Genomic DNA, 50903 nt, shown 5'->3' with positions numbered 1-50903 from the left:
CCAAATAGGGCAAGGGCGGCATGTTCATGAGCGACATGCACGGCACCTTGGCCTTTGCAATTCTGGCCAGGAGGTCCGGGATTCCGGAGCCGCCGTATTGCGGCTCCTGCATCGCGAGCGCCACGAGATCGAAGCCCTTCGGATCCACCGCAGACGGAGCCGCAGCCGAGAGCCGGCCCGGAGCATCCCGTGAGTCGATCTCGACCTTTTCCCCACCCGCAACAGGCATTCTGACGCGAATCCCGTTGCGGTTGATGAGCTCAGCGGTCGTGGAACGACAGACCAAGGTCACGTTATGGCCCGCGAGCAGCAGCTTCGCGGCGAGAAGGGAGCCGTAAGACGCTCCCAGGATCAGAATATTGCAAGCGCTCTGCACTACATTGCTCCAAAGTCGCAGGAGGGAACGGGCGTCGCGAGATCGACTCTCGTAGCATCCCGATACCGAGCCGCTGGCCTCCCCAATTTACAATCGTTCACAGATCCAGCTGCGGACGTTGTGATTAACGCGCTTGCAGGCCTCTGGTGCAACAGCCAGTTTGCAAAGAAAAGTTACCCTGATGGGGCTTTACAATGGCGCGATGAAAAGCTGTAAATGAATTCACAATGGCTGATGACGCCCGAAAACTCTTCGTCGGACCCCGGATCAAGCGCCTGCGACGCGAGCGGAACCTCACGCAGGCGCGCATGGCCGAGGAGCTCGGGCTGTCGCCCAGCTACCTCAATCTGATCGAGCGCAATCAGCGCCCCATCACGGCCCAGGTCTTGATCCGGCTGGCTCATGCCTACTCTGTCGATCCGCGCGAGTTCGCGACGGATCACGATGAGCGCGCCGTTTCGGAGCTCGAGGAAGTCTTCGCAGACCCACTGTTCCGGAACTCACCCGTCTCGCGCCTCGAATTGCGGGACATGGTCGAGAGTGCGCCAAGTGTCTCGGAGGCCATCAACCGTCTCTACCGGGCCTATGTCGCCCTCCGGGGGGCAACAGAATTACAGCCGACCCTCAGCGACCGTGATCGGGCAGAGGATGCTTCCCATGAGAGCCCGATCGACCGGATCCGGGCTCATATCCACGGATCCAAGAACTACTTTCCCGAACTCGACGAGGCAGCCGAGACTCTCGCATCCGACCTGCTGCTGAGCGGCCATGGGCTCTTCATCGGGATCAATGACCGTCTGAGATCGAAGCACGGAATCGGTGTGCGCATCATGCCGGTCGACGTGATGTCAGACAGCCTGTGGCGCTACGACCATCATCGGCGCCAGCTCTTCATCTCGGAGCTTCTCGACCAAGCCGCGAGGACATTTCAAGCTGCCTATCAGCTTGCCTTCGTGGAGATGCGGGAGGCGATCGATGCGCTCGCCGCCCGTTTCGAGCCCGAGAACGGGCCCACACGCCGTCTCCTGCGCATCTCGTTCGGCAACTACTTCGCCGGGGCACTAATGATGCCCTATGGCAAGTTCCACGATGCCGCCGAGAGCCTTGGCTACGATATCGAGGTGCTGAGCGCACGATTTGGCGCAAGCTTCGAGCAGGTCGCTCATCGGCTCACCACGCTGGCCCGGCCCGGTGCGAGGGGCATCCAGTTCTTCCTGATCAGGGTCGATGCCGCGGGAAACGTCTCCAAGCGATTCTCGTCCGGTCGCTTCCCGTTCTCGCAATTTGGCGGCACTTGTCCGCTCTGGAACGTGCACGCAACGTTCAATTCGCCCGGCCAGATCATCACCCAGGTGATCGAACTCCCGGATGCAACCCGCTGGTTCTCCATCGCTCGGGGCTTCAAGAAAGCGTCGACGCCCTGGGGGATCGCAGAGCGGCAGTTCGCACTCGGACTCGGGTGCGAGCTGAAATACGCGCACCGTCTCGTCTACACCCAGGGACGCGATCTCGCCACGGCCGATGCGACGCCGATCGGTATCAACTGCCGCTTGTGCGAACGTCCCGCCTGCCCGCAGCGTGCGGCTCCGCCCCTGACTCGCACCCTGATCGTGGACGAGATGACGCGCGGCGTCTCACCTTTCGTCTTCAGCGAGACATAGCGCGCCATTCGCCCACGAGCCCTGAATTTGTCGGGCATCGCGACGAGGCGTTTGGGGCCGGAGCCATATGCGGGAATGCGGATCGCCCAGAGGCAGAGGGGAGGGCAAATGAATGCCCTCCTCACAAAGCTGTCCGTCTCGGACTTTTCGGGAGATCGAAGCACCCGGTTCACATGAACCGGATGGTGCGGCCGAGAGGACTCGAACCTCCACGGGTCTCCCCACTAGCACCTCAAGCTAGCGCGTCTACCAATTCCGCCACGGCCGCATCGACAGCAGAACCGGGCGCAACGTCCCGGGGCGGCGGAGCGTGTAACAGATCGATTGAGCGCCTACAAGGCCCGTCTGAAGCTTCGTTGCGGGGCCGCGCGGCCCTGGGGATTTCGATCCAGGACGTTATACCAGGGCGGCAGCGCGTGCGGCGATCGCGCCTTCGCCGATCGTTGCGCCGGGCGTCGTGACGATCTCGGGCCTTCGGATGATCTCGGTAACCTCGATCGCGATCCTCGTTCCCGTCACGACGATCTGTCCCCGCGCGACCGGGTGGTCGTTGGCGAGGATCTCGACGAGATCGTCCTCGGTCGATTCGAGCTCGATCACGGCCCCGCGCCCCATGCGCAAGAGCATGTGGATCGGCATCCGATTGCGGCCGAGCACTACGGAAAGATTGACCTTGAGATCGTCGAGCGCCGACAAAGCCTGCTCCATGCGTCCAAGCGGACCTTTTCAGAACATGGTGAACCATTGGTAAACGACCGTGCCTCCCTGGTAGAACGGCTCCTGCCGAAGCCGGGCTCGGACCCTGTCGAATGGGTGATCTCGGATCGCCCGGTCGATTACGAAGCGGCAGTCGCCGCGATGGAGGAGCGAGTCGACCTGATCCGGGCAGGACAGGCCCCCGAGCGAGTCTGGCTCCTGGAGCATCCGGCGCTTTACACCGCGGGCACCTCTGCGCGGGACGAGGATCTCGTGGACCCCGGTCGGTTCCCGGTCTTCCGATCGGGGAGGGGTGGGCAGTTCACCTATCACGGCCCCGGGCAGCGGGTCGCATATGTGATGCTCGATCTGCAGCGCCGTACGCCGGATCTCCGGCGTTATGTGGCTGCTCTAGAGAGCTGGCTCATCGGCACCCTCGCGGAGTTCAACGTCCGCGGCGAACGCCGGGAAGACCGAGTTGGGGTTTGGGTGCGCAGGCCGGATCGCGGCGATTCGGAAGACAAGATTGCGGCGATCGGCATCCGCGTGCGACGGTGGGTGACGTTCCACGGCATCAGCCTGAATGTCGAGCCGGATCTCTCGCATTTCGCCGGGATCGTACCCTGCGGCGTGCGCATCCACGGGGTGACGAGCCTCGTCGATCTCGGGATTCCGGTCACGATGGCCGAGACGGATTCGGTCCTGCGCCGTGAATTCGAGCGGGTCTTCGGGCGGACCGCTCCGGTAGCTGAGCAGTAGCTTCACCCGCGGCCCGGACTCCTCTACGGTGGGGGACCACTTCGAGGACCGGCTCTGGAATGAAACACGCTCTTCTCCTCCTCTCTGCCGCTATCGTCCTGGGCGGCTGTGCCTACCGGCCGACACCGACCGAAACCATTCGGATCGTCGACTCGGTCGCGGACATCCGGACGTGCAAGCGCCTCGGAGAGGTCAGCCCCACGGTCCCGACCGTTCCGGGTTTTGACGCAGCCATGGAGGGCATGCTCCAGGGGATTGTTGCACTTGGCGGAACCGACCTTTACCTGCAGCAGCGCTCGCGTAGCGATTGGTTGGAGGTCCGTGGGATCGCCTACCGGTGTCCGAGCGCCCACGAGGTGACGAGGAATGTGGTGCGCGTGAAAGGCTGAGGCACCTCCCTGAGGAGTGGAGCCGAGGGGCGTGGTGTCTCCCCCTTCCCCGGCTGCTGCGGAGTCCTCCCTTCGAGGGAGAGGCGGAGCCCTCCTTGACGGGAGATGTCAACACCCGAAGGGCGGGGGGCGAGGGTGGTAGCGCGACACAGGTCGTCTGATCTCGAGGCATTAGCGGTGCCGGAAACAATCCCTTCCACCCGGATCGCTGCCTCCGAGCCCGTGCATTCTCGACAGAAGAGAGCCGTGTGAACGAATGCCCGCGATTGCCAGTGCCGTAAATCTCCGGTCCGACGAGGCGTCCTCGAACCGGGCTGCCTGGGCTCTTCTCGCATCCGAATTGATGGAGCGACGGAAGGCGGTCGAGAAGGGCGGTCCGCCGCGTGCGCGGCAACGCCACGAGGGGCGTGGTAAGCTCCTTCCGCGGGACCGTGTCACTGGGCTGCTCGATCCGGGTTCGCCCTTCCTCGAGCTCGGCGCTCTCGCGGCCAACGGGATGTACGGCGAGGACATTCATGCCGCCGGTATGATTACCGGAATCGGCCGGGTCATGGGCCGGGAGGTGATGGTCGTCTGCAATGACTCGACCATCAAGGGCGGAACCTACTTCCCGATCACGGTCAAGAAGCATCTCCGGGCGCAGGAGATCGCCCGCGAGAACCGTCTGCCCTGCATCTATCTCGTCGATTCAGGGGGCGCGAATCTTCCGCAGCAGGCCGAGGTCTTTCCCGATCGGGAGCATTTCGGGCGCATCTTCTACAATCAGGCGACGCTCTCGGCGCTGGGCATCCCCCAGATCGCCTGCGTGATGGGATCCTGCACGGCGGGCGGAGCCTATGTGCCGGCCATGTCCGATGAGACCGTCATCGTCCGTCGGCAGGGCACGATCTTCCTCGGCGGGCCGCCCCTCGTGAAAGCCGCAACCGGAGAGGTCGTCTCCGCAGAGGATCTCGGCGGAGCCGACGTGCATGCGCGTCAGTCGGGCGTGGCAGACCACTACGCGACGGATGACCGCCACGCCCTGGCGATCGTCCGGCGCATCGTCGGTTCCCTGAACACGCGCAAGCGTGTGGATATCGACCTGACCGAGCCCGTCGACCCGAAATACCCGGTCGAAGATCTCGACGCGATCGTCCCGACGGATCTCAAGAAGCAGTACGATATCCGGGAGGTGATCGCGCGGCTCGTGGACGGGTCGGAGTTCGACGAATTCAAGCGCCTCTACGGCACAACGCTCGTGACCGGCTTCGCACGCCTTTGGGGCATGCCGATCGGGATTCTCGGCAACAATGGGATCCTGTTCTCCGAGAGTGCGCTCAAGGGAGCCCATTTTATCGAGCTATGCTGCCAGCGCCGGATTCCCCTTCTGTTTCTGCAGAATATCTCGGGCTTCATGGTGGGTCGCCAATACGAGGCCGGCGGCATCGCGAAAGACGGTGCGAAGCTCGTGACAGCCGTCGCCTGTGCGCAGGTGCCAAAGATCACGCTTCTCATCGGAGGATCGTTCGGGGCGGGCAATTATGGGATGTGCGGTCGGGCGTATGGACCGCGGTTTCTCTTCACCTGGCCCAATTCCCGCATCTCGGTCATGGGCGGCGAGCAGGCGGCCAGCGTTCTCGCGACCGTCCGACGCGACAACTTCGAGGCCGACGGCAAGAGCTGGAGCGCGGAGGAAGAGGAAGACTTCAAGGCGCCGATCCGGCACAAATACGAGCAAGAAGGTTCGCCCTACTACGCGACGGCGCGCCTATGGGACGACGGGATCATCCTGCCCTCGGAGACGCGCCGCGTGCTCGGCCTTGCCTTCTCGGCGACACTCAATGCTTCGATCCCGGAAACGCGCTTCGGTGTGTTCAGGATGTAGCGCGGGCCGGAGCGACGCTCAGGCCAGCCAACGCACAGCGCTTTGAGCGGGACGCGGCGGCAAGCGCAGAATTCGCGCCCGGGTGAAGTCTCACGCTGCAACCCTGGCAGCCAGGCCGCGTTGCCTCCGGAGCAGGAGAGCAGCAATGGCTCAGAATCCCGGCGCGAAGAACCAGACGACCAATCCCGGCGACGAAGCAAAGCCCGGCACGCCCGGAACCGGTGAGAATGTCTGCCCGCGTTGCCGCGGCACCGGAAAAGTCGAAGGCGCTGCGTGCCCGGACTGCGGCGGTTCCGGCAAGGTCACCGAGGGCATTGGCGGCGGATAGAGCGCGAAGGTCGGATCACTCCGGGTCGGGCCGCTCCATCCAGCGGATGAGCGGCAGGAGCGGAACGACCCAGGCGAGACCGAGCACCACGAAGGCAAGTACCTGAATCGCTTGCGGTGCGGCCAGGATGCGACTCTCCGCGAGCGCCATCGCGACCGGACCATAGATCAGCACGAACAGCAGGATCAGCACCGTCCCGACGAGCTTGCGTGTGCGCTTTTGCATGAGGTCCTCACAGAATTCAGGGGCAGGGTGCGGCACCACCGGTCGTTGCCCCTGTTGCAGGGGGCCTCTATGTGACGGGCTCGAGCCCTGCTTCAAGTCCAACAGGCGCCGTCCGACATGCCAGCCGCATCCACTTTGTCACAAGCCCGAGAAGACCGTCCGCGCGCAATGCAGGGCACTGCGGCGCTTCGGCTCTGGATCGTCGCGCTGGCCGTTCTCGTCGTCATCATGATAGCCGTCGGTGGTGCGACCCGCCTGACGGGATCAGGCCTTTCGATTACGGAGTGGCGACCTGTCACGGGGGCGATCCCGCCCTTGAGCCACGAGGCGTGGCTCGCCGAGTTCGAGAAATACCGCCAGATCCCGCAATACGAGCTGCTCAACAAGGGCATGACGCTCGGCGAGTTCAAGGTGATCTATGCCTGGGAGTGGGGCCACCGGCAGCTCGGACGCCTTATCGGTCTGGTCTTTCTGCTACCGTTCGTGTGGTTCTGGTGGCAGGGCATCCTCCGCCGGGAGCAAGCGCTCGCGCTTCTCGGCATTGGCGCTCTGGGCGGACTGCAGGGCGCCATCGGCTGGATCATGGTTGCCTCCGGGCTCGAGCCCGGCATGGTCGCCGTTGCGCCGCTGAAACTGATGCTGCACCTCGTGACGGCGAGCCTGATCCTCGCATCACTCGTCTGGATGGCCGCGGGGCTGACCCAATCTCATACTCGTCCAACTCTCGGAGAGGAGAAGATGAGAGCAGGGGCCCGATTCCTGGCACTCCTGTCTCTTTTCCAGATTGCGCTCGGCGCACTCGTTGCGGGCTCGCATGCAGGGCTGACCTACAACACTTGGCCGCTGATGGACGGCCAGCTGATCCCGCCGCTTTCAGCGCTGTTTACCGTGACTCCGTGGATCGAGAACTTCGTCGATAACGTGACGCTCGTGCAGTTCAATCACCGGATAGTCGCTTATCTCCTCGTCGCTGCTGCCATTTGGCACGCGGCGAGAGGAAGCCAGCTTGCGGCCGGAAGTGCTGCAGCCACGCGCGCGTGGGCACTTGCCGGGCTTTGTCTGGCCCAATCGGTCCTCGGCATCGTGACGCTGCTCCTCGCTGTGCCGCTTTGGGCCGGGCTGCTCCATCAGCTCGGCGCCATGGTGGTTCTCGCCATGGCCGTGGCTCACGCGCGGCTGAGCCGTCGCCAGCTCAAGCCCGAGGCCAGGGAGGACACCAGCCCGGCGCTCGGCGCCCCTGCCTGAGAGCAGACAGATTATCAAGCATCTCGCTGATACCCGTTCGTTGGCGAACGGGTATCGCGCATTGTGAGATTCAGGCCGCGGCGAGAGCCTGATCCAGATCCTCGATCAGGTCCTTGGTATCTTCGAGCCCGACCGAGAGGCGCACGACTTCCGGACCGGCACCGGCCAGAACACGCTGCTCGTCGCTGAGCTGGCGGTGCGTGGTCGAGGCCGGGTGAATCACGAGCGAGCGGGTATCTCCGATATTCGCGAGATGCGAGAACAGCTTGAGATTGGACACGAGCCGAACACCAGCGTCGTAGCCCCCCTTTACCCCGAAGGTGAACACCGCTCCCGCACCGCGTGGACAGTATTTCTGGGCGAGGTCGTGGTAGCGGTCGCCGCGCAGCCCCGGATAGCTCACCCATGAGACCTTGTCGTGAGAGGCGAGGTGCTCCGCAATGGCGAGGGCATTGTCGGAGTGGCGCTGCATGCGCAGGGGCAGCGTCTCGATTCCGGTCAGGATCAGGAACGCATTGAAGGGCGAGAGGGCGGGGCCAAGATCCCGAAGGCCAAGCGCCCGGCAGGCAATTGCAAACGCGAAGTTCCCGAATGTCTCGCTCAGGACCATGCCGGCATATTCGGGGCGAGGCTTCGACAGCATCGGGTAGCGTTCGTCTCCGGCCCAGTTGAACGAGCCGCCATCGACGATGAGGCCCCCGATCGAGTTGCCGTGGCCGCCCAAAAACTTGGTCGCCGAATGCACGATGATGTCGGCGCCGTGCTCGAAGGGGCGGATGAGATACGGGCTCGCCATCGTGTTGTCGACGATGAGCGGGATGCGGTGCTCCTTCGCAATCGCCGAGATTGCTTCGAGGTCGACGATGACACCGCCGGGATTTGCGATGGATTCGACGAAGATCGCCTTCGTCTTCGGAGTAATGGCGGCCTCGAAGCTCGAGGGATCGTCCGAGTCGGCCCACACGACTTGCCAGCCGAAATTCTTGTAGGCGTGGGTAAACTGGTTGATCGACCCGCCATACAGCTTGCGCGACGCGACGAATTCATCGCCCGGCTGCAGCAGAGAGTGGAAGACCACAACCTGCGCGGCATGGCCGGATGCGACGGCCAGTGCGGCCGTGCCGCCCTCGAGAGCCGCAATCCGCTCCTCGAGCACGGCGCAGGTCGGGTTCCCGATCCGGGTGTAGATGTTTCCGAATGCCTGGAGCCCGAACAGCGATGCCGCATGATCGACGTCGTCGAAGACGAACGACGTCGTCTGGTAGATGGGCGTCGCGCGTGCGCCTGTAGCCGCGTCCGGGGAAGCCCCGGCGTGAATCGCGAGAGTATTGAAGCCGGGCTTGCCGTCTGTCACGGGAGTACTCCTGGTTGGTATGTCGGTCCCCGCGTTCTGAATATCGAACGAACTGCTGTGCGGTCAAGGTGGTGGAATCAGTGGGGCCGACTCAGGCTCAGTTTCTGGAAGCCGCGGCCCGCGAGAACGGGCCTCTTCGAGCTGAGCATCCCCGAATTAACCCCTTGCCAGGAAATCTCACCGGAGAGGCGCCCGAACTCTATCTTGGGGCACCGGTCCATCACGACCTGCACACCTTGTGCTTCCGCCCGCGCTGCGGCGGCGTCGTTTCGGACCGACAACTGCATCCAAACGACTTTCGGAGGTGGATTCAGCCGTAAAGCCTCATCCGTAATGGCGCCTGCAGCTTCCGAGTTGCGGAAGATCTCGACCATGTCGACCGGCTGCGGAATATCGGTAAGGCGCGCGAAGACGGGTCGTCCGAGCAGTTCCTGCCCTGCCAGACCCGGATTGACCGGAAATACCTCATAGCCGCGTTCGAGGAGATATTTCGTCACGATCCAGCTCGGCCGCGCCGGGTTTTTCGATGCGCCGACCAGAGCAACGGTCTTCACGCCCTGCAGGATCTCGCGGATGTAGTCGTTCGAGTAAGTGTCGTGGTTCATGCGGGGACCATAGGAGGCGCGTGGTCTCGGTTCAACGCGCCGGCGAGACGGGAAACTGCACCATCCCTTGGATAAAGCTCGGGCCCGCAACCGCGCGAGTTCCTCGGAGCTGAGGCGCTGATGGCAGCCGTCGGAGGCTACCGATCCTCCCAGTTGGGACGGCGCTTCTCCAGAAATGCGCCGATGCCCTCTTCGGCATCCCGCGCCAGCATGTTCTCGACCATCACCGCCGCGGCGTGCCGGTATGCCGAGGTGAGATCGAGCTCGATCTGATCATAGAAGGCCCGCTTGCCGGTCTTGAGCGCTACCATGGATTTCTGGGCAATGATTCCGGCCATGCGGGTCGCCTCAACGAGCGCTTCCCCAGGTGCGACGACACGGTTGACGAGCCCCATTCCGGCCGCCTGCTCGGCGCCGATCATCTCGCCGAGCAGCAGCATCTCCATGGCGTGCTTGCGGGAGACATTGCGCGACAGCGCCACCATGGGCGTGGAGCAGAACAGACCGATATGGACGCCGGGCGTGCAGAACCGTGCCCCGGCCCCGGCAACGGCGAGGTCGCAGCTCGCGACGAGCTGGCATCCCGCCGCAGTCGCGACTCCCTCGACGGCAGCAATGACCGGCTGCGGCGTCCGAACGATCCCCTCCATGAGGCGCGAGCAGCGTTCGAGAATATCCGAGAAGTAGGCACGCCCGCGATCCGGCTCACTGCGATGGGCCGACATTTCCTTGAGATCGTGCCCGGCGCAGAAGGCCGGCCCCTCGGCCGAGAGGATCACGACGCGAGCGGATGAGTCCGACGCAATCCGCTCGAGCTCGGACGTCAGGGCCTGCATCGTGGCCTCGGAGAGTACGTTCCGAGCTTCGGGCCTATTCAAAATCAGATAGGCGATGCCGGCGTCGTCGCGACGGAGGACCGGCTGGGTATCTGGGCGCAATGCGATGTTCATACCTTGAGCCTCATCCATGGGTGCATTGTCGAAGGGCACAGTTCGTGTTGCAAGGATCGCGGGAGGAGCCATGCATCAGCCGGTCATGACACGGGATGACGTCGAGGCGTTCCTCGAGCAGGAGTTCCCACAACTCCACTATGGTGGCCGTACCTACCACATCGAGAGCGTAGGGCCACTCTCTGCGCAATTGAGGATGGATTACCACGAGCGCCACATCCGCCCGGGCGGGACATTGTCGGGACCATCCATGATGGCGTTGGCGGATCTCGCGATCTACGTCGCGATCCTCGCCCAGATCGGACCCGTCGCTCTCACGGTGACTACGAATCTCTCGTTCAATTTCCTGCGCAAACCCGGGAAACGGGCTCTGATTGCGGATTGCCGCATCCTGAAGCTCGGCCGGCGGCTCGCAGTCGCCGAAGTTGGCATCCGATCCGAAGGCATGTCCGATCTCGTCTGTCACGCAACTGGAACCTACTCGATCCCAAGCAATGCGGTATCTTGATACCGGCTGCCAAAAAGGCGTATCGGAGCTTGCGTTCCGGCGGGTTGGACTCGCTATTTCGAGTTGACTCGACGGGCGCCATCCCTTAGGAAGCGGCTATCTCGCCGCCGCGTTTCGCGGCGGTTTGTCGTTTCAAGCAGGCCGGGCGGTTGTCCCGGAGCCAACGGGACCGAGCGATGAAGACGTTTTCGCTGAAGCCCGCCGACGTCGAGAAGAAGTGGGTCGTGATCGATGCAACGGGTCTCGTCGTAGGCCGCCTCGCGTCGATCGTAGCAATGCGGCTGCGCGGCAAGCACAAGCCGACCTATACGCCCCACGTCGATTGCGGCGATAATGTTATCGTGATCAATGCCGACAAGGTGGTCTTCACCGGCCGCAAGCGCGAGCAGAAGGTCTATTACCACCACACCGGCTACCCGGGCGGGATCAAGGAGCGGACCGCTAGGTTCATTCTCGAGGGGCGCTTCCCTGAGCGCGTCGTCGAGAAGGCGGTCGAGCGCATGCTGCCGCGTGGCCCGCTGTTCCGCCAGATCATGGGGAACCTGCGCGTCTACAAGGGCAGCGAGCATCCGCATGTGGCACAGCAGCCCGAGACGCTGGATGTGGCCGCCCTCAACTCCAAGAACGTGAGGATCTGAGATGGCGACCCTTCAGTCCCTTGCCGATCTGGCACAGACGACCCAGCCGACGACTCCCGAAGCCCCGAAGCACGTCCAGAAGCTGGACGCCCACGGCCGCGCATATGCCACCGGCAAGCGCAAGGATGCTGTCGCGCGCGTGTGGATCAAGCCCGGGTCGGGCCAGATCGTGGTGAATGACCGCCCAGTCGACACCTACTTCGCACGGCCGGTTCTACGCATGATCTTGCAGCAGCCGCTGAAGCTCGTGAACCGGGACGGCCAGTATGACATCACCGTCACGGTGGCTGGCGGCGGCCTTTCCGGACAGGCCGGCGCCGTGCGCCACGGCCTTGCCAAGGCGCTGACCTATTATGAGCCGGAGCTTCGCGGCCCGCTCAAGAAGGAAGGTTTCCTGACCCGCGACCCGCGTGTCGTCGAGCGCAAGAAGTACGGCCGCAAGAAGGCTCGCCGGAGCTTCCAGTTCTCGAAGCGCTGATCAAGCGCCACGCTCAAATGCACCGAAAGGCGGCCGTCCTGCGGCCGCCTTTCCCTTTTGGACCTCTCTGTCGGAGCCAGATGCTCCGGTGCATCGTTGACAGTTTCGGAGAGGTTGCCAATATGCCCGCCATGCTGTCGAACCACATCAGCTTCCGACGTTGCAAACTCGCCCGACCGGCGCGATCGCGATGATGCTGCAATGATGTGAGCCCGCGAGCCGCGCCCCGAGCGCGGCTTTTTGCTATGTGACGGGTTGCACGCCCAGGGTGCCGACCCGCGAGATTGAGGGACGAGAGCGATGACAACCCAGACGGCAGCGGATGTAAGGAGTGGATCCCGGACGGGACGCGTCTTCATCGACGGTGAGGCAGGAACGACCGGGCTCGGCATCCGGGAAAGACTCGACCGCCTCTCCGGCATCGAGGTGAAGAGCATCGCCCCCGAGCGGCGAAAGGATCCGGCGGCGAAGCGGGAGATCCTGGCCGAGGTTGACCTCGTCATCCTCTGCCTGCACGACGAGGCGGCACGCGAGACGGTCGCTCTCGTCGAAGAGATGGGGGAAAACGGACCGCGGATCCTCGATGCGAGCACGGCGCATCGCGTAGCGCCGGGTTGGGTCTATGGATTTCCTGAGCTTGCGCCCGGCCAACGCCAAGCCATCGTGCGGGCGAACCGCGTGTCCAATCCAGGGTGCTACCCCACGGGTGCGATCGCGCTTCTGCGGCCGCTGGTCGGGGCCGGCCTTGTTCCTGCCGATCATCCGGTCTCTGTGAACGCGGTGAGCGGCTATTCGGGCGGAGGCCGGTCCATGATCGAGGCCTATGAGGCTGGTCGTGCCCCGGCCTTCGAACTCTACGGGCTTGGTTTCGAGCACAAGCATGTGCCCGAACTCCAGAAATACGCAGGGCTGACGCGCAGGCCGATCTTCGTCCCGTCCGTGGGCAATTTCCGGCAAGGCATGCTCGTCAGCGTGCCCCTGCACCTCGATACCTTGCCGGGATCACCAAGGGCTTCGGACCTGTCCGCCTGTTTCGTGGATCACTACGCAGACAGCGAACTCGTGCGTGTCGTGCCGACCGTGGAAGACGGCAAGACCACACAGCGGATCGAGCCCGAGGCCCTGAACGACACCGATTTTCTGGAGTTGCGGGTCTTCGGACACCCCAACCTGCCGCATGCCCTCCTCGTGGCGCGGCTCGACAATCTCGGAAAGGGTGCGTCAGGGGCTGCCGTTCAGAACCTCCGCCTGATGCTCGGCGTCTGACAAGCAACTCGCGGCTTGGACCGGATCTCTGCGGTCCAAGCCGTTACGGCGATCTAGCCGCTCCGTTTTGCAGCGGCAGCGTCCGTCAGCGCCAGGTGGTGCTCGTGTCTGCCGTGGCCTCGAACCCGACAACCTTGCTGCGCTGCTCTCCGAGCCTTTCGATGCCGAGGCTCACCACATCACCGGCCTTGAGAAAGCGTGGCGGCTTCATTCCAAGGCCGACGCCGGGTGGCGTCCCTGTCGTGATCACGTCGCCGGGCTCGAGCTGCATGAAGTGGGAGACGTAGGCGACCAGCTGCCGGGCCGTGAAGATCATGGTCTTCGTCGAGCCCTTTTGCATGCGCTCACCGTTCACATCGAGCCACATTTCAAGGTTCTGGATGTCCGGGATCTCGTCCTGGGTTACGAGCCATGGACCGAGGGGGCCGAAGGTCGGGCAGCCTTTGCCCTTCGTCCAGGTGCCGCCACGCTCGAGCTGATACTCGCGTTCGGATACGTCGTTGCAGACGCAGTAGCCTGCCACATAATCGAGCGCCTCGTTCGCGCCGACGTAGGAGGCCGGCCGGCCGATGACGATTGCGAGCTCGACCTCCCAATCCGTCTTCAGGGATCCACGGGGAAGCATGATATCGTCATTGGGGCCGACGATGCAGCTCGGGGCCTTGTTGAAGATGATCGGTTCCGCGGGGATGGGCGCTCCGGTTTCGGCTGCATGATCGGCAAAGTTCAGGCCAATCGCGATGAAATTCCGCACATTGCCCACGCACGGGCCGAGGCGCGTTCCAACGGGTACTGTAGGAAGAGAACCCGGGTCGACCGCAGCGAGCCGGGCGAGGTTGTCCGGATCGAGCGTGCTGCCGCTCACGTCGGAGACGTGGCCCGAGAGATCTCGCACCTGGCCGGAGGAGTCGACAAGCCCAGGCTTTTCCTGTCCAGGCGATCCGAAACGAACGAGCTTCATGTGAGATTCTCCAAAGCCAGACGATTGTGGCGATCGGGTTCCTTCTAGCCCGAACTCGGCCGTGAAAACCACCATCCGAAAAGATCGGCGCCGGCGACCGCCTTCCAGTCACATGGCCTGCCAAAGAGCGCCGTAACCCGCCCATCGAGGTGGCACAACCGAGCCGATTGCGTGTGTCTGGACTGAGATTCATGCCTCAGGTCTGTTCGAGGACCTCCATGGAGAGGGATTGTTGCAGCTTTGTCACACCGGCCGGGCACGTAGTGCCCCTCGGTGTTTGTGGCGTGACTTTCCAACGTGATGGCAAGTAGGCTTCGCTCGTTTACACGTGAACAGTAAGTCGCTCGCCGTGCGAGTCTCATGCAGGTGCGAAGTTCGGCAACACCGGAAGGCTGAGACGCAACTGTCGCGAGTAGTTCGAGGCGAGACTTGCGGCGCAGATGCTGCACCGCAACAGTAGAGTTCTTCATCACCTGGGGCATTGCGATGAGAGCTGATTGTCGTTTCTTCCTGATTGCCTCCATTTCGGCAATAGCGGTCTCGGCGTCGAGCCATACCCATGCCGGCGGCTTTGCCCTGCGCGAGCAGAGTGCCGCCGGACAGGGCATGTCGTTTGCCGGCGTAGCAGCAGGTGCGGGTGGGCTGTCCTCGATGTTCTGGAATCCGGCGACGATCACTATGTCGCCCGGGTTCCAGAGTCATCTGATGCTGTCGGCAATCATCCCGACCTCTGAAATTACGCCACTCGCCGGCACGAATCCGATCCTGCTCCCGCTCGGCCCCTCAGGGGATCTCGCGCTCGATGCGGCTCTGCCTGCGAGCTACAGCTCCTACCAAGTCAACGATCAACTGTGGCTAGGGCTCTATGCCGGCGCGCCGTTCGGGCTCGCGACGAAACCCGGGCCGATCTGGGCGGGCCAGCTTTATGCCCGAACGACGCAGGTCACGAACTACGAGGTTGAGCCGACGATCGGCTATCGCGTGAACGACTGGCTATCGGTCGGTGCCGGGCTGCGCGTCGAGTATTTCGACGTACGCTACAACTCAGCGGTCGGCGGGGCGCGCGCCTTTACGGCGTTTGCACCGACAGGTGGTCTCAGTGGCGACAGCTACGGAATTGGTTTCGCCCTCGGAGCAACGCTGACCCCACTGCCCGGCACGATGATCGGCGTCGGTTTCAGGTCGGCCGTTGAACATGATGTCGAAGGTAAACTCAATTTGGGGCCTCCGATCTTTCAGCGAATCAAGGCCGACCTCATTCTTCCGGAAACAGTGACCGTCGGCCTGCAGCAGCAGGTCACGGATGCGTTCTCGATCGCTGCAACAACTGAGTGGACGAATTGGAGTCGTCTCGGCTTTCCACGCGTGCGAAATGCAGTAACTGGCGGGTTCGCGCTCGTTCCGACCTTGCCTCTGGACTGGGACGATGGGTGGTTCTTTTCGATCGGCGGCGAGTATCGTCTCAATCCCGCACTAACTCTTCGCGCGGGCTTCGGCTACGAGATTTCGCCGATCAGCGACGAAGTGCGAACGCCTCGCCTTCCCGATAGCGATCGCTACTGGTTCTCCGCGGGCGCGACTTATCAGTTCAACCCGCAGCTCTCGTTCGATGTCGGCTACACCTACATTCTCGCAGACGAGGCCGATGTCCGGGTCGTACCCGGCAATCCGACGTTCAATCCGCAATTTGGTCCTCTGATCGGAGATGTGGATGCCGACGTTCACATTATCTCGCTCGGCATCCGCTACCGGTGGGACAATCCCATCCAGCCGATCGCGTCGCCACTCGTGCGAAAGGGGTGAGCTTCGACGAGCCGGAACGGAGCATTCTCCGCCACGTGAATTGACGGGAAGACGCCGTTTCCAATCCTCAGCGCGAGGGATGCCCGCCGGTCAGTTTTCCTCGAGTCCCCCTGTCTTGAGGAAAGACTCCAGCCAATGGATGTCGTAGTCGCCGTTCTGCACGTCGGGATTGCGAACGAGCGTGCGGAAAAGCGGCAGCGTCGTATCGATCCCGTCGACGACGAATTCGTCGAGCGAGCGCCTCAGGCGCATAAGGCACTCGTTGCGCGTCCTGCCATGCACGATCAACTTCCCGACCAGCGAGTCGTAGTGCGGCGGGATGCGATAGCCCTGATACGCAGCCGAATCGACGCGGATGCCGAGCCCGCCCGGCGGGTGGAAATAGCTGATCGTTCCGGGTGACGGCCTGAAAGTCGTTGGATGTTCCGCATTGATCCGGCACTCGATGGCGTGCCCTTCGATGCGAATATCCTCCTGCCGCACCGATAGAGGCGCGCCGGCAGCAACGCGGATCTGCTCGTTGACGAGATCGATCCCGGTGATCATCTCGGTCACCGGATGCTCGACCTGGATCCGCGTGTTCATCTCGATGAAGTAGAACTCACCGTTCTCGAACAGGAACTCCACGGTGCCGGCGCCGAGATATTGCAACTCGGACATCGCCTTCGCGACGGTACCGCCGATGCGGTCACGCATGTCGGCGTTCAGGGCCGGGGAGGGGCCTTCCTCCCAGACTTTCTGGTGACGCCGCTGCAGCGAGCAGTCGCGCTCGCCGAGATGCACCGCGTGGCCCTTGCCGTCGCCGAGGACCTGGATCTCGATGTGACGCGGCTTCTCGAGATACTTCTCGATATAGACCGCATCGTCGCCGAATGCTGCCTTCGCCTCGGTTCGTGCAGTGGCGAGCGCGTAACCGAGTTCGCTGTCGTTGCGAGCGACCTTCATGCCGCGTCCGCCGCCGCCGGCAGCTGCCTTGATGAGAACGGGATATCCCATGTCGCGGGCGATACGCCTCGCCTCATCCTCGTCCGTCACGGCGCCCTCAGAGCCGGGGACGCATGGGATTCCGAGGCGACGCGCCGTCCGCTTCGCCTCGATCTTGTCGCCCATGATGCGGATATGCTCCGCCTTCGGCCCGATGAAGGTGATGCGATGGTCCTTGAGGACTTCTGCGAAACGTGCGTTCTCCGAGAGGAAGCCGTAGCCCGGATGAACCGCATCGGCTCCCGTGATCTCGCAGGCGGCGATCAGCGCAGCGACGTTCAGATAGCTGTCCCGTGCCGGCGGCGGGCCGATACAGACGCTCTCGTCGGCGAGGCGGACATGCATCGCGTCGGCATCGGCCGTCGAGTGCACGGCGACCGTGGCAATGCCCAATTCTTTGGCTGCCCGGAGTATGCGAAGAGCGATTTCGCCCCGGTTCGCGATCAGGATCTTGTCGAACATTATTTACTCGATCAGCAGCAGCGGCTCGCCATATTCGACTGGCTGCCCGTCCTCAACGAAGATGGCCGTCACGATGCCTGCTCGGGGCGCCGTGATCTCGTTGAACGTCTTCATCGCTTCGACGAGAACCACCCTGTCGCCGGCTTCAACTCGCGAGCCGACGTCCACGAACGGCTTCGCGTCCGGAGACGGGCGCCTGTAGACCGTTCCGACCATCGGCGAGACGACGGCTCCCGGGTGGGCTGCTGCAGATTTCGCGCCAATGGGCGCCGGCTCCGCGACCGAGACGGGGAGCACAGCAGGAGCAGGGGGCGCAGCGGTCGGCATCTGAACCGGCACTGCGATCTGGGCGGGTGCTGGCGCACGCGCGACCCTGATCCGAAGATCGCCCTTCTCGACCTCGATTTCGGTCAGATTGGTTTCTGCGATGAGGGTCGCGAGCTCGCGAACGAGCTCGGGGTCGATCGGATGTTCGTTGGCCATGGGGAACGCCCTGTCCTTCTTGGCTTTAGGCATTGAGTTTCGCGTGCCCGTACACCGTTGATTGCAAAGTGCTGGAAGCGAGCCGACAGGTCGCCGACTTCCGATCGCAGTTCACGACGGCTGCATCCACCGCATCACCTCGAACGCGTCCAGCGTCTCGGCGTTACCGGCTCCGTCGGACTTGAGAACGGCGATCGCGGCCGGCGATGAGAAGGCTCCGCCGGGCTGCACCGGCGCGCCGTCTTAGCCAAAACACGCCAAGTGCGAAAGAGGAAGCCGGCAGGGCGTCGGAGTCCGGCCGGATCGATGCCTTCCGTAAAGGCCTGGGAGAGAAGGGCTTGCCCTGTAAGGAGCGGGCTCCGAATGCCCTCAGCAGGTCGCTCGGCCACACTGACGAACGCCGGCCACGACCCGCCGGAGCGGCTCGGCCCCGACTGCGCCTGGAATGATCTCCTCGCCGACGATGAAAGCCGGAGTCCCGGTCAGGCCGAGCTTGTCGCCGAGGGCAACATTCTCCTGAAGGGCTGCAAGGATGGCCGGGCTCTCCATGTCCTTCTGGATGCGAGCCACATCGAGTCCCATCTCCTTGGCGAGCGCCAGCGCCTTCTCCCCGTTCACGCGACCACGGGTCTCCATCAGCCGGACGTGGTAGTCGAACAGCTTGTCTCCGGAGATCTGATTCTTCACCGCCAGCGCGACGCGACTGGCCTCGACGGAGTCCGGACCGAGGACCGGGAAATCCTTCATGACGAGCCGCAGCTTCGGATCGCCCTTTACCAGCCCACGCACATCAGCGAGGGCGCGCTTGCAGTAGCCGCAGTTGTAGTCGAAGAACTCGACGAGCGTGACGTCTCCTTGCGGATTACCCGCGACGATCGAGTGCGGTGCGTTCAGAAGGGTGTCCTTCGAATCGCGCAGCGCCGAGAGGGTCGCGGTCCGCTGCGCCTCGGCTTGACGCTTCTCGAGTTCCGCGAGCGCCTCCTGGAGAACTTCGGGGTTCTGGACGAGATACTCCCGAACGATCTCGCCGATGGCCTTGCGCTGCTGTTCGCTGAAGAGGGAGCTCTGCGCGCCGGCAGTCGTTCCGAGGCAGAGCAGGAGGCCGAGGGCGGTGAAGGTCTTTTTGAGCGTCTGGGCGCGCATGATGGCTTTCCGGGATGAGATCAGTTGTCTTGAGAAGGGCGGTAGTTGAGGATGTCCTCGGCCTTCAGATAGGCCGGGGAGCCCGGTTTCAGCTTCGCCATGGCGCGGCTCGCCTGGGTCTGGGCATTGCGAAGATCGGCCGAGTTGAAGAACGCTTGCGCGGATGCCAGTTCGGCGCGGCCGATATCGCCCTTCCGTCCATAAGCCATTGCCAGGAACCGGAACCCGTCGGGAGATTCCGGCTCGCGTTGCGTCGTGATGCTGAGTTCCCGGATCGCGGCATCGGCATCTCCCGTTGCGAGCAGAGCCTGGCCGAGCATGACCCGTATCGGGATCCCACCCGGCGCGAGCGAAACCGCCCGGCGAAGCGGCGCAACTGCTTCCCGCGCCCGGCCGCTCTCGAGAAGAGCCTGGCCTTTAAGCTCATGGAAATAGGCATTCGAGGGTTGCTCTGCGACTAACCCGTCGATCGCAGCGAGCGCTTCCGAGAGGCGGCCGCTGCGATAGGCTAAGACCGCGCGGGCATAGCGTGCCGGTGCGCTGGTATTCGATGGCGGGTATCGCCGCAGGACCGTGTCCGGACGCTCGACGAATCCGGCGAGCTTGGCGCGCATGAGATCATGGCGGGCCTGGAGCTCGGGAGAGTCTTTCCGTCCGAAATGCGGGCTCTGCTTGGCGAGGCGCTCGAGCTGGCTGATGCGCTCGCTGGGGAGCGGATGTGAAATCAGATACGGGTCGACCGCTCGCGATCGGAACAGGCCCGAGTCGGCGAACCGTGCAAAGGTCGTCAGCATTCCCCGTGGCGATTGCCCCGTCGCCGCGAGGTAACGCAAGGCTGCGGCGTCCGCGGCTTGCTCCTCGGAGCGCTGGTAGGCGAGCAGATTCCGGCGGACGAGTTCCTGTCCCCCGGTTAGAATGCCCATGGCGCCCGTGCCGGTATTCCCGACGCCGCTGCCAGAATTCGCTGCGCCGACCATCGCGCCCGCTCCAGCAAGCATGCCAATGACAGAGAGGATTTTCGCATTCGCAACCTGCTGGCGGAGGCGTGCAAGGTGTCCACCCGCAATATGGCCGGTCTCATGGGCGATCACGCCGATCACCTCACCGGGCGTCTCCGCATCGAGCAGCGCTCCGACGTTGATGAAGATCTTCTGCCCATTCGCGACGAAAGCGTTGAAGGAGCGATCATTCACGAGAATGATCTTCGTCGCCTTCGCATTGACCTTCGCGGCTTGGAAGATCGGTACGGCGTAATCCCTGAGCAGGTCCTCCGTTTCGGCATCCCGAACGATGCTCTGTCCTCGGCGTTCCTGTCCGGATTGCTGAGCGGAAGCGGGTATCGCCAGCGCCGAAACGAACGCTACCGCGAGACCGACGATCCGGCTTGGGGGAACTCTGCGGCGCAGGTGTCCCTGAGTAGGCTCAGACATCATGCTCCTCCGGTTACCTTCCCGGCCGGGATCGCGTCAAATCACGGCTCCGTATGCATCCGTCCCATTGCCTTGAGGAAGAGCGGCTCACGAGCTACGAGCCGCAGATGAGCATTCCTCCGTCACATAATCCACCGGCCGTTGCGGGTCGCCTTTCTCGCGTCGCGCCGTTCCTCGCCATGGATGTTCTGAGCGCAGCCGCGGCGAAAGAAAGGCAAGGCGAGGCCATCGTCCACATGGAGGTGGGCCAGCCCTCCGCTGCGGCGCCGCGGATCGTCCGCGAGGCCGCCAAGGCTGCCCTCGACCGCGGAGCCATCGGATACACCGAGGCGCTCGGCCTCCCGGCCCTCCGGGAGCGGATCGCGCAGCATTATCGCGAGACCTATGGCGTCTCCGTGTCGCCCGAGCGGATCGTCGTGACGACCGGCTCCTCGGCGGGCTTCGTCCTTGCCTTCCTAACCCTCTTCGATGCCGGCCAGCGCGTTGCAATCACCGCGCCCGGCTATCCTGCTTATCGAAATATTCTGCAGGCACTCGATCTCGAGCCTGTTACCGTTCCGCTCCGCCCGGAAGATGGCTTCGCCTTGACGGTGGAGGCGCTCGAGCGGGCCGGCTCTGGAATGCCTCTCCACGGTGTGCTGGCGATGAGCCCTGCCAATCCGTCGGGCACGATGATTGGGACAGACGAAATGGCGCGGCTCGCCAAGCACTGCGCAGCGCACGGCGTCTGGTTCGTGTCAGACGAGATCTATCATGGCCTGACCTATGATCGCCCGGCCTCGACGGCACTGTCGGTCGATGACGACGCGGTGGTCATCAACTCGTTCTCGAAATATTTCTGCATGACCGGGTGGCGTATCGGCTGGATGGTCGTACCCGACCGGCTCGTCCGTCCCATCGAGCGGCTCGCGCAGAATCTCTACATCTCGCCCCCGTATTTGTCGCAAGTTGCGGCGGCCGCGAGCTTCGAGGCTACCGAGGAACTCGAAAGCATCAAAGCCGGCTATGCCCGCAACAGGGCGATCCTGCTAAACGAGTTGCCGCATCTCGGGATCACGGAGATCCATCCCGTCGATGGCGCCTTCTACATCTACGCCGATATCGCACGGTTCACGAACGATGCGGCCGGCTTCTGCGCGCGGATGCTGGACGAGGCGGGCATTGCGGCGACCCCGGGGCTAGACTTCGATCCGCTCGAGGGCGCTCATCATCTGCGGCTGTCCTTCGCCGGGTCAGAATCGGATTGCCGAGAGGCCGTGATCCGGCTGAAGAATTGGCTCCGATAAGCCGGGCCGACAGCCCCTCAACTGGATCGGGCCCGTGTCACGGGCCCGATCGTATCGCTGTCGCGGAGAGTTTGGGTCAGCTGCCGCCGAGCACCGACTTTGCACGTGACCACCAGCCGGCCCGCTTGGGTCGATCGGGGTCAGGCGGAGTCAGCACGACCGCAACCGGCTCGGGAGCGGGCTCCGGAGCTGTCGGAGATATGGGCTCTGCTTCCGTGGCTGATGTGGTCGAAGCTGCTGCACCGATCTCGGCCGGCAGTTCGGGCTCCCCGGCAGACTGAGGTGCATTCTCCCCAGCCGGGACTGGAGAGAGCTCAGGCACTGCCTGCTCCTCCCCAGCGGTCGGAGCCTCTTGCTCTCCGATCTGCTGTAGCTGGACTTCTTCCCCTTGGCCTTCGGCCGGGCTCTCGGGCGCGCCTGCAAAGAAGTCGCGCCCATTCCCGCCGCGCCCTCCACGCCGTCCACGCCGCCGCCGGCGTCCGTTCCTCTCATCTGAGCCTTCCGCGTGACGCGTGCCTTCTTCGGACGGCTCACGCTCGACGGATGGCTCGTCACCTTCCTGCGCTGCCTCCTCGTGCGACTCACCTTCGGTCCGCTCGTCAGCGTGAATCTCGCGCTCACCGCGTCCGCGCCTGCGACGGCGGCGTCTGCGACGGCGGCCGCTCTCTTCTCCGTCGTGCTCGGCGCCCTGGGCTTCTTCGCTCGTGACGAGCTCTTCGTCGCTACCGGTATCCTCTTCGTCCTCCTCCGAATCGAGCTCTTCGTACGGCTCGTCGATCGGAAGAATCGTGTCGATCTGAACACCGGTGGCTGGCGCACGGGTTTCCACCCGAATGGCCGGCTCACCACGGTCGACGGCAAAGGTGGTCGTGCCGCCCAGGCTCTCGTCCGCGGTGACGGAGATCGTCACGCCGAAGCGCGTCTCGAGGTTGCGCAGGTGCGTGCGCTTCTGGTTGAGGATGTAGAAGGCAACCTCGAGACGGGTACGCACCACGAGATTGTGGGAGGCACTCCGGATCAGCATCTCTTCGACGGAGCGCAGGATGTGAAGCGCAACCGACGGAGTGGAGCGAATCGATCCGGTGCCGGCACAATGCGGGCATGGGATCGTGGAGGATTCGAGCACGCCCGTGCGGATGCGCTGCCGTGACATCTCGAGCAGGCCGAATGGGGAAATCCGTCCGAGCTGGATGCGTGCTCGATCGTTCTTCAGGCACTCGGTCAGTTTCTTCTCGACCGCACGGTTGTTCCGCTTCTCCTCCATATCGATGAAGTCGATGACGATCAGGCCCGCGAGGTCCCGCAACCGGAGTTGCCGCGCAATCTCCTCCGCGGCCTCGAGATTCGTCTTGAGGGCCGTGTCCTCGATGTTGTGTTCACGCGTAGCCCGCCCGGAGTTGACGTCGATCGAGACGAGCGCCTCGGTGGGATTGATGACCAGATAGCCGCCCGATTTCAGGGTGACGTGATTCGAGAACATCGCATCGAGCTGCGCCTCGACGCCGTAATGAGCGAAGAGGGGATGCGGGTCACGGTAGGGCTTCACGATCCGCGCCTGGCTCGGCATGAGCATGCGCATGAAGTCCTTGGCCTCGCGGTATCCCTCTTCACCGGAGACGATGACCTCGTCGATGTCCTTGTTGTAGAGATCGCGGATCGCCCGCTTGACCAGCGAGCCTTCCTCGTAGACCAAGGCCGGCGCCGTCGAACTCAACGTGAGCTCACGAACGCTCTCCCAGAGGCGCATCAGGTATTCGAAGTCGCGCTTGATCTCCGGCTTGGTGCGGGATGCACCCGCAGTCCGGAGGATGATCCCCATCCCTTCTGGAACTTCGAGTTCCTGCGCTATCTCCTTCAGCCGCTTCCGGTCCGCTGCATTGGTGATCTTCCGCGATATGCCGCCGCCTCGACCGGTATTCGGCATCAGGACAGAGTAACGGCCGGCCAATGACAAATACGTCGTGAGCGCAGCACCCTTGTTGCCGCGCTCTTCCTTGACGACCTGCACCAGCAGGATCTGCCTGCGCTTGATGACTTCCTGGATCTTGTACTGACGCCGGGGCTGGCGAGGCCGCTCGGGAACGTCCTCGAGCGCATCTCCTCCGCCTACCTGCTCGACGGCTTCCTCGCCGTCCTCGGCGTCGCTTTCGTCCTCTTCGCCGTTCTCGGCGTCCTCCGCCTCATCATCCTCGGAATCGTCCTCGGCCTCATCGAGGCTCTGCTCATCCTCGTTGACGGACCGCGCTTCAATTCCGGCGGAGAGTTCCTCTGCCTCGCTGCTGGCCTCTCTGTGATGTGCTTCGACCTCGCCATACTCGTGGGCCGGCTCCGGTTCGGCGCGGTCGTCCTCGCTCCTTGCCTCCGCCTCCGGCTCGACGGCCGCGGACTCTTCCGCGGGAGCATCGATCAGCGCAACGGCCTGCGACTCCTCAGTGGAGATCTCGGGCGCCGGCTCGACCGCCAGACCATCCTGCCCGCCGAGTTCCGTGGAATCCGCGGCGCGGAATTCCTGAGGGACCGGCGCATCGAAGAACTCTCCGGGGACCGGTACCTCGCCATCGGTCCCTGCCGGCGCGTCCTGGCGCACGGTTTCGTCGGCACGCGCCCTCTTCGGCTTGGAGCCGCGCCGCCGTTTGCGCTCCTCGGCCCGTTCCTCATCGCGGGCGGCCTCTGCTTCCGCCTCGAGCAGCGCCTGCCGATCCGCGACCGGGATCTGGTAATAGTCCGGATGGATTTCGCTGAAGGCGAGGAAACCGTGCCGGTTGCCGCCATATTCGACAAAGGCCGCCTGGAGAGACGGTTCGACGCGCGTGACCTTTGCGAGATAGATATTGCCGCGGAGCTGTCGGCGGCTAGCTGACTCGAAATCGAATTCTTCGACCTTCTGACCGCGCACCACCACGACCCGGGTCTCTTCCGGGTGGGAGGCATCGATAAGCATTTTGTTCGCCATGATGAACTCTCAACAGGGCGATCATCGGCAGGACCTCACGTGGGGATGAGATGGAGGCGGGGTATGTTCCCGACGTATTCGCGCAGGGAGCGGAAGGCGCCTCGCAGGTGCCGATGAACGCCACGGCGCGCCGTCTGAGGGCGCGCTCGGGTTAGGTATCCAGGGCTGAACGGGACGGGGCGCACCCGACGCGAGTCCGGCCGCCCGCAAACGGAAAGCACGCTCGCTGCGCACAGGGGATGATGCGGTCACGAAAGTCACGAATGACTCCGGAGGCGCTCCCATCCAATCCTGCCCTCTCGAAATCGATCCGCCGGTGATGCCGGCGATCGGCGACGGCCTAGCGCCGTCAGATGATGCTCGCCCGCAGGGACGCCGTTTTGAACAGCAGGGGCCTGGAATCGGTCCACACAACCGTCTCCCGAGACGCCCGCCGGAATCGGCCATCCGGACGAGGATCTGTTTCATTACAGAGCCCATCGGCCCTTTGGCAAGATCTGCGTCAGATCTGCACAGTGTGGCTGTCCCGCCACGGTTGGGAGTGGATCGTGTCGCCGCCTCAGGAGTTCGTTAACCATCTGGATCGTATCGGTTAGGAGGAGGCCGCCAGTCGACCCGAGAGGCTATGCTCCACCTGACGTCACCACGGCTCCCCAGAGTGATGGCCTTCATGCTGGCCCTTGCGGCGGCGCCTGTATTCCTGTTGGCGCCATCCACGCCTGTGCGCTCGGAGGCTGCATCGATTGCCGCGGCAATCGATGTCGCGGTCGAGTCCGGTCGGACGCGCTTCACGATTGCGCTGTCTCGGCCAGTGGCGCCGAGGGTCGCGTATATGGAGCGTCCGGACCGCGTCATCATCGAGCTCCCGGAGGTCACGTTCAGGTTGCCGGCAGAGATCGGGCGGCGACGGGAAGGTCTCGTCTCCTCCTTCCGATATGGTCTGTTCGGGCCCGCGCGCTCACGGATCGTCATCGATCTCGCTCAACCCGCCTCCGTGTCCCGGCTGGATACGGAAAAGGACCCCAGGTCCGGCACGGCCAAGCTCGTCGTGGAACTGACCCGAACCGAGCGCGAACCTTTCCGGCGAGCGGTTGCGGAGAGTGCTCCGATCCTTCGGCCGCCCGTCGTAGAAACGGTATTGGCGGAGCCCGAAGATCGCCGTCCCGTCATCATGCTCGATCCCGGCCATGGCGGAGTGGATCCCGGCGCCACCGCCTCGGCGGGCATGTTCGAAAAGGATATCGTATTCAGCTTCGCCCAGAAGCTCCAAAAAAAGCTCGAAGCCACTGGCAGGTATCGTGTTTTGATGACCCGCAACCGGGACGTTTTCATCCCCTTGGGAGATCGGGTCCGCCTCGCACGCTCTGCCAGGGCCGACCTCTTCGTGTCGATCCACGCAGACTCGATCTCCGGAGGAGCCGAGGTCAGAGGGCTCACCGTCTATACCGGGTCCGAACGCGCGTCGGACGCCGACTCGGCTCTCCTGGCCGATCGCGAGAACCAGGCGGATACCGCCGCGGGCGTGGAATCCACCGACAATCTGGGAGAGGAGGTCGCCGGGATTCTGCAGGATCTAACCAGCCGCGAGACCCGCGTCTTCTCGCACGGATTTGCGAAGCGGCTGGTTCATGAGCTCGATACGGTCGCCCGGCTCAACAAGAACCCGCACCGCGAGGCGGGATTCCGCGTCCTGCGCGCCTACGATGTGCCTTCGGTCCTGGTGGAGCTCGGCTATCTCTCTAGCCGGAAGGATTTCGACCTCCTAATATCGGATGAGTGGCGGGATCGCGCCACCGACGCAATGACATCCGCGGTCGATCTGTTTTTCGCGCCACGGTTCGCACAGGGTGGAACTGCCGCAGTTTCACCATAGAAGATGTGGATAGGCAGAGCGGGGGCGCGATTCCTGCTCTATCCTAGGGCGGCCTTGGTGTGCCGTTCGGGCAGGGTCGACGTTCGCAGAGCATGACGGCAGCGAGCGCGAGGACACGCGCGGTATTGGATTTCTGCGGATGCGCATCATCCTGAGGTTTTTCGGGTTCCTGTTCAGCGTCGGGGCAATCCTGTTCCTCATCGGCGCCGGAGCGCTGGGCTATTTCTACTGGCAGTATTCCAAGGATCTGCCGGACCACGCACAGCTCGCGGACTATGAGCCGCCCGTGATGAGTCGCGTTCACGCAGCGGATGGCGGACTGCTGGCGGAATACGCCCGCGAGCGCCGGCTCTACCTCCCGATCCAGGCGGTTCCCAAACTCGTGATCTCCGCCTTCATCTCGGCCGAGGACAAGAACTTCTACCGCCATTCCGGCATCGACCCCGAAGGCATCGTCAGGGCCATCGTCGCCAACTTCCGGTCAGGGGGGCGGCGGGAGCAGGGCGCCTCCACGATCACGCAGCAGGTGGCCAAGAACTTCCTGCTGACCAACGAGCGCACCTACGAGCGAAAGATTCGTGAGGCGCTGATCGCCCTGCGCATGGAGGCGACCTTCTCGAAGGATCGCATCCTCGAACTCTATCTGAACGAGATCTATCTCGGCCTCAGCAACTACGGCATCGCGGCCGCCGCGTTGAACTATTTCGGCAAGTCCGTGCACGAGCTTACGCTGGCCGAGGCTGCTTATCTCGCTGCCTTGCCGAAGGCGCCCAACAACTATCACCCCTTCCGGCAGCCGCAGGCCGCGGTGGAGCGCAGGAACTGGGTGATCGACCGGATGGTCGAGAACGGCTACGTCAGCAGCGACGAGGCCGAGAAGGCCAAGAAGGAGCCGCTCGTCGTCAATCCACGGGTGGTCTCCCCGAACTCCATCGCTTCGGGCTTCTTCGCCGAGGAGGTACGCCGCGAAATCGCCGAAAGATACGGCGAACAGAAGCTCTACGAGGGCGGTCTGTCGATCCGCGCCACTCTCGACCCGAAGATGCAGGCGATGGCCCGAAAAGCCTTGGTCGACGGTCTCGTCCGCTATGATGAGGCACGGGGCTGGCGTGGCCCGGTCCAGAAGCTCGACATGACTGGAAGGGAATGGGGGCTCGCACTGGCGGAGGTTCCTGCTCTCGGCGACGTGCAGCCTTGGCGCCTTGCGGTGGTGCTCGACGTTTCTGGCGGACAGGCGAAGATTGGCCTGCAGCCCAAGAAGGAAGCCTCGGGGCAGGTGGCCCGGGAACGCGAATACGGCACCGTCACAGCCGATGGCGTCAAATGGACCCGGCGCAGTCTGGTCCAGGTCCTCACTCCCGGCGCCGTCGTCTACGTGGAACCGCTGGAGGGCAAGCAGGGACAGTTCCGTCTGCGGCAGGTGCCCGAGATCTCCGGCGCGATCGTCGCCATGGATCCGTTCACGGGGCGCGTGCACGCTATGGTTGGAGGGTTCTCGTTCGACCAGAGCGAGTTCAACCGTGCGACGCAGGCGCTTCGTCAGCCGGGCTCGTCCTTCAAGCCGTTCGTCTATGCAACGGCCCTGGACAACGGCTACACGCCATCGAGCATCATCCTCGATGCCCCCATCACGATCGATATGGGGCCGGGGCAGGAGGCTTGGTCGCCCAGCAACTATGACGGGAAGTCGACCGGCCCGCGGACCCTGCGCTATGGGGTCGAGCACTCGAAGAACTTGATGACCGTCCGGCTGTCGAAAGATGTCGGCATGCCCCTCATTGCCGAGTACGCTCGCCGGTTCGGGGTTTACGACGACATGCTGCCGGTCCTGTCGATGTCGCTCGGTGCGGGCGAGACGACCGTGATGCGCATGACTGCTGCCTATTCGATGTTCGCCAATGGCGGCCGCCGGATCAGGCCGACTTTGATCGACCGCATCCAGGACCGCCACGGCCGCACGATCTATCGCCACGACGACCGCAAGTGCGCGAACTGTGACGCCGAGAAATGGGATGGGCAGCCCGAACCGAAGCTCGACGAGACGCGCGAGCAGGTGCTGGACCCGATCACGGCCTATCAGATCACGTCGATCCTGGAAGGTGTCGTTCAGAGGGGAACGGCCCAGGTCGTGAAGGCTGTCGGTAAGCCCCTCGCCGGCAAGACCGGCACGACGAACGACGCGAAGGACGTCTGGTTCGTCGGCTTCTCTCCGGACCTCGCGGTCGGCATCTATCTTGGCTACGACAAGCCGCAATCGCTCGGTAGTTCCGCTACGGCCGGTCAATACGCCGCACCGGTGTTCCGCGATTTCATGCAGATGGCGCTCAAGGACAAGCCCGCGACGCCGTTCCGAATCCCGCCGGGCACGAAGCTGGTCCGGGTCAACCGGGCCTCCGGACTCAGGGCGGGTAGTGGTGAAGGAAGCAGCGTGATCCTGGAGGCCTTCAAGCCCGGGACGGCGCCGCCCGACAGCTACTCCGTCGTCGGGGTCGACGCCCAAGCTGGTGTTTCGCCGGATGCGGAGCGGGCCGTCGGTGCAGGCACAGGCGGATTGTACTGACACCCGGTCAGCAGCGGTCCTTTACACTCTTTGCGGGCGTGCTAAGCACCCCGCCATTCCATCACGTTCCGAGACTCATGCGCGCGGAAATTCAACACCTCGTAGAAGAGACCAAGCAGTCAGTCGGGCTGCTGAGGAGGCATCTTTGACTGGGATGTCGCAGAACGACGTCTGGCAGAGCTGAACGCAGCGGCCGAGGACCCGAACCTCTGGAACGATGCGGATGCCGCGCAGAAGATCATGCGCGAGCGGACCGCGCTCGAGGATCAGATCGCCTCAATCCGGAGGCTCGAGCAGGAGCTCGAGGACGCGGTGACTCTCATCGAGCTCGGCGAGGCCGAGGACGACCAGGATACGATCAACGAGGGCGAGAACGCGATCCGTGCTCTCCAGAGCGAGGCAGCCCGCCGTCAGGTCGAGACTCTTCTGTCCGGTGAGGCCGACGGGAACGACACCTATCTCGAAGTGCATTCCGGGGCAGGTGGAACCGAGAGTCAGGACTGGGCAGCCATGCTCCAGCGGATGTATGCCCGCTGGGCGGAGCGTCGCGGCTACAAGGTCGAGCTTCTCGAATTCACCGAGGGCGAAGAGGCCGGCATCAAGAGCGCAACGCTCCTGGTGAAGGGACACAATGCCTATGGCTGGCTCAAGACCGAGTCGGGCGTTCACCGCTTGGTGCGCATCTCACCCTTCGACTCGAATGCCCGGCGGCATACTAGCTTCGCATCCGTCTGGATATACCCCGTCGTCGATGACCGTATCGACATCGAGGTGAAGGAGTCGGATTGCCGGATCGATACGTTCCGCTCGTCGGGGGCCGGCGGCCAGCACGTGAACACGACGGACTCGGCCGTCCGTATCACCCACATCCCGACCGGCATCGTGGTCGCGTGCCAGCAGGAGCGCTCACAGCACAAGAATCGTGCGACCGCCTGGTCCATGCTTCGAGCCCGCCTCTATGAACTCGAGCTCCAGAAGCGGGAAGAGAAGGCCAATGCGGATGCTGCCGCCAAGACCGATATCGGGTGGGGACATCAGATCCGCTCCTATGTGCTGCAACCATATCAGCTCGTGAAGGATCTGCGGACGGGCGTTCAGTCGACGAGCCCACTGGACGTGCTCGACGGCGAACTCGACCCATTCCTGGAGGCGTCCTTGGCCCACCGGGTCTACGGCGGCACCGAGGAATTCGCGGACGTCGACTGATCACCTGCGCCGGGCTTCCCTCTCAGGGAAGCTTGACCATCGCAGTCTCGAGAATCTCGCCGGCTGTCAGGAAGCGTAGTGGATCGACGGAATCGCCGCCGATCCTGGTCTCGTAGTGAAGGTGCGGCCCGGTCGATCGTCCCGTCGAGCCAACGCGCCCGACCATGGTTCCGGGCCGAACCTGCTGTCCGACCGTTACGGCGATGGAAGACAGATGAGCATAGCGGCTCGAGACACCTTGGCTGTGCTCGATCTCGACCATGTTCCCGTAGGCGCCACTGTATTCGGCAACGACGACTCGGCCAGCGCCGGTTGCGTGAACCGGAGATCCTGACTCGGCGCGAAAATCGAGACCGGAATGGACCGCCGGCAGACGCGTGAAGGGGTCGACCCGGTAGCCGTAGCCACTCGAAAGATCGACTTCGGCGGCGACCGGAGTCCCGAACGGCAGCGAGGCGACCGAACGCCGAAGCCGGAGGACTTTCGCGACAGCGCTCTCGGCATCCAGCTTGAGCTTCGTGAAATCGGGATCGGAGAGGGGAATGAACGGGCCACCGACCGGTCCGGAGTTCTTCGCCGGCCCGGTCGGCCTCATCCCGGCCCGCTGCAATGCCATCTCGAGGAGGCCAGCCTGCGAGCGCAGAGCCGTCGTCAGTTCCCCGAGAACACGAAGCTGGTGATCCCCGAGATCGTCCAGCGCCCGTGCGGTCTTTTGCAGTACTTTGGTGAGTTCCTGCGAAGCAGGGTCAGGGAGGGAGCTCGTGCGGTTCGGCCCTGTGGAGCGCAACCGGAGGCGGAAGGGGTCCGTCGGAACGGGTGGTTGTTCCGGAGCATAGGAGCTGGCCGAGTTCGGGACGGTCGTCCCAGTCTCCGAGAGTGCGGTTCCGCGGCCGGTCGACCCGGCCCGATCGATTAGGGCCTGGATGACCGCATGGCGGGTTTCGAGGTTCGCTTGCCGAGCGAGGAGACTACGCACCTCGCTTTCGAGCCGCTCCACTTCGGCGCGGCTGGTGCGGCTCGCCTGCTCGGCCTCGTCCCTCAGTAGAGCAATCTTCTGCTCGTAGCTGCGCTTGAGGCTGGCCTGTCGCTCGAGGAGGCGCAGGGCGACGTTGTCCCGAGACGAGAAATACCAAGCCGAAGCGAGCGACCAGGCACCCAGGAGGGCGAGTCCGGTCGCCAGGAAATAGACGGTCCATCGGCTCAGGGTCACGACGCGCGCGGGTCTCCTGGTGCGGCGGCGCGCGTCGTAGTTTGCAATAAGCGGGGCAGGGCGCATCGTGTCGGTGCCGTAGAATCCGGCACGACGACACCCCATTAAGGTTAAGGAACGTTGAAGTTAAAGCGCTTTTGCGGCCGCGAGGACTTCCTCGGCATGTCCGGACACCTTCACCTTCGGCCAGATCCGGGCCACGCGCCCGTCGGAGTCGAGCAACACGGTCGTGCGTTCGACGCCCATATATTTGCGTCCATACATGCTCTTCTCGACCCAGACGCCGAACGCCTGGAGCGTGGACTTCTCCTCGTCGGAAGCGAGCGGAAACTCGAGCCCGTGCTTGCCGCAGAACCTGCCGTGGCTCCTGAGCCCGTCGGGGGAGATGCCGACGACCTCGGTGCCGGCGGCTCGGAACTCCGGATAGAGCCTCTGGAAATCGATCGCCTCGACGGTGCATCCGGAGGTGTCATCCTTCGGATAGAAATACAGGACCGCCTTCCGTCCCTTCAGCCCGTCCGAACTGATCGTCCGCTGCCCCGTGGCCGGCAAGCTGAAGGCTGGAACCATTTCCCCGATCGTCAATCCCATCATTGCCTCTCTTTGGTCGGATTGTGAGTGTTCTGGGTCTTCTCGGCTCATATCACGCTCGACATGGTCGCAACGATCAGAGGTCCGGGCTAAGTTCGGGCATTGATTCCAGTCATATGTCGCCAGCCCTGGCCGGCGGACCGCGCAGCGAGAATGAGGCTACTCGAGAGATCACCGCGGCTCCGCCACAGGTTCCGAAAGGCACCGCGGCGACGAAATGCGCTCGTACGATTTCTCTCGGGCATCCTCTACTTGGCCCTCGGCTTGCTGGCCATCGCGGGCGCCGCTCTTGCGATCCTTTACCTCCGGCTGGCGGCTGGCCCGCTCAGCCTCGCCGAGCTCCCAGCGGGCTTTTCCGAAGCGATGGCGGGGCGGGTCGGTCCAGGCTGGGCGGTGTCGGTCAGCGGCTCGGCGATCGAGCTTAGCGATGGCCATCCTGCGCTGCGCGCATCCGGTCTCGAGATCCGAAATCCCGACGGCGCCCTCGTACTGAGAGTGCCGGACGCGCTGATCAGCCTGGATGTATTCTCACTCCTGAGAGCCCAGCTTCAACCCCGCTCTGTCGAGTTCAGGGATCTCTGGTTGAGAGCCTCTCTGGGTCGTAACGGCTCATTGTCGTTTCTGCCTGGCGGCGAGCCGGATGCCGCTGCTGCCGCCCCTTCTACGCCGGAGTCACCCTCGCAGGCCGGGATTCGCCAACAGTCAGGGAATTCCGCGTCGCAGGTTTCTCTCGCGGCAGACGGCGTGCTCGATCTGCTGGTTGGGCACGACGGCTTCCTCGGAAGCCTCAATGCGGCCAAGCTGAGCAATGCCCGACTCTCGGTCATCGATGCGGACCGTCGGGAGCGCACGACCTTTCATCGGGTCGACGCCCTCTTCGCACGCGCTCCCGACGGCAGCCGCAGCTTCGAGTCGATTCTTTTCGGCCCGCATGGAAACTGGAAGATTGCCGGAACCGCCAAGGGTGCTGGCAATGACTATCGTGCGGCGCTGCAGGTCGCGGATGCTCCAGCCCAGGACCTTCTTCTCCTCTCGGGCCTGTCGGGAATTCCCGCCACCGTGAATGCGAACTTTTCCGGGGAGCTGGATCTCGTCCTCGCGGACGGACGCCTTACCGACATGCGAGCCTCGATTGCGAGTAAGGGGGGGCAAGTCCGGATTCATGACAAGGACACATCTCCGTTCCCACTCGACAGTCTCGCGGCCAAACTTGCTTGGGATGAGGCCCGGGGCACGCTCGATGTGGAGAATCTTGCGATCGACTCGGGCGCTACGGCAATCCGCCTTGCAGGCGGGATGACGCTCCTCCCCGGTCAAGGCTGGCGAGGAGCCTTTTCGGGCAGAAATGCTGTGCTCTCGGGCGCGGGATTGGCCGATCGAGTCGTCAAGATCGACGAATTTTCGGCAAGCCTGTCCGGTGGCGAGGAGATCGGGATCGAGCATCTTTCGGTCCGTGGGCCGCAGTTAGCGGTCGATCTCAGCGGGAAGATCGGAAGGCCAGGGGATCCCCGCGCCCTCACCCTGGCAGTCGACAGTCGCGGGACCGATGTTCGCTCGGCGCTTCGCATCTGGCCCGAGGCAGTCGCACCGGCCGTCCGCCGTTTCCTTGTCCGGAGCCTCACGGCCGGGCAGCTCGAGAGCCTGAAGCTCACCGTCGACATGAGCGGGGCAGAATTCGATATAGCGAATTCCGGAGGGCCATTGCCCGAGCGAGCTCTGAAGGTGGACTTCTCGATCAGCGAAGGCGCCCTGGAGGTTGCCCAGGGACTTCCACCCGTGCGACACACGCGCGTGATCGGAGCCGTCACCGGACAGGCGGCATCGATTCGAGGCGCCGACGGAGTCGTCGATTTGCCCGGAAAGCGAAGCCTACAGGCAAGCGAGGGTTCCTTCACGATCGACGATTTCTGGCGTAACGACGCGATCGCCAGGATCGGTTTCCGCCTGAAAGGCTCCGCCGATGCTCTGGGCGCCCTGCTGCGCGAGCCACTGATTCAGAAGGTAGCCTCGATCGGCCTGGATCCGGACGTCATGAAGGGAAAAGCCGACTTGGGGGTCGAAATCCCTCTGACGATCAACGACATTCCGGCCTTTGCCGACCTCCCGCTGGCCGTGACGGGGACCGTTGCGGATCTCTCCATCGAGAAGCTGGTCGGCAAGGAGAAGCTCGAGTCCGCCAATCTCGCGATTGCCTACGATCACGGAACTCTTGCGATCGACGGCGAGGGCAAGCTGGCCGGGAGCCCTGCCAGCATCGCAATACGGCAGGCGGGCGATGCGGGCGGCGAAGCCTCCGTTTCACTGATCCTCGACGAGGCCGGCCGTGCGCGGCGCGGCATCAGTGTCGGCCAGAAACTCACGGGTCCCGTGGCCGTCAGGGCAACGGTCCCGATTGGACGGAACAGCAACACCGGGATTCGAATCGAGGCGGATCTCGCGAAGGCAAGTGTCGATCAACTCCTTCCAGGCTGGACCAAGCCGGTCGGCCGCCCCGGACGGATTTCCTTCCTGTTTCTCGACGGGCCTTCACCCGAGGTCCGGGAACTGCACGTCGATGCAGGCCCAGTCCAGTTGCGCGGGTCTGCCATCCTCGCCTCTGACGGAAATCTCGACAAGCTCGAATTGCAGACTCTCAAGCTCTCGTCTGGCGACGACATGAGAGCCGTCGTGGAGCGTGCGAACGGATTTCATCGCGTTACAGTGCGCGGCAATGTTGGCGACTCGCGGCCGTTCATCAAAGCCCTTGCGGGCCCAGGAGGAGGGGCAGGCGGCCGGAACGGGCCGGCGAGTAAGGACTCGGCGGATCTCGATCTCGACGTGGCCCTGAATATCCTGACCGGCCACAACGAGGAGGCGATGACGGGCTTCTCCGTCAAAGCTTCGATGCGGAAGGACAGACTGCGCCGGCTCGACCTGAAAGCCCGTCTCGGCTCGAGCGATGTCACGAGCCAGACGGTCACGAGACCCGGCGTGGCCCCGGTCATCCATTTCCACTCGGAAGATGCCGGGGCGTTGCTGCGCTTTCTCGATCTCTACGAACGAATGTCGGGCGGGGACTTGACGCTTCAGCTCGCGGCGTCCGACGGGCCGCAGATCGGCAATGCTACCCTTCGCGATTTCGTGCTTCGGAACGAGCCGGCGCTCCGGCGCATCATCCCCACACAGTCACAGGTCGTGGCCGGGCGGGACACAGCCGGCAACGTGCAGCCGATGCGGATCGATCTCAACGAGGTCGGCTTCACGAAGGCGAGGCTCGATTTCAGCCGCAGCCCCGGGCGGATCGACTTTCGAGACGCCGCGATCTGGGGCGAGCAGGTCGGCTTCACCCTTGCCGGCTTCGTCGATTATGGCAGGGACCGGGTGGACGTTGCGGGCACTTTCATCCCGGCCTACGGCCTGAACAATATGTTCGCCCAAGTGCCGCTATTTGGCCCGCTCCTCGGAGGAGGGCAGTACGAGGGGCTTTTCGCGGTGAACTTCCGCGTATCGGGAAAGCCGAGTGCGCCCGTTCTCAACGTGAACCCACTCTCGGCGGTTGCGCCGGGCTTCCTGAGGCGGCTCTTCGGAGCCGGGGCAGCACCGGAGGCGGGGGCTGTCCCACCACCGGTTTCAGAGCGATAGCGGTCACGCCAGCCGGAGGAGGACGTGTCGCTTCTTGCCGAAGGAGAGTTTGATCACGCCTTCGGGCGTGAGGTCTGCCGGACCGAGTTGCGCCCGCTCGTCGGTGACGGTCCGGTCATTGACGCGCAGACCGCCCGATTTCACCTGACGCCGCGCCTCGCTCGTCGAGGGCACCAGTCCGGCAAATTCCGGCCCGAAGGCGGTCAAGATGCCGAGGCCGCCATCGAGGACGCTTTGGGGTATTGCGACGGTCGGGAGCGTCTCGGCAAGAGTGCCCTGTTCGAAGGTCTTGCGCGCCGTTTCCGCAGCCTGCTCCGCCTCTTCCCGACTATGCAGGAGGGCGGTGGCTTCGGTTGCGAGCACCTTCTTAGCCTCGTTGATCTCGGAGCCCTGGAGAGCGCTGAGGCGACGGATCTCGGGCAGCGGCAAGATCGTGAACAGTTTCAGGAACCGCTCGACGTCGGCGTCCTCGGTGTTGCGCCAGAACTGCCAATACTCATAAGGGGTTAAAAGGTCGGGGTTGAGCCAGATCGCTCCCTTGGCGGTCTTGCCCATCTTGGCGCCGGACGCGCTGGTGATGAGCGGCGTCGTGATGGCGTAGAGCTGTGGCGTCCCCATACGGCGCCCGAGATCGATCCCGTTGACGATGTTTCCCCACTGGTCCGAGCCTCCCATCTGCACGACGCAACCGTAGCGCCGGGCCAGCTCGACGAAGTCGTAGGCTTGGAGGATCATGTAGTTGAACTCGATGAACGACAGCGGCTGCTCGCGATCGAGGCGCAACCGCACCGAATCGAAGGTGAGCATCTGGTTCACCGAGAAGTACCGGCCGACGTCGCGCAGGAACTCGATATAGTTCAGCTTGAGAAGCCAGTCGGCATTGTCGATCATCACGGCGTCGGTCGGGCCGTCGCCGAACGTCAGGAATTTCGAGAAGACGGAGGCGATTCCCGCCTTGTTTGCCTCGATATCGGCCTCGGACAGGATCCGGCGGGTCTCGTCGCGCCCGGAGGGATCCCCGATGCGGGTAGTGCCTCCGCCCATCAGCACGATCGGCTTATGGCCGCATTGCTGAAGCCAGCGCAGCATCATGATCTGGACGAGAGACCCGACATGGAGCGAAGGGGCGGTACAGTCGAAGCCGATATAGGCCGTGATGCGTCCGTCACGCGCCTCCCGGTCCAAGCCCGCTAAGTCGGAAATCTGGTGAACGAAGCCACGCTCCAAGAGCGTACGCAGGAAACTGGATTCAGCCGCGGCATTCATGACTTGCTCACCAAAGCAGGTACCGGAGAACCACCATGCCTCCGGAAGGATTGGGGAGAGGATCGTGCCCGGTCACTGCTCGCGCAGAGCAGGCCCCGATCGACGCTTGCAGCTAGCGCCGCGCTATAGGCTGCTCATGGGGAAGGTGGAATTCCGTTCAGCCCGACCCGGGAAGGTGTTCAGGTCCCCTTCGCAGGAGCCAACTGCGGGACAGCGTCCTCTTCGGCGAGCGCGGCCGTATTCACCCCGCCGCCCTCGGGCTTGCCCAAACGCTTGGTGAGATAGGCGTCGACCGCCTCCATGAGATCGTCGACCTTCCCATCAAAAAAATGGTTGGCGCCATCGACGACGGCATGCTCGATTTTCACGCCCTTTTGCGTCTTTACCTTCTCGATGACGCTCACGACGTCCTTGACCGGCGCAACCCGATCCTCCGAGCCATGGACGAAGAGGCCGGATGAGGGGCAGGGAGCCAGGAACGAGAAGTCGTAGCGGTTGGCCATCGCGGCGATCGAAATGAAGCCTTCGATCTCCGGGCGCCGCATGAGCAATTGCATACCGATCCAGGACCCGAAGGAGACGCCAGCGATCCAGCACGCCCGTGCGTCGGGGTTCATGGCCTGGGCCCAATCGAGTGCCGCTGCCGCGTCCGAGAGTTCGCCCTGGCCGTGGTCGAACGAGCCCTGACTGCGGCCGACGCCCCGGAAATTGAACCGGAGAACCGAGAAGCCGCGACCCACGAAGTTATAGAAGAGATTGTACACGATCTGGTTGTTCATCGTGCCGCCGAACTGCGGATGGGGATGCAGCACGATCGCGATCGGCGCTCCCTTCTGCTTGGCCGGCTGATAGCGGCCCTCGATGCGTCCGGCAGGACCCGTGAAGATAACCTCAGGCATAAGTGGCGAACCTTCTCTCTGTGGCCTGCCGTCCGGCAGTCAGACCCGTCTTGACTCGCGCCGCCGACGGACCCTACATCTGCGTTTAGAACTATTCTAAAGTCAGACGGCTGGATCGCAGCAACGCGTTCGCCGGATGATGGCGCTACGGGAGATGATGTTGGTGCTCTAGCACGGCAACCCGGGGCGACTGCAAGAGTTTCGTATTTGGACAGGCCTTCGGGATGGCAGCTCGCCAGCGCAGCTACCTCGACTACAACGCCAGCGCCCCGGTTCGACCGGAGGCTGCGGCGGCAATGTCGGCTGCCCTCGCGCTACCCGGCAATCCATCGTCGGTGCACGCCGAAGGCCGCGCGGCAAGAGCACTGGTCGAGCAGGCTCGCGAGCAGGTCGCTCGGCTCGTCGGCGCAAAGCCGTCACAGGTCGTCTTCACCTCGAGCGGGAGCGAGGCCGCGGCATTGGCGCTGCGTCCGGGCCTTGCGGCAGGCGGGCGCGCTTCGACCGAGCGCCTCCTGATGAGCGCGGTCGAGCATCCCTGCGTGCTCGACGGCCATGGGTTCGGAGAGGCCGAGCGCATCCCAGTAGATTCCGATGGGGTTGTGAATCTCGACTGGCTATCGGAGCGGCTCGATCAAGACGCGAGCGGCCTGCTGGTTTCCATTCAGGCGGCGAACAACGAGACCGGAGTCCTGCAGCCGGTCGCGGCAGCCGCAGATCTCGTTCGCGGCCACGGCGGCGTGATTCATACTGATGCGGTCCAGGTCGCCGGACGGCTCCCGCTCTCGATCGGTGATTTCGACGCCATCACGTTCTCCGCACACAAGATCGGTGGGCCCAAGGGAGTCGGCGCTCTCGTGCTCGGCGATGGAGTCGTGCCTCCCTCGGCGCTCCTGCGCGGCGGCGGACAGGAGCGAGGACGCCGGGCCGGCACCGAGAATGTAGCAGGCATCGCCGGATTCGGAGCGGCTGCCGAAGCCGCCAATGCAGAAAGTGTCGGGGAGGCTTCCAGGCTCCTGGCTCTGCGGAAAGAGGTGGAGGCCCACCTGCGGAGGCTAGTTCCGGACGTTCATATCTTCGGCGTACGGGCGGAGCGGCTGCCGAATACCGTAGCTTTTAGCGCGCCCGGCCTGAAGGCGGAGACCCTGCTGATCGCCTTCGATCTCGAAGGCGTGGCGCTTTCTTCAGGGGCGGCGTGCTCGTCCGGCAAGGTTCGCCGGTCGCATGTCCTTGAGGCCTGCGGCGTCTCCGCCGGCCTCGCGGATGGCGCCATACGTGTGAGTTTGGGGTGGAATTCGACCCAAGAGGACGTGTCCTGGTTTGCCGGGGCGTGCGAAAGGGTCTTTTCGTCCCTATATAAGCGGCAGGCGAGCGCGGCCTGAAGAATTGCGCCCGTTTGCCATCCATCAACCCGCGGTCCTTGAAACCGTGAGCGGTGAGGAGTGACACGATGCCTGCGGTGCAGGAAACGATCGATCAGGTCCGGCGCATTGACGTCGATCAATACAAGTTCGGCTTCGAGACGAAGGTCGAAATGGAAAAGGCCCCGAAGGGCCTGTCCGAGGATGTGATCCGCTTCATCTCGGCCAAGAAGGGCGAGCCGGAGTGGATGTGCGAGTGGCGGCTCGATGCCTATCGCCGCTGGCTGACGATGACAGAGCCGACTTGGGCCCGCGTCTCGTACGAGAAGATCGACTACAACGACATCTACTATTATGCGGCGCCCAAGTATAATCCGGCGCCCAAGTCGCTGGACGAGGTCGACCCAGAAATTCTCAGGACCTACGAGAAGCTCGGGATTCCTCTGCGTGAGCAGGAAATCCTGGCCGGCGTCGAGCCGCGCAACCGTGTGGCCGTGGATGCGGTCTTCGACAGCGTCTCGGTTGCAACCACTTTCAAGGAAGAACTCGCCAAGGCGGGCGTGATCTTCTGCTCCATGTCCGAGGCGATCAGGGAGCATCCGGATCTCGTCCGGAAGTATCTTGGAACGGTCGTTCCTGTTACGGACAACTTTTTTGCGACCCTGAATTCGGCAGTCTTCACGGACGGATCTTTCGTCTATGTTCCGCCGGGCGTCCGCTGCCCGATGGAGCTGTCCACGTATTTCCGGATCAACGAGCGGGATACCGGCCAGTTCGAGCGCACCCTGATCATCGCGGACAAGGGCTCCTACGTCTCCTATCTCGAGGGCTGCACGGCGCCTCAGCGGGACGAAAACCAGCTCCATGCCGCCGTCGTCGAGCTGATCGCGCTGGATGACGCCGAGATCAAATACTCGACCGTGCAGAACTGGTATCCGGGTGACAGCGAGGGTCGGGGCGGGGTCTACAACTTCGTGACCAAGCGCGGCGATTGCCGCGGCCGCAACTCGATCATCACCTGGACCCAGGTCGAGACCGGCTCGGCGATCACCTGGAAATACCCGTCCTGCATCCTGCGCGGGGACGGTTCCCGTGGCGAGTTCTATTCGATCGCGATCTCCAACGGGATGCAGCAGGTCGATTCCGGAACGAAGATGATCCACCTCGGCAAGAACACCACGAGCCGGATCATCTCCAAGGGAATCGCGGCCGGCCGATCCCAGAACACCTATCGCGGTCTCGTCTCGGCGCACCGGAAGGCGACGGGCGCACGCAACTTCACGAACTGCGACTCGCTGCTCGTGGGCAACGAGTGCGGGGCCCACACGGTGCCCTACATCGAGTCGAAGAACGCCTCGGCCGTATTCGAACACGAGGCGACCACCTCCAAGATCTCCGAGGACCAGCTGTTCTACTGCAGGCAGCGTGGCCTCGATGAGGAAGAGGCGGTCGCGCTCATCGTGAACGGCTTCGTCAAGGATGTGCTCCAGCACCTTCCGATGGAGTTCGCCGTAGAGGCGCAGAAGCTGATCGCGATCTCGCTCGAAGGCTCCGTGGGCTGACCGCGCCTGCAGCGCGATTCCCGCTGCTCCTGATCTTCAACATTACAGGCGGGCCGGGCCATCCGGTCCTGCTGCTCGGTGAATGGATATGCTTCAGATCAACAACCTCGTCGTAGAGATCGACAACCGGCGAATCCTCGATGGCCTTACCCTGCACGTCGGCAAGGGAGAGGTCGCTGCCATCATGGGCCCGAACGGATCGGGCAAGTCGACCCTTTCCTACGTGATCGCTGGCAAGGAGGACTACGAGGTCCTCGACGGCGAGATCCTCCTCAACGGCGAAAACATCCTGGAGCTCGAGCCGGATCAAAGGGCTGCTGCAGGTCTCTTCCTGGCTTTCCAGTATCCCCTGGAAATTCCCGGGGTCGCCACGATGACGTTCCTGAAGGCGGCGCTGAATGCGCAGCGGAAGGCGAGAGGGGAAGCCGAACTTTCCACTCCGGATTTCATCAAGCGAGTGAATGCGGCGGCTGCCCAGCTCGAGGTCCCGAAGGAGATGCTGAAGCGCGGCTTGAACGTCGGTTTCTCCGGCGGCGAGAAGAAGCGGATGGAAATCCTCCAGATGGCGCTTCTGCAGCCATCCTTCTGCATTCTCGATGAGACGGATTCAGGCCTCGATATCGATGCCCTGCAGATCGTTGCCGATGGCGTCAATGCGCTCCGCTCGCCGGATCGCGCCTTTCTCGTGATCACGCACTACCAGCGGCTTCTCAACCACATCGTCCCGGACACGGTGCACGTGTTGTCGAACGGCAAGATCGTGCGCACGGGCGGAAAGGAGCTTGCGCTCGAGCTCGAAGCGAGCGGTTACGCCGAGTACCGGGCTACGGCAGCGTGAAGGCTTAGCCATGGCGAACATGACATTGATCAAGAATCCGGCAGAGCAGAGCCTCGCTGACGCTTTTGCCGCTGTCCACACGTCGTTGCCCGGTAATGCGAAACTGCGGGAACAGGCATTCCGTTCGTTTTCTCAGACCGGTCTCCCGCATCGCCGAGTCGAGGAGTTCAAATACACCGATCTTCGCTCCGCAATGCGTGAGGTGGCCCCTCGAGCGACGCAGCCGTCGAAGGACGTCGTTGCTCGGGCCTTAGCTCGTCCGTCGGCGTTCAGCAGCATCGACGCGGTCGAGCTCGTCTTCGTCGATGGTTTCGTCGCGTCGGATCTGGCATCCGGATTGACGGAGGGCATTCACGTTCAGCGTCTGAACGAGGAGCTCGAGAAGGATCGCCTGCCCTCGTCGTTCCCAGGCAGTGCGCCGGCGATCGTGCAGAATCCACTTTATCAGCTCAACACCGCCTTCGTCGCCGATGGCGTCGTGATCCATGTCTCCGGGGAGGTAGCCAAGCCGATTCACCTCCGGTTCGTTTCCCGGGATGACAGTGCTGTCGCGGCCTCCGCGCGGGTGGTGATGAAGGTGGACGAAGGCGCCCGCATCACCCTTCTGGAAAGCCACGAAAGCGTCGACGGCATTGCGCATCAGCCGAACCATGTCGTCGAGATCGAGGCCGGCGACCGGGCCCAGATTGATCACATTCGCCTGAACACCGAAGGGGCGGACGTGATGGCCTTGTCGACGCTGATGGTGAGACTCGGAACGGAGACGACGTTCAATACCCTGAACACGGTACTCGGCTCGTCGCTGTCGCGGCACCAGGTTTTCGCCGAGTGTGTCGGGGACCGGTCGGTCCTTCAGATCTACGGCGCCACCATGATCCGGCGCGAGCAGCTCGCCGACACCACGCTTGTCGTGGATCATTCGGGTTTGGGCTGCGTCAGCCGGGAGCTGTTCAAGACGGTCATGGACGGCAATGCGATCGGCGTGTTCCAGGGCAAGATCGTCGTCCGGCATGAGGCCCAGAAGACCGACGGCCGCATGATGTCAGCGGCGCTGCTCCTGTCGGACGGCGCCACGATGAACAACAAGCCGGAACTCGAGATCTTCGCCGACGATGTCCAGTGCGCGCACGGCGCGACGAGCGGCGCCCTCGACGACGATCTTCTGTTCTACCTGATGGCGCGCGGGCTCCCGCGCGCCGAGGCGGAGCGACTGCTCGTCCAGGCGTTCCTCGGCGAGGCTCTCGAGGTGGTCTCGCATGACGGTATCGAGGAGGCCCTGGTCGGGCTCGCCGAGCAGTGGCTACGGGAGCGCACCTGACCGTGCTCGATCGTTCGCGCCGGGATGAGGAGGCGAAGATGAACCGCGATGCCGACGTCCTTCCCTATGACGTCGAGGCAATCAGGGCGGAGTTTCCGATCCTGGCGCAGACCGTCTACGGCAAGCCGCTCGTCTATCTCGATAGCGCTGCCTCGGCTCAGAAGCCGCGGGTGGTGATCGAGGCGATGACGCGAACGATGGAAACCGGCTATGCGAACGTCCATCGCGGCCTCCACTTCATGGCCAATGCCGCGACGGAGGCGTTCGAGGCGGCTCGGGAGACCGTGCGCGCCTTCCTGAATGCGGAGGCGGCAGACGAGATCGTCTTCACCAAGAGCGCGACTGAGGCCTACAACCTGGTCGCGGACAGCTTCGGCCGGATGGGCATCGGGGAGGGGGACGAGATCATCCTCTCCATCATGGAGCATCACTCCAACATCGTGCCCTGGCACTTCCTGCGGGAGCGGAAGGGCGCGGTCATCAAGTGGGCCCCGGTCGACGACGAAGGCAACTTCCTGATCGAGGAATTCGAGAAGCTCTTCACCCCGCGCACGAAGTTCGTGGCGCTCACGCACATGTCCAACGTGCTGGGGACGATCACGCCGATAAAGGAGATCATCCGGATCGCGCATGCGCATGGTGTTCCGGTGCTCGTCGACGGAGCCCAGGGCGCGGTGCATCTGGACGTCGATGTCCGGGATCTGGATGCGGACTTCTATGTCTTCACCGGCCACAAGGTCTATGGCCCGACGGGAATCGGCGTGCTTTACGGAAAGCGCAGCTGGCTCGAGCGGATGCCGCCCTATCAGGGCGGCGGCGAGATGATCCGGGAGGTTCGGGTCGATGCGATCACCTACAACGATCCTCCGCATCGCTTCGAGGCGGGCACGCCCCCCATTGTCGAGGCCGTAGGGCTCGGAGCCGCTCTTCGCTTCATGATGGAACTCGGGCGGGACCGCATCCGCGCGCACGAGGCGAACCTCTCCGATTATGCGCACAGGCGCCTCGGCGCCATGAACTCCCTTCGGCTGATCGGCCGGGCGGCCCGGAAGGGCGCCATCATCTCCTTCGAGATGAAGGGGGCGCATGCGCATGACGTGGCGACCGTGATCGATCGGCAGGGAGTTGCCGTGCGTGCGGGGACCCATTGCGCGATGCCGCTTCTGGAGCGGTTCGGGACGACCTCGACGTGTCGGGCGTCCTTCGGGCTCTACAATACACTCGACGAGGTCGATAAGCTGGCGGAAGCGCTGCAGAAGGCCGAAACCCTGTTTTCGTGAGGACAAGCCGTGACCGTTGCCACTTCTCCGGAGGGGGCCCCTCCGAATTCGCCGGCGGTGTCGCTCGCTCCGGCCATTCCGCCGGAAGAACTCGACCGCCTGACTGACGACATCATTGCGGCCCTCAAGACCGTGTACGATCCCGAGATCCCGGCCGACATCTACGAGCTCGGCCTGATCTATCGGGTTGAAATCGATGACGACCGGAACGTGACGATCGACATGACGCTGACCGCGCCGGGCTGCCCCGTTGCGGGGGAGATGCCGGGCTGGGTGGAGAATGCCGTGAGCACCGTGCCGGGCGTTCAGGCTGTCAGAGTCAACCTGGTTTTCGATCCACCCTGGGATCAGAGCAGGATGTCGGACGAGGCTCGTGTTGCGCTCGACATGTGGTGATCTCGCGCTTTCCGTCCGGAATCCTTATCTTTTCATAAGATGATCATCTGCCCGGGCCTTGAACCCGGATTGTGGAGAGATCGATGGCGTTACCGAAGCTCAAGGTCATTAGCCTGACCGACGCGGCTGCGAATCGTGTTCGCGAGCTCATGGCCAGCTCGCCCAAGCCGATCGTCGGGCTCCGCGTCGGCGTGAAGAACGGCGGCTGCGCAGGCATGTCGTATACGATGGAATATGCCGAAAGCATATTGCCGCTCGACGAGGTCGTGGAAGACAAGGGCGTCAAGGTCCTGATCGACCCGAAGGCCATTCTCTTCCTGCTCGGGACGGAGATGGACTTTCAGACCACCAAGCTGTCGTCGCAGTTCGTCTTCAACAATCCGAACCAGACCTCGGCGTGCGGATGCGGCGAGTCCGTTGCGATCACGCCTGTCCAGCCTGATGCCGTCGAGAGTGCTTGAGGCCGGATCCGGACTGCTGCCGCGACGACCAGACCCGGCGGCAAGCAGAGCTCAGGCTACTTCCGAGAGTTGGTCTGTTCCGGACTGCAGGTCACCGTCAGTGACCGTGCGGTTGCGGCCATTGCGCTTGGCCGCATACATCGACTGATCAGCCCGCTCCAAAAGGCTCATCGCCGTTTCGCCTTGCCGGAACGACGCAACGCCGACGGAAACCGTAATGCGGCCGAGCGACTCTCCGGTCGACCTCTTGATCAATTCGCGGTTGAGAACGCTCTGGCGAATCGCTTCTGCGACCGAACGAGCCTCGTCAGGACCGGCATCGGGAAGAACGATCCCGAACTCCTCGCCTCCGAAACGCGCTAGTGTCGCCCGGCTCTTCACCTGCTCGCGCATCGTCATGCCGACGAGCCTCAGCACCTGATCGCCCGTGAGATGGCCGTAGAGATCGTTGAACCGTTTGAAGTGATCGATGTCGATCACGACGAGCGCGAGTGGCGTCTGATGTGCATCGGCAGCCTCCACGGCCTTGTGAAGCATGTCCTGAAAGTGCTTGCGGTTGGAGATGCCGGTCACAGGGTCCGTCACCGCCTCGACCCGGACATTCTCCAATGTCTCGCGAAGGCTCTCCATCTCTGCTCGGGTCTCTTTCAGGCGAGCCTCGAGCTGCCGATTCGTCTGAGTGACCTGATGAGTCGCGCTCACGGCGGCAGCGAGGAGATCCCGGACACGGTTCCTGTCGACGGAGCCCGATAATCCGTTGGAGAATTCCTCGAGCGACTCGCCATAGGCCGCGGTCGAGCCGAGGGCCTCATCGATCATTCCCATGACCTGGTCGATTTCACCGAGCATCGTCGCGCTGGCGGCCTCGGTGGTCCGCGCGATGCGCTCATGCGAGAGATACTGGTCGTGGATGGCTTCGAGGTCGCTTTCGGAGATGGACCCGCGCTCTGCCGTGATGGCCTTGATCGCTTCGTTCAGACCAGGCTTGTCGCCGCTCACGAAGGTGTACCAGACTTCATAGCTGCGAGGGTCGGCCGAAGCTCCATAGGTTCGCATCAGCTCGAGTGCGCGCTGCGCGATGAAGAAGGACCGGTCGGTGTCGATCAGGTTCTGGAGCATGCTCAGCCGGGGTGGCGACCGCGGAACACCTCATCGGCGAGGCGCTTGCCGCGGCACTTTGCCCGGGAAGACCGAAGGAGTCGTTAATCCGCCCGGCGGCGCAGCCCCCTATTCCGACGAACCGCGGGTCCGCTTGGTTGCAACGCTTCGGAGGAGGAACGCGGGCACGTGGTCGCCCAGTCCGACCACCGGACGATCCGTTTCGCCGTGCTCACGGTCCTGGCCGCTCCGCCGCGATTTGGAACTCTCGCTGCGATCCCTGCGCGGACTACGATCCTCCCGGATGCGGCGCGGCGAAGCCTGCTGAGGTGCCTCGGCGCGTTCGGTTTCCTGGTGTTCCACCTTCTCCCGTCGCGCAGGGCGGGCAGGGGATTGCCGCGCACCTTCGGAACGTCGCGATTCCCGCTCGCCCCGGCGGCCATGACGCGACCGCCGCTCGTCGGAAACCGGTCTCTCACCGAGTTCGGAGACGTTCGGACCCTCCCAGGGAATCTGCTGGCCGATCAGCTTTTCGATGGCTGCCAGGGATTTCTCGTCACCAGGAGCCACCAGGGTAAAGGCCTCTCCGGATCGTCCGGCTCGTCCGGTCCGTCCGATGCGATGGACATAGTCCTCCGCATGATGAGGCACGTCGTAGTTGAAGACGTGACTGACAGCGGGGATGTCGAGGCCTCGCGCGGCTACATCACTTGCCACGAGAAGCGTGGTCTCGCCGGTCCGGAAGGAGTCGAGGGCGGCCATGCGGGCCCGCTGGTCCATGTCTCCGTGGAGCGCGGCGGCGTTGAAGCCGTGCCGTAGCAGCGACCGGTGAAGGATGGCTACGTCGCGCTTGCGATTGCAGAAGATGATTGCGTTCTTGAGGTCCGAGGCACCGCGGATCAGGTCTCGTAGCGTTGCGCGCTTTTGGTGCGCCTCCTTGCCGGTCGCGACGAGACGTTGCGTGATCGTCGTTGCGGTGCTGGCCGCCCGTGCGACTTCCACACGGATCGGATTATGCAGGAACGCATCCGCCAGGCGCTGGATCTCCGGCGGCATCGTTGCCGAGAAGAAGAGGGTCTGGCGGGTGAACGGCACCAGCTTCACGATCCGCTCGATGTCCGGGATGAATCCCATGTCGAGCATGCGATCGGCTTCGTCGATGACGAGCAGCTCCACGCCGCTGAGCAGGAGCTTTCCACGTTCGAAATGGTCGAGAAGACGCCCGGGCGTGGCAATCAGGACATCGACCCCTCGGGTGATCTTCGCGTCCTGGTCCCCAAAGGAGACACCGCCAATCAGAAGGGCCACTGACAGCCGGTGGTTCACTCCGTATCTGTCGAAGTTCTCCTCGACCTGTGCGGCGAGTTCCCGCGTGGGCTCCAGGATCAGCGTGCGGGGCATCCGGGCTCGTGCACGTCCGTGTTCCAGAAGGGTCAGCATCGGGAGTGTGAATGCTGCGGTCTTGCCAGTGCCGGTCTGGGCGATGCCCAGCACGTCGCGGCGCGCGAGAACGTGTGGAATTGCCTGGGCCTGGATCGGGGTCGGCTCCGTGTAGCCGGCTGCGCTCACAGCCTGCAGAACTTTGTCGCTCAGTCCGAGTTCGTCAAAGGGCATGTATTTAGAAGTACCGTTGAGGGCTTCGGCGCCTGGAGTGCCAGCCGCTCATAACGGCAACGAACGGGCGCAGATCGGGTTTCGCCGGTTTTCAAGCGAAGAACGGGCCGGGACCATAGGACAAGGCAGCCTCTTGTCAATCCGGGCAACCGGTCTCAACGGCCCTGATTCGCGGTTGAAGAGGAGATTTTGACGATGCCCAAGGATCCGCTGGTTCTGGTTCCCGGCCTGGGATGTACCGCTGCACTCTTCGAGCCGCAGATCGCTCGCCTGTCTCCCGAGCGGTCGATTCTCGTGGCGGATCACACAAGGGACGAGAGCATCGCCGCCATTGCCGAGCGTCTTCTGGAGACGGCCCCGGAACGATTTGCACTCGCGGGACTCTCGATGGGTGGATACGTCGCCCTGGAGGTGCTACGTCAGGCACCGGCCCGCGTTGCGCGCCTTGCTCTCCTCGATACATCCGCCCGGCCGGATACGGACGAGGCGCGGGCCAACCGCCGAAACCTCATCCAGCTCGCGAAGCAGGGGCACCTGGATGAAATCCACGCGGCGCTCTGGCCCCGCCTCGTTGCTCCCGCCCATCAAGCTGACGAACGCCTCGAGGAGATCGTCCGGCGGATGCTGCAGGAGACTGGGCCTGACGCTTTCATTCGTCAGCAGACGGCCATCATGGGCCGCGCCGACTCCCGCCCATTCCTGCCGTCGACCGAGATCCCGACCCTGGTGCTGGTCGGGGCCGAGGACCTGATCACGCCACAGGAGATCGCTCGCGAGATGGCCGAGGCGATCGAGTGGGCATCGCTGGTTGTCGTCCCCGGTTCCGGCCACCTCTCGAGTCTCGAGGCCCCGGAGGCGGTCGGAGAGGCGCTCCGGGAATGGCTCTCCCGGGGCTGATCAATGGGTAATCGCGATCCGATGGTGCTTTCCGGGATGGTGAACGATTCGTGACCGCACGGGATGAATGATCCCGCTCCGTTCTAACGATCGGGAAAGTGTTACCGTGCAATGGCTTCCTGAAAGGGGCAGGGCACATCCGGAGGCGCCTTTACCGTCCGTATACCATGTGCCCGCTAGGTCGGCGTCTATGCCAGCGCTTGTAGCTTGGCTGTTGCAGGAAAGTGACAGACCTTCCCGGGTGACTTGGCTACATACCACCTTGGCCACCTAAACAACGGACCAATTCTCATGAAGAAGATTCTCCTCTCGTCGGTCGCTCTGCTCGGCTTCACCGCCGGCGCCATGGCAGCCGACCTCCCGGCTCGCGCCGCTCCTGTCGCTCCCGTGTTCACGCCCGTTCCTGTGTTTACTTGGACCGGCTTCTATGTCGGCGTGAACGCCGGCTGGGCCTGGGGGAACAACAACGACTCCAACGGCGTCTTCGTGCCGGCCGGCACCTTTCCGGGCGTAGCATCGACGACCTCCGGCACGCTCTTCGTTCCCGGAAACGACAACGACAACGAGGGCTTCACCGGCGGCGGACAGATCGGCTACAACTACCAGATCGGGTCGTTCGTGATCGGCGTCGAGGCGGACTTCCAGGGCATCGCGTCCGATAACAACAACAACAACTTCTTCGGGGCGGCGCCAGCGTTCATCGCTGCTACCGGCCCGGGCATTCCCGGTGACGTCGCGGTCGTGTCCACGGGCGGCCTGCGCGGTCTCGACTGGTTCGGCACGGTCCGTGCCCGCGCCGGCGTGGCCTTCGATCGCTGGCTGGTCTACGCCACGGGTGGCTTCGCCTACGGCGGCGGTGGCGACAACAACAGCTTCTGCGGCGGCGTGTTCTTCAACTGCAACAACGACGACACCCGTACCGGCTGGACCGTGGGCGGTGGCGTCGAATACGCTATCACCAACAACTTCACCGCTCGGATCGAGGGCCTGTATGTCAACCTCGACAGCGGCAACCGCTTCAATGGCGTGGTGTTCGACAACGCGTCGCGCACCCTCTTCGTGGGCAATGGCAACAACGGGGACAACGAGTTCGGAGTCGTCCGGGCTGCCGTGAACTACAAGTTCAGCACCTACTGAGACCAGTCCTCCTCGGACGTAGGAAGCCCGCCCCTTCGGGGCGGGCTTTTTTCGTGGTGTGCCGAGCATGACCAGTAGCTTGGAGGTGCAAGTCCTCTACCCAGCCTGATGGCGGCAAGAATTAGCGAAAGCGCAAGGGCGTCGCCGCGAGGCGGAGTCTGAAGGATGCGTGGAGCAAAGCCGTGACCCGATGGGCAAGAACAGGATCCAAGGCCTGCCCGACCGACGAGCGAGCCGGCATGCGTGCGGTGGAGTTTAGCGGCCCCGCGCACAGAGGAGCATCGCTCTCTCCAAGACCTTCTTCCAGATGCTCGGACTTCCCTCCGTGATGGCCGTCCAGCCCGTACAAGCCCACCGAGCGCCGTATTCGAATGCTACGTATAATTGTGGGAGGAGCGGAGTCCGAAGCTCGCTTGGCCTGCTTTGAACTTGCGTCGGAATATTTCGCCGAAAACTGACTTCGCGCGATCGGCCTCTATGGACGAACACCCGTCTCCGCGACTCTGAGCAGGTATTTCCCGTAATCGCTCTTCGAGAGTTCCTCTCCGAGCCGGACAAGATCGGCTCGGCTGATCCAGCCGCGCTGGAAGGCGATTTCCTCCGGGCAGGCGATCCGGAAGCCCTGCCGCTTCTCGAGCGCCCGCACGAACTCGGCGGCCTCGACGAGCGACTCCGGCGTGCCGGTGTCGAGCCAGGCAAAGCCGCGCCCCATCTTCTGCACGTGCAGCTCGCCACGCTCCAGATACTGCCGGTTCACGTCGGTGATCTCGAGCTCGCCGCGCGCCGAGGGCTTCAACGACCGGGCGATCGCCACGACCTGCGGGTCATAGAAGTAGAGCCCCGTCACGGCCCAGTGCGACTTCGGCCGCGC

Annotated in this window: 44 protein-coding genes and 1 tRNA gene; 25 read left to right on the top strand and 20 right to left on the bottom strand. The window is 63.6% G+C overall.

Features of this window, described 5'->3' with window-relative positions; genetic code table 11:
• Window positions 1-376 (bottom strand): 2-dehydropantoate 2-reductase N-terminal domain-containing protein (locus tag BN1233_RS19825; protein WP_046865310.1); only part of this gene is annotated, 376 nt, incomplete at its 3' end.
• A 227-nt stretch (window positions 377-603) separates the two neighbouring features.
• Between BN1233_RS19825 and BN1233_RS19820 the strand changes: the two genes are divergently transcribed.
• Window positions 604-2037 carry a helix-turn-helix domain-containing protein gene (locus tag BN1233_RS19820; protein ID WP_046865309.1) on the top strand — a complete coding sequence of 478 codons (1434 nt, stop codon included), beginning with the start codon at window positions 604-606 and terminating at the stop codon, window positions 2035-2037.
• A 183-nt stretch (window positions 2038-2220) separates the two neighbouring features.
• Here the strand turns inward: BN1233_RS19820 and BN1233_RS19815 are convergent.
• Both BN1233_RS19815 and BN1233_RS19810 read right to left on the bottom strand, forming a co-directional pair.
• Window positions 2221-2305: transfer RNA gene (locus tag BN1233_RS19815), tRNA-Leu, on the bottom strand.
• Between the two features lie 128 nt (window positions 2306-2433).
• The gene (locus tag BN1233_RS19810; protein WP_046865490.1) at window positions 2434-2733 is read right to left on the bottom strand and encodes a FliM/FliN family flagellar motor switch protein; all 300 of its coding nucleotides are present in this window, start codon (window positions 2731-2733) and stop codon (window positions 2434-2436) included.
• Between the two features lie 48 nt (window positions 2734-2781).
• Between BN1233_RS19810 and lipB the strand changes: the two genes are divergently transcribed.
• The 4 genes from lipB to BN1233_RS19790 all read left to right on the top strand — a co-directional run bounded on the left by lipB (window position 2782) and on the right by BN1233_RS19790 (window position 6073).
• Window positions 2782-3492, top strand: a complete 711-nt coding sequence (lipB, locus tag BN1233_RS19805) for a lipoyl(octanoyl) transferase LipB (RefSeq protein ID WP_046865308.1) — start codon at window positions 2782-2784, stop codon at window positions 3490-3492.
• 59 nt (window positions 3493-3551) lie between these two features.
• A complete protein-coding gene (locus tag BN1233_RS19800) occupies window positions 3552-3881 on the top strand; it encodes a putative periplasmic lipoprotein (RefSeq protein WP_046865307.1) in 330 nt (109 codons plus the stop codon).
• A 256-nt stretch (window positions 3882-4137) separates the two neighbouring features.
• The gene (locus tag BN1233_RS19795) at window positions 4138-5745 is read left to right on the top strand and encodes a carboxyl transferase domain-containing protein (protein WP_046865306.1); all 1608 of its coding nucleotides are present in this window, start codon (window positions 4138-4140) and stop codon (window positions 5743-5745) included.
• 145 nt (window positions 5746-5890) lie between these two features.
• Window positions 5891-6073, top strand: a complete 183-nt coding sequence (locus BN1233_RS19790; RefSeq protein WP_046865305.1) for a hypothetical protein — start codon at window positions 5891-5893, stop codon at window positions 6071-6073.
• Window positions 6074-6088: 15 nt separating this feature from the next.
• On the opposite strand, the gene BN1233_RS19785 is transcribed toward BN1233_RS19790, so the two are convergent.
• Complete coding sequence (locus BN1233_RS19785; protein WP_046865304.1) at window positions 6089-6298, bottom strand: DUF2842 domain-containing protein; 210 nt, start codon at window positions 6296-6298, stop codon at window positions 6089-6091.
• A 117-nt stretch (window positions 6299-6415) separates the two neighbouring features.
• Here BN1233_RS19785 and BN1233_RS19780 point away from each other — a divergent pair, with 117 nt between their 5' ends.
• The gene (locus tag BN1233_RS19780) at window positions 6416-7543 is read left to right on the top strand and encodes a COX15/CtaA family protein (RefSeq protein WP_052763855.1); all 1128 of its coding nucleotides are present in this window, start codon (window positions 6416-6418) and stop codon (window positions 7541-7543) included.
• 70 nt (window positions 7544-7613) lie between these two features.
• Here the strand turns inward: BN1233_RS19780 and BN1233_RS19775 are convergent, their stop codons facing one another.
• From BN1233_RS19775 to BN1233_RS19765, 3 genes are all read right to left on the bottom strand, one after another.
• Window positions 7614-8897, bottom strand: a complete 1284-nt coding sequence (locus BN1233_RS19775; protein WP_046865302.1) for an O-acetylhomoserine aminocarboxypropyltransferase — start codon at window positions 8895-8897, stop codon at window positions 7614-7616.
• Between the two features lie 77 nt (window positions 8898-8974).
• Window positions 8975-9502 (bottom strand): CoA-binding protein, encoded by a 528-nt coding sequence (locus BN1233_RS19770; RefSeq protein WP_046865301.1) that lies wholly within the window; start codon window positions 9500-9502, stop codon window positions 8975-8977.
• A 137-nt stretch (window positions 9503-9639) separates the two neighbouring features.
• Window positions 9640-10452 carry an enoyl-CoA hydratase gene (locus BN1233_RS19765; protein ID WP_046865300.1) on the bottom strand — a complete coding sequence of 271 codons (813 nt, stop codon included), beginning with the start codon at window positions 10450-10452 and terminating at the stop codon, window positions 9640-9642.
• A 70-nt stretch (window positions 10453-10522) separates the two neighbouring features.
• Between BN1233_RS19765 and BN1233_RS19760 the strand changes: the two genes are divergently transcribed.
• The 4 genes from BN1233_RS19760 (at window position 10523) to argC (ending at window position 13342) form a co-directional block, all read left to right on the top strand.
• Window positions 10523-10960, top strand: a complete 438-nt coding sequence (locus BN1233_RS19760; RefSeq protein ID WP_046865299.1) for a PaaI family thioesterase — start codon at window positions 10523-10525, stop codon at window positions 10958-10960.
• A 176-nt stretch (window positions 10961-11136) separates the two neighbouring features.
• Window positions 11137-11598 (top strand): 50S ribosomal protein L13, encoded by a 462-nt coding sequence (rplM, locus tag BN1233_RS19755; protein ID WP_046865298.1) that lies wholly within the window; start codon window positions 11137-11139, stop codon window positions 11596-11598.
• A gap of 1 nt (window position 11599) precedes the next feature.
• Window positions 11600-12076 (top strand): 30S ribosomal protein S9, encoded by a 477-nt coding sequence (rpsI, locus tag BN1233_RS19750; protein WP_046865297.1) that lies wholly within the window; start codon window positions 11600-11602, stop codon window positions 12074-12076.
• Window positions 12077-12376: 300 nt separating this feature from the next.
• Complete coding sequence (argC, locus tag BN1233_RS19745) at window positions 12377-13342, top strand: N-acetyl-gamma-glutamyl-phosphate reductase (RefSeq protein WP_046865296.1); 966 nt, start codon at window positions 12377-12379, stop codon at window positions 13340-13342.
• Window positions 13343-13427: 85 nt separating this feature from the next.
• Here argC and BN1233_RS19740 read toward each other — a convergent pair whose 3' ends face one another.
• Window positions 13428-14303, bottom strand: a complete 876-nt coding sequence (locus tag BN1233_RS19740; RefSeq protein ID WP_046865295.1) for a fumarylacetoacetate hydrolase family protein — start codon at window positions 14301-14303, stop codon at window positions 13428-13430.
• Between the two features lie 486 nt (window positions 14304-14789).
• Here BN1233_RS19740 and BN1233_RS19735 point away from each other — a divergent pair, with 486 nt between their 5' ends.
• On the top strand, window positions 14790-16106 hold the full coding sequence (locus BN1233_RS19735) for an OmpP1/FadL family transporter (RefSeq protein ID WP_046865489.1): 1317 nt from the start codon (window positions 14790-14792) through the stop codon (window positions 16104-16106).
• 90 nt (window positions 16107-16196) lie between these two features.
• Here BN1233_RS19735 and accC read toward each other — a convergent pair whose 3' ends face one another.
• From accC to BN1233_RS19715, 4 genes are all read right to left on the bottom strand, one after another.
• Window positions 16197-17552 (bottom strand): acetyl-CoA carboxylase biotin carboxylase subunit, encoded by a 1356-nt coding sequence (accC, locus tag BN1233_RS19730; protein ID WP_046865294.1) that lies wholly within the window; start codon window positions 17550-17552, stop codon window positions 16197-16199.
• A gap of 3 nt (window positions 17553-17555) precedes the next feature.
• Window positions 17556-18035 carry an acetyl-CoA carboxylase biotin carboxyl carrier protein gene (gene accB, locus BN1233_RS19725; protein WP_046865293.1) on the bottom strand — a complete coding sequence of 160 codons (480 nt, stop codon included), beginning with the start codon at window positions 18033-18035 and terminating at the stop codon, window positions 17556-17558.
• Window positions 18036-18404: 369 nt separating this feature from the next.
• Complete coding sequence (locus BN1233_RS19720; RefSeq protein WP_082145548.1) at window positions 18405-19178, bottom strand: DsbA family protein; 774 nt, start codon at window positions 19176-19178, stop codon at window positions 18405-18407.
• 20 nt (window positions 19179-19198) lie between these two features.
• Window positions 19199-20611 carry a M48 family metalloprotease gene (locus BN1233_RS19715; protein WP_147707393.1) on the bottom strand — a complete coding sequence of 471 codons (1413 nt, stop codon included), beginning with the start codon at window positions 20609-20611 and terminating at the stop codon, window positions 19199-19201.
• A gap of 104 nt (window positions 20612-20715) precedes the next feature.
• Between BN1233_RS19715 and BN1233_RS19710 the strand changes: the two genes are divergently transcribed.
• Window positions 20716-21894 carry a pyridoxal phosphate-dependent aminotransferase gene (locus BN1233_RS19710; RefSeq protein ID WP_046865487.1) on the top strand — a complete coding sequence of 393 codons (1179 nt, stop codon included), beginning with the start codon at window positions 20716-20718 and terminating at the stop codon, window positions 21892-21894.
• Window positions 21895-21970: 76 nt separating this feature from the next.
• On the opposite strand, the gene BN1233_RS19705 is transcribed toward BN1233_RS19710, so the two are convergent.
• Entirely contained in the window at window positions 21971-24847 is a 2877-nt protein-coding gene (locus BN1233_RS19705; protein WP_046865291.1) for an Rne/Rng family ribonuclease, read from the bottom strand.
• A 625-nt stretch (window positions 24848-25472) separates the two neighbouring features.
• Here BN1233_RS19705 and BN1233_RS19700 point away from each other — a divergent pair.
• The 3 genes from BN1233_RS19700 (at window position 25473) to prfB (ending at window position 30486) form a co-directional block, all read left to right on the top strand.
• Window positions 25473-26720, top strand: a complete 1248-nt coding sequence (locus BN1233_RS19700; protein WP_046865290.1) for an N-acetylmuramoyl-L-alanine amidase — start codon at window positions 25473-25475, stop codon at window positions 26718-26720.
• Between the two features lie 139 nt (window positions 26721-26859).
• The gene (locus BN1233_RS19695; RefSeq protein ID WP_046865289.1) at window positions 26860-29280 is read left to right on the top strand and encodes a penicillin-binding protein 1A; all 2421 of its coding nucleotides are present in this window, start codon (window positions 26860-26862) and stop codon (window positions 29278-29280) included.
• A gap of 77 nt (window positions 29281-29357) precedes the next feature.
• A protein-coding gene (gene prfB, locus BN1233_RS19690; RefSeq protein ID WP_147707392.1) for a peptide chain release factor 2 occupies window positions 29358-30486 on the top strand; the annotation gives its coding sequence in 2 pieces (ribosomal slippage) (window positions 29358-29426 and window positions 29428-30486; 1128 coding nt in all).
• Between the two features lie 22 nt (window positions 30487-30508).
• Here the strand turns inward: prfB and BN1233_RS19685 are convergent.
• Both BN1233_RS19685 and BN1233_RS19680 read right to left on the bottom strand, forming a co-directional pair.
• Window positions 30509-31696, bottom strand: coding sequence for a M23 family metallopeptidase (locus BN1233_RS19685; protein WP_048707360.1), 1188 nt, complete (start codon window positions 31694-31696; stop codon window positions 30509-30511).
• Between the two features lie 126 nt (window positions 31697-31822).
• Window positions 31823-32287 carry a peroxiredoxin gene (locus BN1233_RS19680; RefSeq protein WP_046865485.1) on the bottom strand — a complete coding sequence of 155 codons (465 nt, stop codon included), beginning with the start codon at window positions 32285-32287 and terminating at the stop codon, window positions 31823-31825.
• A gap of 252 nt (window positions 32288-32539) precedes the next feature.
• Between BN1233_RS19680 and BN1233_RS19675 the strand changes: the two genes are divergently transcribed.
• On the top strand, window positions 32540-35908 hold the full coding sequence (locus BN1233_RS19675) for a YhdP family protein (RefSeq protein ID WP_187144325.1): 3369 nt from the start codon (window positions 32540-32542) through the stop codon (window positions 35906-35908).
• 3 nt (window positions 35909-35911) lie between these two features.
• Here BN1233_RS19675 and tyrS read toward each other — a convergent pair whose 3' ends face one another.
• Together tyrS and BN1233_RS19665 are read right to left on the bottom strand one after the other, a co-directional pair.
• Window positions 35912-37174, bottom strand: coding sequence for a tyrosine--tRNA ligase (gene tyrS, locus BN1233_RS19670; protein ID WP_046865286.1), 1263 nt, complete (start codon window positions 37172-37174; stop codon window positions 35912-35914).
• A 179-nt stretch (window positions 37175-37353) separates the two neighbouring features.
• Entirely contained in the window at window positions 37354-38073 is a 720-nt protein-coding gene (locus BN1233_RS19665) for an alpha/beta hydrolase (protein ID WP_244470620.1), read from the bottom strand.
• A 224-nt stretch (window positions 38074-38297) separates the two neighbouring features.
• Between BN1233_RS19665 and BN1233_RS19660 the strand changes: the two genes are divergently transcribed.
• From BN1233_RS19660 to BN1233_RS19630, 7 genes are all read left to right on the top strand, one after another.
• On the top strand, window positions 38298-39452 hold the full coding sequence (locus tag BN1233_RS19660) for a cysteine desulfurase family protein (RefSeq protein WP_046865285.1): 1155 nt from the start codon (window positions 38298-38300) through the stop codon (window positions 39450-39452).
• 68 nt (window positions 39453-39520) lie between these two features.
• Complete coding sequence (gene sufB / locus BN1233_RS19655) at window positions 39521-40993, top strand: Fe-S cluster assembly protein SufB (RefSeq protein WP_046865284.1); 1473 nt, start codon at window positions 39521-39523, stop codon at window positions 40991-40993.
• An 88-nt stretch (window positions 40994-41081) separates the two neighbouring features.
• Window positions 41082-41831 carry a Fe-S cluster assembly ATPase SufC gene (gene sufC / locus BN1233_RS19650; protein ID WP_046865283.1) on the top strand — a complete coding sequence of 250 codons (750 nt, stop codon included), beginning with the start codon at window positions 41082-41084 and terminating at the stop codon, window positions 41829-41831.
• 10 nt (window positions 41832-41841) lie between these two features.
• Complete coding sequence (sufD, locus tag BN1233_RS19645) at window positions 41842-43149, top strand: Fe-S cluster assembly protein SufD (protein ID WP_046865282.1); 1308 nt, start codon at window positions 41842-41844, stop codon at window positions 43147-43149.
• A 38-nt stretch (window positions 43150-43187) separates the two neighbouring features.
• Entirely contained in the window at window positions 43188-44429 is a 1242-nt protein-coding gene (locus tag BN1233_RS19640; RefSeq protein ID WP_046865483.1) for a cysteine desulfurase, read from the top strand.
• A gap of 57 nt (window positions 44430-44486) precedes the next feature.
• Complete coding sequence (locus tag BN1233_RS19635; RefSeq protein WP_147707405.1) at window positions 44487-44825, top strand: SUF system Fe-S cluster assembly protein; 339 nt, start codon at window positions 44487-44489, stop codon at window positions 44823-44825.
• Between the two features lie 83 nt (window positions 44826-44908).
• Window positions 44909-45286: a HesB/IscA family protein gene (locus BN1233_RS19630; RefSeq protein WP_046865280.1), complete on the top strand. Its 378-nt coding sequence runs from the start codon at window positions 44909-44911 to the stop codon at window positions 45284-45286.
• 51 nt (window positions 45287-45337) lie between these two features.
• Here the strand turns inward: BN1233_RS19630 and BN1233_RS19625 are convergent, their stop codons facing one another.
• Window positions 45338-46405 carry a GGDEF domain-containing protein gene (locus BN1233_RS19625; protein WP_046865279.1) on the bottom strand — a complete coding sequence of 356 codons (1068 nt, stop codon included), beginning with the start codon at window positions 46403-46405 and terminating at the stop codon, window positions 45338-45340.
• A gap of 108 nt (window positions 46406-46513) precedes the next feature.
• Window positions 46514-47998, bottom strand: coding sequence for a DEAD/DEAH box helicase (locus BN1233_RS19620; protein WP_046865278.1), 1485 nt, complete (start codon window positions 47996-47998; stop codon window positions 46514-46516).
• 195 nt (window positions 47999-48193) lie between these two features.
• Here BN1233_RS19620 and BN1233_RS19615 point away from each other — a divergent pair, with 195 nt between their 5' ends.
• Both BN1233_RS19615 and BN1233_RS19610 read left to right on the top strand, forming a co-directional pair.
• A complete protein-coding gene (locus BN1233_RS19615; protein WP_046865277.1) occupies window positions 48194-48895 on the top strand; it encodes an alpha/beta hydrolase in 702 nt (233 codons plus the stop codon).
• Between the two features lie 291 nt (window positions 48896-49186).
• Window positions 49187-50032: an outer membrane protein gene (locus tag BN1233_RS19610; RefSeq protein ID WP_046865276.1), complete on the top strand. Its 846-nt coding sequence runs from the start codon at window positions 49187-49189 to the stop codon at window positions 50030-50032.
• A gap of 475 nt (window positions 50033-50507) precedes the next feature.
• Here the strand turns inward: BN1233_RS19610 and BN1233_RS19605 are convergent.
• The coding region (locus BN1233_RS19605; protein WP_048707364.1) for a sugar nucleotidyltransferase at window positions 50508-50903 on the bottom strand (396 nt) is incomplete at its 5' end.

The organism is Microvirga massiliensis, assembly GCF_001006805.1.
Lineage (GTDB): Bacteria > Pseudomonadota > Alphaproteobacteria > Rhizobiales > Beijerinckiaceae > Microvirga > Microvirga massiliensis.
This window is presented reverse-complemented; position numbering and strand designations above follow the sequence as displayed.

What these genes read in the sequence shown, in the direction of transcription:
- BN1233_RS19820 (WP_046865309.1), top strand. Translation starts at nt 604, where the DNA reads ATGGCTGATGACGCCCGAAAACTCTTCGTCGGACCCCGGATCAAGCGC.
- BN1233_RS19800 (WP_046865307.1), top strand. Translation starts at nt 3,552, where the DNA reads ATGAAACACGCTCTTCTCCTCCTCTCTGCCGCTATCGTCCTGGGCGGC.
- BN1233_RS19795 (WP_046865306.1), top strand. Translation starts at nt 4,138, where the DNA reads ATGCCCGCGATTGCCAGTGCCGTAAATCTCCGGTCCGACGAGGCGTCC.
- BN1233_RS19790 (WP_046865305.1), top strand. Translation starts at nt 5,891, where the DNA reads ATGGCTCAGAATCCCGGCGCGAAGAACCAGACGACCAATCCCGGCGAC.
- BN1233_RS19785 (WP_046865304.1), bottom strand. Translation starts at nt 6,298, where the DNA reads ATGCAAAAGCGCACACGCAAGCTCGTCGGGACGGTGCTGATCCTGCTG.
- BN1233_RS19780 (WP_052763855.1), top strand. Translation starts at nt 6,416, where the DNA reads ATGCCAGCCGCATCCACTTTGTCACAAGCCCGAGAAGACCGTCCGCGC.
- BN1233_RS19770 (WP_046865301.1), bottom strand. Translation starts at nt 9,502, where the DNA reads ATGAACCACGACACTTACTCGAACGACTACATCCGCGAGATCCTGCAG.
- BN1233_RS19765 (WP_046865300.1), bottom strand. Translation starts at nt 10,452, where the DNA reads ATGAACATCGCATTGCGCCCAGATACCCAGCCGGTCCTCCGTCGCGAC.
- BN1233_RS19760 (WP_046865299.1), top strand. Translation starts at nt 10,523, where the DNA reads ATGCATCAGCCGGTCATGACACGGGATGACGTCGAGGCGTTCCTCGAG.
- rplM (WP_046865298.1), top strand. Translation starts at nt 11,137, where the DNA reads ATGAAGACGTTTTCGCTGAAGCCCGCCGACGTCGAGAAGAAGTGGGTC.
- rpsI (WP_046865297.1), top strand. Translation starts at nt 11,600, where the DNA reads ATGGCGACCCTTCAGTCCCTTGCCGATCTGGCACAGACGACCCAGCCG.
- argC (WP_046865296.1), top strand. Translation starts at nt 12,377, where the DNA reads ATGACAACCCAGACGGCAGCGGATGTAAGGAGTGGATCCCGGACGGGA.
- BN1233_RS19740 (WP_046865295.1), bottom strand. Translation starts at nt 14,303, where the DNA reads ATGAAGCTCGTTCGTTTCGGATCGCCTGGACAGGAAAAGCCTGGGCTT.
- BN1233_RS19735 (WP_046865489.1), top strand. Translation starts at nt 14,790, where the DNA reads ATGAGAGCTGATTGTCGTTTCTTCCTGATTGCCTCCATTTCGGCAATA.
- accC (WP_046865294.1), bottom strand. Translation starts at nt 17,552, where the DNA reads ATGTTCGACAAGATCCTGATCGCGAACCGGGGCGAAATCGCTCTTCGC.
- accB (WP_046865293.1), bottom strand. Translation starts at nt 18,035, where the DNA reads ATGGCCAACGAACATCCGATCGACCCCGAGCTCGTTCGCGAGCTCGCG.
- BN1233_RS19720 (WP_082145548.1), bottom strand. Translation starts at nt 19,178, where the DNA reads ATGCGCGCCCAGACGCTCAAAAAGACCTTCACCGCCCTCGGCCTCCTG.
- BN1233_RS19715 (WP_147707393.1), bottom strand. Translation starts at nt 20,611, where the DNA reads ATGATGTCTGAGCCTACTCAGGGACACCTGCGCCGCAGAGTTCCCCCA.
- BN1233_RS19710 (WP_046865487.1), top strand. Translation starts at nt 20,716, where the DNA reads ATGAGCATTCCTCCGTCACATAATCCACCGGCCGTTGCGGGTCGCCTT.
- BN1233_RS19705 (WP_046865291.1), bottom strand. Translation starts at nt 24,847, where the DNA reads ATGGCGAACAAAATGCTTATCGATGCCTCCCACCCGGAAGAGACCCGG.
- BN1233_RS19700 (WP_046865290.1), top strand. Translation starts at nt 25,473, where the DNA reads ATGCTCCACCTGACGTCACCACGGCTCCCCAGAGTGATGGCCTTCATG.
- BN1233_RS19695 (WP_046865289.1), top strand. Translation starts at nt 26,860, where the DNA reads ATGCGCATCATCCTGAGGTTTTTCGGGTTCCTGTTCAGCGTCGGGGCA.
- BN1233_RS19680 (WP_046865485.1), bottom strand. Translation starts at nt 32,287, where the DNA reads ATGGGATTGACGATCGGGGAAATGGTTCCAGCCTTCAGCTTGCCGGCC.
- tyrS (WP_046865286.1), bottom strand. Translation starts at nt 37,174, where the DNA reads ATGAATGCCGCGGCTGAATCCAGTTTCCTGCGTACGCTCTTGGAGCGT.
- BN1233_RS19665 (WP_244470620.1), bottom strand. Translation starts at nt 38,073, where the DNA reads ATGCCTGAGGTTATCTTCACGGGTCCTGCCGGACGCATCGAGGGCCGC.
- BN1233_RS19660 (WP_046865285.1), top strand. Translation starts at nt 38,298, where the DNA reads ATGGCAGCTCGCCAGCGCAGCTACCTCGACTACAACGCCAGCGCCCCG.
- sufB (WP_046865284.1), top strand. Translation starts at nt 39,521, where the DNA reads ATGCCTGCGGTGCAGGAAACGATCGATCAGGTCCGGCGCATTGACGTC.
- sufC (WP_046865283.1), top strand. Translation starts at nt 41,082, where the DNA reads ATGCTTCAGATCAACAACCTCGTCGTAGAGATCGACAACCGGCGAATC.
- sufD (WP_046865282.1), top strand. Translation starts at nt 41,842, where the DNA reads ATGGCGAACATGACATTGATCAAGAATCCGGCAGAGCAGAGCCTCGCT.
- BN1233_RS19640 (WP_046865483.1), top strand. Translation starts at nt 43,188, where the DNA reads ATGAACCGCGATGCCGACGTCCTTCCCTATGACGTCGAGGCAATCAGG.
- BN1233_RS19630 (WP_046865280.1), top strand. Translation starts at nt 44,909, where the DNA reads ATGGCGTTACCGAAGCTCAAGGTCATTAGCCTGACCGACGCGGCTGCG.
- BN1233_RS19625 (WP_046865279.1), bottom strand. Translation starts at nt 46,405, where the DNA reads ATGCTCCAGAACCTGATCGACACCGACCGGTCCTTCTTCATCGCGCAG.
- BN1233_RS19620 (WP_046865278.1), bottom strand. Translation starts at nt 47,998, where the DNA reads ATGCCCTTTGACGAACTCGGACTGAGCGACAAAGTTCTGCAGGCTGTG.
- BN1233_RS19615 (WP_046865277.1), top strand. Translation starts at nt 48,194, where the DNA reads ATGCCCAAGGATCCGCTGGTTCTGGTTCCCGGCCTGGGATGTACCGCT.
- BN1233_RS19610 (WP_046865276.1), top strand. Translation starts at nt 49,187, where the DNA reads ATGAAGAAGATTCTCCTCTCGTCGGTCGCTCTGCTCGGCTTCACCGCC.